Raw genomic sequence first — 56,802 nt, 5'->3', positions numbered from 1 at the left:
TCGCGCGCATCTTGTCGGCCTGGGCGTTCAGCGCGGCGGCCTTCTTCTCGGCGTTCTGCCGCTCGCGCCTGCGGCGCTTCTCGTCGGCCTCGCGCTGCTGCTGGTACAGCTTCCAGCCCATGTTGTAGACGTCGATCTGGGCGCGGTTGGCGTCCAGGTAGAACACCTTGTTGACGACGGTCTCCACGAGGTCGACGTCGTGGGAGATCACGATGAAGCCGCCGCGGTAGGTGCGCAGATAGTCGCGCAGCCAGACGATCGAGTCCGCGTCGAGGTGGTTCGTGGGCTCGTCGAGCAGCAGGGTGTCCGCGTCGGAGAACAGGATGCGGGCGAGCTCGATACGGCGGCGCTGACCGCCGGAGAGGGTGTGCAGCGGCTGGCCGAGCACCCGGTCGGGCAGGTTCAGGGCGGCGGCGATCGTCGCGGCCTCGGCCTCGGCGGCGTACCCGCCCTTGGTCAGGAACTCCGTCTCCTGGCGCTCGTACTGGCGCATGGCCTTGTCGCGGGTGGCGCCCTGGCCGCTGGCGATGCGCTGCTCGTTCTCGCGCATCTTGCGGATCAGGACGTCGAGGCCGCGCGCGGACAGCACGCGGTCGCGGGCCAGCACGTCGAGGTCGCCGGTGCGGGGGTCCTGCGGCAGGTAGCCGACCTCGCCGGAGCGGGTGACGTTGCCGGCGGCGGGCTGTCCCTCGCCGGCGAGGACCTTGGTGAGGGTGGTCTTGCCGGCGCCGTTGCGGCCCACGAGGCCGATGCGGTCGCCCTTGGCGACGCGGAAGCTGGCGTTCTCGATGAGGATGCGGGCACCGGCGCGCAGTTCGATGCCGGAGGCGGAAATCACGGGTCGGACTCCTGGGCGTGGAAGGCCCCTGCTCGTGCCAGGCCGAGCGTCGGGGAAGGTGGCGGATGGGCGGCTGAGGCGTACCCGCCGTCTAATGCGCGAGGAGAACGGCCATGGGGTCAGTCTAACGGGGCGGCGCAAGCGCCCCTCCGGCGTCCCCGTGACGGTCGTGCGCGCGCCCGTGCGCAGGGGACATGTCCCGCAACCGGGCCGCCGCGCGCCTCTTCCGCCCGCCTCCCGCGCGCGTACGGAGCGGTTGAGCGGGCAGCCGGGACCGGCGGGCGCCCGCCCGCACTCCCCCGTCTCCCGTACGCCCGCCCGTACCGCCGGCTTCCCGCCGTCCCCCGTTCGGGCCCCCGCCCGGCGCGGATGCCCCGGACCCGGGGTGGACGGCGCGAGGCGCGTGGTCAGGTGGTCGCACGGTCGCGGGAAGGTCGCGGAACTCCGGAAGGCGGGGCCCCATGCAGTTCGACGACGACGCCGGTCTGGACACCTCGGAGGTGCAGGACGTGCGCGGCAGCCGGGTGCCCGGCGGCCGGGCGACGATCGGCGGCGGTCTCGCCGGAGTGGTCGCGCTGCTGCTCGGGCTGTTCTTCGGCGTGGGCCCGGACGAGTTGGGGCTGTCCGACGGCGGCGCCTCCCCCACGGCCGCCGCCTCGTCCCTGGCGCAGGTCCAGCAGACCTGCCGCACCGGGCGGGACGCCAACGCGAAGGACGACTGCCGGACCGTCGCCGTGGTGAACAGCGTCCAGGACTACTGGTCGCAGGAGTTCGCGCGGCGGGGCGGCCGGTACACGCCCTCGCCGACGGTCCTGTTCACCGGCCAGGTGGGCACGGCGTGCGGGTCGGCCTCCTCGGAGGTCGGGCCGTTCTACTGCCCCGGCGACCGCAAGGTGTACCTGGACCTCGGCTTCTTCGACGAGCTGCGCGGCCGGTTCGGCGCCACGGGCGGGCCGTTCGCGCAGGCGTACGTGGTGGCGCACGAGTACGGGCACCACGTGCAGGACCTGACGGGGGCGCTCGGCCGTTCGCAGGACGGGCGCACCGGGGCGGACAGCAACGCGGTCCGCACGGAGCTCCAGGCCGACTGCTACGCGGGCGTGTGGGCGCACCACGCGACGACCACGAAGGACGAGTCGACGGGCCGGCCGCTGATCACGAGCCTGACGAGCGCCGACATCGACGACGGCCTGGACGCGGCGGCGGCCGTCGGCGACGACCGGATCCAGCAGCGCTACCAGGGGCGCGTGACGCCGGAGACCTGGACGCACGGGTCGGCGCGGCAGCGGCAGCAGTGGTTCCGGCAGGGCTACCGCAGCGGGGACATGGGGGCGTGCGACACCTTCCGTTGACGCCCCCGTGCGGCCGTGCGGCCGTGCGGCCGGGGCGTTGTCGGTGGGCGGTGCCAGACTGTGCGAAAGCGCACTTTTCGGCCGCCTCCGGGGCGGGGCGGCCCTCCGACGGCAGGGGTGTGATCGGTATGACGGGCAAGGACGGCGGCGGCCCGAGCGTCTTCCCGACGGTGCTGTACGCGGACGCGAAGGCGGCCGTCGAACAGCTCACGCAGGCGTTCGGCTTCACGCGGCACGCGGTGTACGAGGACGAGAACGGCGCGGTGGCGCACGCCGAACTGGTCCAGGGCAACGGGGCGGTGATGCTCGGCTCGAAGGGGCACGGGGGCCGTTTCGACGAGGCGATGCGCAACGCGGGCCCGGTCGGCGTCTACGTCGTGGTCGACGACGTGGACGCCCATCACCGGCGGGCCGTGGAGCACGGGGCGGAGATCCTCGTACCGCCCACGGACCAGGACTACGGCTCCCGCGACTACATGGCGCGGGACGCCGAGGGCAACATCTGGAGCTTCGGCACGTACGCCCCGGACCTCGGCGGCTGAGCGGGGCGCGCGCCCTTCCCCGGCCCCGGCCTCCTAGCCCCCGACGTGGACCTGGAAGGCGGCGCGGCGCACCGCCTTCGCGAGGGCCGGGTCGGGGTGGGCGGCGGCGAGGGCCACCAGGACCTGCACGGTACGGGGGTGTCCGACGGCCCGTACCTCGTCGAGGAAGGCGGGGATCGTCGGCTGCACCGCGGACTCCAGGTGCCGCACGAGCAGCGGGGCCTCGCCGTGGTCGGCGACCGCGGCGGCGGTGTCGACCCACAGCCAGGTGGCCTCCTCGCGGGTGAGCACCTCGTGGGCGTCCTCGGGGTCCGCGCCGTCGTACTCGGCCAGCCAGAGCAGCGCGTACGGGCGCAGTGTCGGCTCGTCGGAGACGCGCCGGACGTCCGGCTCGGCGGGGGCGCCGACGACCCGCAGCGCCTCGAAGGCGAGGCCGCGCAGCAGGGCGTCCTCGCCGCGGGCGGCGGCCAGGAGTTCGGAGACGGCGCTGCCGACCGTGCGGGCGGCGAGCCAGGCCCGGTACTCGGCGCGGGCCGCGTTGGGGCGCAGCTGCGAGCAGCCGCGCAGCATGTCCTCGGCGGGCTGTTCGATGTTCCCGGCGGGGCTCTGGGCGGCCACGCAGATCTGCTCCAGCTTGACCCAGACCGCCCAACTGCCCAGCGGCGTCAGCTCGGCCTGGCCGTCGCCGCAGGTCAGCGCTCCGACGCCGGCGAGCGCGCGGAGCGCCCAGTCCAGCAGCGGGGCGAGGGACGTCTCGGGTGCCGCGTCGACCGCGGGCGCGACGGGCTGGAGGGGCACCGGCGGCACCGCCTGCGGGCCGAACGGGACCTCGCAGCGTTCGGTGCGCAGCTCGGTGACGCGCTGCACGAGCAGGTCGAGGAGCTGCGGGACCGGGACGGGCCCGGCGGAGAGCTGGAGGAAGGAGAGCACCTGCGGCATGGCCGAAACCACCTCGGCGACCGCGGCCGCCTCGTGGTCGCCGGGTTCCGGGCAGGACAGGGACCACGCGTCGAAGAGGGCGACCCAGCCGCGCAGCACCGCGCTGTCGTCGCGGTTCCAGGCGCGCAGCCGCCAGCCCGGACGGGCGACGTCGCCGTGCACCTCCACGAGGCCGGCGAGGCGGGCGGTGTCCCAGTCGGCGTGCACCTGGGCGGTGGTCAGGCCCAGGTCGCGGGCCGCACGGTCGGCGGTCTCGGCGGAGAGGACGCCCCGGGCGTCGTGCCCCGGGCGCAGGGCGGTGTCGGCCCACCGGGCGACGCGGGCCGCGCCGGCCAGTCCGGAGCGCGCCATGCCGGCGAGCTCCCCCGGTGCGGGTGTGCCCTCCGGGGGGCGGGGCGCGGGGCGGCGCGAGCGCCGCTGGTTCATCGCTCGGGGGGCGGCGGCCAGGGGTCGCGGGCGGACGAGTCGAAGCCTGGAGTCGCGCGGGATACGGGACGTCACGGGTGCAGTCTTCCGGTTGACGGTCCGAAAACCCAAACGGAACGTCACGGCGGGCGACGGGACAGGCCAACGCCGCGCCGTCGGCGGGGCTTCCGGGGCAGGCGGGGACGCCTTCGCGGGCGCCCCGGCGGAGCGCGGCGCCCGGGGCGCGAATCCCCGGGCGGAGGCCGGACCGGGTCCCGCCAGGGCCGGGGCGCTCGCCGGGGGCGCGGCACTGGCGCGGGGGCTGCCCCGGGGTCCGAGCCGGCCGCGACGGGCGCCACCGGGCACGAGGTCGCCGCCGTTGGCCGGGAAGCGGCGGGCACGGGGCCGAACCCCCGGTCCGGGCGGCCGCTTTCGCCGTCCGGACCGCGCGCCCCCCGCGCCGGCGCCTACATCAGCGGTGTGAGGAAGCGCCGCAGCGCCTCCTCGTAGCCCCTCGGGTCCACGTTCCACATGGCGCCGTGCGGGGCGTCCGGGACGGTGTGGAAGGCGACCAAGTCGGGCCGCCGGGCGGCGAGGCGGCGGGAGAGGTCCCAGGGCGCCACCGTGTCGGCGGGGCCGTGCACGAGGAGCGTCGGGACGGTGAGGCCCGCCGGGTCGGTGGCCTCCGCCGTGCCGATGTCGCGCAGGCCGGCCCGTCCCTGGGCCGCGCGGACCGCCAGCGGCAGCAGCGGTCCGGGGGTGCGGCGGGCGGTCGCGAGGGCGCGCAGGGTGGTCTCCCAGCTCAGCACCGGCGAGTCCAGGACGAGGCCGCAGATCCGGCGGCGCAGCCCCGAGCGGGCGGCGGCGCGCAGCGCCATGGTCGCGCCGGTGGACCACCCGTACAGGACGACCTTCGAGGCGCCGTGCCGCACGGCGTAGCGGATCGCGGCGTCCAGGTCGCGCCACTCGCTCTCCCCGAGGTGGCCGAGGCCGTCCCGGGGGCGGGGCGCGCCGAGGTCGCCGCGGTAGGAGAGGGCGAGCACCGGGAAACGCTGGAGGCGCAGGAACTCCATGACGTTCATGGCGAGTTCGCGGGTGGTGCCCAGGCCGTGCACGGCGATCACCCAGGTGCTCCGGTCGGCGGGCACGAACCAGGCGGGCAGCGGGCCGAGTTCACCGGGCACGTCGACGTCGGCATGGTCGAGGCCGAGCGCGGTGCCCGGGTTGCCGACGTACAGGTTCGGGGTGAGCCAGGCGCGGTCGCCGGCGCCGAGGGTGCCGTGGGTGACCCGTTCCAGGCGTCGTACGACGGTGTCGGCGGTGTGCTCGGCACCCGGCAGGACCGGGCCGACGACCGCGTGCGAACCGTCGCCCGCGAGCCCGTAGGTGCCGGGCCGCAGCGACGCGAAGTCGCGGGTGAGGGTGATCTGGCCCGCGGCCGTGCCGTGCACGGTCAGGCGGGGTTCGGTGGCGAGCGGTCTGCCGGGGGACGCCCTGAGTGCGGCGTCGCTGGCGAGCCGGCCGGCCGCCACGGCGGCGGCTCCGGCACCGATGACTGCGGTGACGGCAGCGGCCGTCGCTCTGACTGTGCGCACGTGTTCAGTGTCCCGTCGCCGGGCGGGCCGGGCCAGTGGGAAGCCGTTCGGGGGTGACGCGGCACCGCTCCGCCGCCCCGCTGTCCGGGTTCCCCGGTGCTCCGCCGGTCACACGCCGCGGGGCTGCCCGTACCCCCGCAGGCGGTCCCTCGCCTCGGCCATCCGGTCCGCCGGCAGGACCGCCGGGGTCAGCCCGGGGACCGACGAGGCGGCCAGCCACACCCTGCACATCCATTCGAGCTGGGCCGTGCGGTCGTAGGCCTGGTCGAGGGTGTCGCCGTAGGTGAGGGCCCCGTGGTTGGCGAGCAGGCAGCCGGTGCGGTCCTCCAGCGCGGCCAGGGCGTTGCGGGCCAGTTCCTCGGTGCCGTAGGTCGCGTAGGGGGCGACGCGGACGGTGCCGCCGAGGGTGCCGGCCAGGTAGTGGATGTCGGGGAGCGCCGGCACGAGCGTCGAGACGGCCGTGGCGTGCACGGCGTGCGTGTGGACGACGGCCCCGGCGGCGGTGTTCCGGTACACGGCGAGGTGCAGGGGCAGTTCGCTGGTCGGCCGCAGGGTGCCGGTCACTTGGTGGCCGTCGAGGTCCACCGCCGTCAGGTCGCGGGCGGTGAGCCGGTCGTAGGGCACGCCCGTCGGGGTGACCAGGACGGTGTCCCCGACGCGGACGGAGACGTTGCCCGAGGTGCCGACGACCAGACCGTCGGCGACCGTGCGGCGTGCCGTGGCGACGAGTTCCCGCCAGGCGTCCGCCTCCTCGGGGAGCGCGGCCCGGCGGGGCGCCGCGGCCCCGGCCGACGCGCCGTCACCCTCCCCCGCTCCCCGGGGCGCACGGTTTCCCGGCGCCCCAATACCCCGGGCGTCCTCGCCCCGTTGGTCGGGGCGGCCGTCGGACTCGTCGGGCCCGCCGGGCCGGTCACTCCACACCTCAGCCATGCGCCGATCCTGTCAGGCGGTGGCGCGGGCCGGTCCGGCGAGGACGCGACACCCCGGCGCGGCGGCACCGGGGCCGGTCCAACACCCGTGCGGTGCACGCCCGTTGACGATTCGCACCATTGTGCCCCTCTTGCACGTAATGCCGGAGATGATCTGAATTGCACCGATCGTCCAGTAGCCTCTGGTGAACTTGTCGCGCCTGTCGCCGTTTCCGGGGGAAGCATGGTCCGCGCCCGCACATCAGTCCGTCCCGTCAACCACACCCGCCCCGCCGGTCCCGGCGGAAGCCGCCGTGCGCACGGCGGGGGCACGGTGCCCGTCCTCGCGACGCTCGCCCTCGCCGCCACCCTCGCGGGCACGGTCGCCGCGAGCCCGGCCTCGGCCGCCGGCCTGCCCAGGGGGCACGACGTCTCCGCGTACCAGAAGAACGTGAACTGGTCGTCGGCGCGGGCGAAGGGCGCGCAGTTCGTCTACGTCAAGGCGACCGAGTCCACGACGTACCGCAACCCCTACTTCGCCAAGCAGTACGCGGGAGCGCGGTCCGCCGGGCTGGTCCGGGGCGCCTACCACTTCGCGCTGCCGGACCGGTCCTCGGGCAAGGCGCAGGCCTCCTACCTCCTCGGCCACGGCGGAGCGTGGAAGGCGGACGGCTGGACGCTGCCGCCGGCCCTCGACCTCGAATCCAACCCGTACAACCGCAAGCACGGCTGCTACAACCTGTCGAAGGGCGCCATGACGTCCTGGATCAGGTCGTTCAGCTCCGAGGTGGAGCGCCGGACCGGCCGGCCGCCCGTCATCTACACGTCCACCCGCTGGTGGAACACGTGCACGGGCAACAGCCGCGCCTTCGCGTCGACCCACGCGCTGTGGGTCGCGCGCCACGGCACCAAGACCGCCGGGACGCTGCCCGCGGGCTGGTCGTACTGGACGTTCTGGCAGCACGGCAGCAACGGGAAGCTGCCGGGTGACCAGAATCTCTTCAACGGATCGACGACCGCCCTGCGCAAGTTCGCCCGCGGCTACTAGACCGACGGACGGGCCCGCCGACGGCCGAAGCGAGGCCGCCGGCACGGGAGCCCGCCCAGAGGGCCACGAGGGTCTCGGGCGGGGCCTGTTCGCGCGCCCGGTCGGGGCACGACCGGACCGGCACGCCCACCTCCGTTTGCGGTCACCATGACGCCCTTCTCAGTTCATCTTCCGTTCACCCACGTTACTTACGTTCAAATCGCCAATGACTTCGAACGATTGCCTGGGTAAATGGAAAACTTCTCGCTGATCCTCGCGATCGTGGTTATAACCGCACTCGCGTTCGATTTCACGAACGGTTTTCACGACACCGCCAACGCGATGGCCACCACCATCTCGACCGGTGCGCTCAAGCCCAAGGTCGCGGTCGCCATGTCGGCCACGCTGAACCTTGTCGGCGCCTTCCTCTCCGTGGAGGTCGCCAACACGATCTCCAAAGGTCTCGTCGACGAGACCGGCATCCGTCCCGAGGTCATCTTCGCCGCCCTGGTCGGCGCGATCCTCTGGAACCTGGTGACCTGGCTGGTCGGCCTCCCCTCCAGTTCCTCGCACGCCCTGATGGGCGGTCTGATCGGGGCCACGGTCGCCTCGGCCGGCACCGGGGCCGTGCACGGCAACGTGCTCGTCACCAACGTGCTGCTGCCGGCGCTCGCCGCGCCGATCGTCGCAGGGCTCGCCGCCCTGTTCGCCACCCGGCTCTCGTACACCCTGGGCAAGAAGGCCGACGGCAGGGCCGCGGCGAAGGGCTACCGCGCCGGACAGATCGCCTCGGCCGGCCTGGTCTCGCTCGCGCACGGCACGAACGACGCGCAGAAGACGATGGGCATCATCACCCTCGCCCTGGTCGCCGGCGGCGTCGTCGCCCCCGACTCCGACCCGCCCACCTGGGTCATCCTCTCCGCGGGCCTCGCCATCGCGATGGGCACGTACATCGGCGGCTGGCGCATCATCCGCACCATGGGCTCCGGCCTGACCGACCTCCAGCCGCAGCAGGGCTTCGCCGCCCAGACCAGCGCGGCCACGGTCATCCTGGCCTCCTCCCACCTCGGCTTCTCCCTCTCCACCACGCACGCCGTCTCCGGTTCGGTGATGGGCGCGGGTCTCGGCCGCAAGGGCGGTGTGGTCCGCTGGTCCACGGCCGGCCGCATGCTGGTCGCCTGGGCGCTGACGCTGCCCGCCGCCGCGCTGGTCGGCGCGGGCGCCGAGTACGTGACCGAGCAGGGCGGCTGGGGCACCGGTCTCGTCGCCGTCTTCCTGGTCGCCGCGTCCGCCGGCATCTACCTGTTGTCGCGCCGCCAGGTCGTCGACCACACCAACGTCGCCGCCCCCGACGCGGAGCCCGGCGTCGTCACCACCGCGCTCGCCGCCGTGGTGCCCCCGCCGACCGCGGCCGCGGCCGCGGAACTGACGGCCACCATCCCCGCCCCCGCCCAGGCAGCCGCGTCGGTCGTGTCCGACCCCGCGGCCCCGCCGACCGCCGCGGCCTGACCCGCCCCGACGAAGGAAAGAGACGAACGGCATGAACATCGACTGGGCGGCCCTCGGTTCCGTCTTCGGCGTCAGCCTCGTGGCCACCGTGGCCACCGTGGGCCTGTTCACCCTCGGCGTCGCCGGGCTCTCGCACCGCGAGCGGGCCCAGGCCCGGGGCGGCACGGCGGCCCTCGCGACGACCGGCGCGTACGTCTGCTTCGCGGCCTGCGTGGCGGCGGTGGCGTACGGGATCAGCCTGATCGTCGCCTGACCCACCGGCGACACCGCGGCCCCGCGACGGCGGGTGCGGGACGGCTCCGCCCTCCGCACCCGCCGTCGCGCGTGCCCGCCGCGCCGGTGCCCGTGTGGGCCTCAGCACACTCTCCCTCCGCAGGTCAACGGCAAGTTGACGGCTGTTCTCGGAGCGTGGTGGACTGCCGGGGCCATGTACGGCGGCAGAAGAGGAAGCCGGTGCGAATCCGGCGCGGTCCCGCCACTGTCACCGGGGAGCACTCCCCGGGAGCCAGGAACTCTCCCCGCCGGTCTCGTCGAACCAGGGCGTGGACACCCTGAGTGAGGACATACCGCGATGCCCGGCCGCCGTGCCCGTTCCCGTCGTGCCCCTTCCAACGCCCGTGCCCGTGCCCGCTCGTGCGCCGTTCCGCGTGACGGTGCCGGAGCCCGGCCGGCCCGTACTCCCTCCGACCCCTCGGGCGGCTGAGCGATGGGTGCCGATCGCGTCTTCGCGTACGGCGCCGCCGCCGGGCTCCTCGGTGACCTCGTCCTCGGCGACCCGCGCCGCGGGCACCCGGTGGCCGCCTTCGGGCGGGCCGCGGGTGCCGTGGAACGGGTCCTGTGGCGCGACCACCGCGGCCGGGGCGCGCTGCACACCCTCGTCTGCGCCGGCGGCGCCGTGGCGCTCGGCGCCGCCGCCGCCCGCGCCGCGCGCGGTTCCCGCGGTGCCTCGGTGGCGCTGACCGCGGCCACCACCTTCTGCGTCGTCGGCGGCACCTCCCTGGCACGCGAGGCGCGCGCGATCGGGCGGGCCCTCGACGCCGGTGACGTGGCCGCCGCGCGGGCCCGGCTGCCGCACCTGTGCGGACGCGACCCGCAGTCCCTCGACGCGGACGGCATCGCCCGCGCCGTCGTCGAGTCCGTCGCCGAGAACACCTCCGACGCCGTGGTGGGCGCCCTGGTGTGGGGCGCGGTCGCCGGGGTCCCGGGGCTCGTCGGGTTCCGTGCGGTCAACACGCTCGACGCGATGGTGGGTCACAAGTCGCCGCGCCACCGCCGGTTCGGCTGGGCCTCGGCCCGCCTCGACGACGTCGCGGGCTGGCCCGGCGCCCGGCTGACCGCCGTGCTCGCCGCCGTCTGCGGGGACCGCCCGCGCGACGCGCTGCGTGCCTGGCGCGCCGACGCCGCACTGCACCCGAGCCCCAACGCGGGCCCCGTGGAGGCCTCGTTCGCGGGCGCCCTCGGCGTGCGGCTGGGCGGCACGCTCTCGTACGGCGGACGCGTCGAGCACCGCCCCGTGCTCAACGGCGCGGGCCGCCCCGTCGCCACCGGGGACATCGACCGCGCCGTCCGGCTGTCCCGCCGGGTGGGCGTGGCCGCGCTCGGCGTGGCGGTGTCGGGGCGGCTGCTGGCGGACAGGGTGCTCACGGGGCACCGGACGACGACGAAGGGACGCAGGGCATGAACGGCGGGCTGCTCGTCGCCGGCACCACGTCGGACGCGGGCAAGAGTGTCGTCACCGCCGGGATCTGCCGGTGGCTGGTGCGGCAGGGCGTGAAGGTCGCGCCGTTCAAGGCGCAGAACATGTCGCTGAACTCCTTCGTGACCCGCGAGGGTGCCGAGATCGGACGCGCGCAGGCGATGCAGGCGCAGGCCGCCCGCGTCGAGCCCACCGCGCTGATGAACCCCGTCCTGCTCAAACCGGGCGGCGAACAGAGCAGCCAGGTCGTGCTGATGGGCAGGCCGGTCGGCGAGATGAGCGCCCGCGGCTACCACGGCGGGCGGCGCGAACAGCTGCTCGGCACCGTGCTGGACTGCCTGGCCCAGCTGCGGAGCACGTACGACGCGGTGATCTGCGAGGGCGCCGGGAGCCCCGCGGAGATCAACCTGCGGCGCACCGACATCGTCAACATGGGCATCGCCCGCAACGCCCGGCTGCCCGTCCTCGTCGTCGGCGACATCGACCGCGGCGGGGTGTTCGCGTCCTTCTTCGGCACCCTCGCGCTGCTCTCCCCGGAGGACCAGTCGCTGATCGCCGGGTTCCTCGTCAACAAGTTCCGCGGCGACGTGTCGCTGCTCGAACCGGGCCTCGACATGCTCCGCGGGCTGACGGGCCGGCCCACGTACGGGGTGCTGCCGTTCCGGCACGGGCTCGGCATCGACGAGGAGGACGGGCTGCGGGTGTCGCTGCGCGGCACGGTCCGCGAGTCGAACGTCGAACCGCCTCTCGGCGAGGACGTGCTGCGGGTCGCCGTGTGCGCGGTGCCGCTGATGTCGAACTTCACGGACGTGGACGCGCTGGCCGCCGAACCCGGCGTCGTGGTGCGGTTCGTGGACCGCCCCGAGGAGCTCGCCGACGCCGACCTCGTGATCGTCCCCGGCACCCGCGGCACCGTGCGCGCCCTGGAGTGGCTGCGCGAGCGGGGCCTGGCCGACGCGCTCGCGCGGCGCGCCGCGCAGGGGCGTCCGGTGCTCGGGATCTGCGGCGGTTTCCAGGTCCTCGGCGAGCACGTCGAGGACGACGTGGAGAGCCGCGCCGGGCACGTCGACGGGATCGGTGTGCTGCCGGTGCGCGTGCGCTTCGCCCGCGAGAAGACCCTCGCCCGCCCGGTCGGCACCGCCCTCGGCGAGAGCGTCGAGGGCTACGAGATCCACCACGGCGTCGCCGACGTCAGCGGCGGGGAGCCCTTCCTCGACGGCTGCCGCGTCGGCCAGACCTGGGGCACGCACTGGCACGGTTCGCTGGAGTCGGACGGCTTCCGGCGCGCCTTCCTGCGTGAGGTGGCCGCCGCCGCGGGCCGCCGCTTCGTGCCCGCCCCCGACACCTCCTTCGCCGCGCTGCGCGAGCGGCAGCTCGACCTGCTCGGCGACCTCGTCGAACAGCACGCGGACACCGATGCCCTGTGGCGGCTCGTCGAGTCGGGCGCACCGCAGGGCCTGCCTTTCATTCCACCGGGAGCACCCGCATGAGCACAGTGTTGTTGTTGTCGACCGCCGACACCGATCTGCTGGCGGCGCGGGCCTCCGGCGCCCCCTACCGGATCGCCAACCCCTCCCGCGTGGACGCGGCGGAGGAACTGCCCGCGCTCGTCGCGGGCGCGTCGGTCGCCGTCGTGCGGCTGCTGGGCGGCAAGCGGGCCTGGGAGGACGGGCTCGCCGCGCTGCGCGCCTCGGGCATACCGACCGTGCTGCTCGGCGGCGAGAGCGTGCCGGACGCGGAGCTGATGGCCGAGTCGTCGGTGCCGGCCGGTGTGGTCGCCGAGGCGCTGCGCTACCTGGTCGAGGGCGGCCCGGAGAACCTGGCCGAACTCGCCCGGTTCCTCTCCGACACGGTGCTGCTGACCGGCGAGGGCTTCGAAGAGCCGCGCAGGATGCCGGAGTTCGGGGTGCACGGCGAACGCGCCTTCGTCGAGGGCCGGCCCACGGTCGGCGTCCTCTTCTACCGGGCGCACCACCTCAGCGGCAACACCGCCTTCGTGGACACCCTGTGCGACGCGATCGAGGCACGCGGCGCCAACGCCCTTGCCGTGTACTGCGGTTCGCTGCGCGGCGCCGACCCCGAGCTGTACGCGACGCTGGGCCGCGCGGACGCGCTGGTCGCCACCGTGCTCGCGGCGGGCGGCACGCACGCCTCCGAGGCGTCGGCGGGCGGTGACGACGAGGCGTGGGACGTCGGGGCGCTCGCCGACCTCGACGTGCCGGTGCTGCAAGGGCTCTGCCTGACCTCCTCGCACGCCGCCTGGGAGGCCTCCGACGCCGCCCTGTCCCCCATGGACGCGGCGATGCAGGTCGCCATCCCCGAGTTCGACGGCCGCCTCGTCACCGTCCCGTTCTCCTTCAAGGAGGAGGGGCCCGACGGCGTGCCGGTGTACCGGGCCGACCCCGAACGGGCCGCGCGGGTCGCCGGCATCGCGGTGCGGCACGCGGTGCTCGCGCACAAGCCGAACGCCGAGAAGAAGCTCGCCGTCGTCTTCACCGCCTACCCGACGAAGCACTCCCGCGTCGGCAACGCGGTCGGTCTCGACACCCCGGCCTCCGCCGTGCGCGTGCTCGACGCGCTGCGGGACGCGGGGTACGGCGTCGACGGACACCCCGACAACGGCGACGAGTTGATCCACCGGCTGATCAACGCCGGTGGCCACGACGTGGAATGGCTCACCGAGGAGCAGCTCGCCGCGGCCCCGGCCCGGGTGCCGCTCGCCGACTACCGCGCCTGGTTCGACACCCTCGACCCCGCGCTGCGCGACGGCATGCTGGAGGCGTGGGGCGAACCGCCGGGCTCGTTCTACGTCGACGGCGACGACATCGTGCTGGCGTCCCTCCAGTTCGGCAATGTCGTCGTGATGATCCAGCCGCCGCGCGGCTTCGGCGAGAACCCGATCGCGATCTACCACGACCCCGACATGCCGCCGTCGCACCACTACCTGGCGGCGTACCGCTGGCTCGAGAACACGTTCGGCGCCGACGCCGTCGTCCACATGGGCAAGCACGGCACGATGGAGTGGCTGCCGGGCAAGGGCCTCGGTCTGAGCCGGAGTTGCGCCCCGGACGCGGTGCTCGGCGAACTCCCGCTGATCTACCCGTTCATCGTCAACGACCCCGGTGAGGGCACCCAGGCCAAGCGGCGCGGGCACGCCACCGTCGTGGACCACCTGGTGCCGCCGATGGCGCGCGCCGACACCTACGGCGACCTCGCCAAGCTGGAGCAGCTCCTCGACGAGTACGCCCTGGTGTCCGACCTCGACCCGACGAAGGCGCCCGCCGTGCGCGCCCAGATCTGGACGCTGGTCAAGGCCGCCGAGCTGCACCACGACCTGCACGTCGACGACCAGCCGGGCGACGACGACTTCGACTCGTTCGTCATGCACATCGACGGCTACCTGTGCGAGATCAAGGACGTGCAGATCCGCGACGGCCTGCACATCCTCGGCGGCGGTCCCGTCGGCGAGGCCCGGGTGAACCTGGTCCTCGCGGTGCTGCGCGCCTCGCAGGTGTGGGGCGGAAAGGCCAACGCGCTGCCCGGCCTGCGGGCCGCGCTCGCCGCCCACTTCGGGCTGGTGGAGAAGGAGTTGCTGGCCGAGCCCGGCGCCGCCGTGAAGGTGCCCGCCGAACTCTCCGAGCTGGTACCGGGTCCCGCCCGCACCGGCGCCGACGCCGTCGACCTCCTCGAGCAGCTCTGCCGGCGGATCGCCGAGGGCATGGAGGAGCGCGGCTGGGAGGTGTCCGCGTCCGCCGCCCTGGTGCGCGAGGTGCTGGGCGCCGAACTCCCGGACGCCGTCGCGGTGGTGGGCTTCGCGTGCACCGAGGTGGTGCCCCGGCTCGCCCGCACGAGCGACGAGATCGACCACATCCTCAAGGCCCTGGACGGCGGTTACGTCCCGGCGGGCCCCTCCGGCTCCCCCACCCGCGGCCTGGTCAACGTCCTGCCGACCGGCCGCAACTTCTACTCCGTCGACCCCAAGGCCATTCCTTCCAGGCTCAGTTGGGAGGTCGGCCAGTCGCTCGCCGAGTCGCTGGTGCAGCGCTACCTCCAGGACACGGGCGCCTACCCGAAGTCTGTGGGCCTCACGGTCTGGGGCACCTCCGCGATGCGCACCCAGGGCGACGACATCGCCGAGATCCTGGCGCTGCTGGGCTGCCGCCCGGTCTGGGACGACGCCTCGCGCCGGGTCACCGGCTTCGAGGTGATCCCGGCCGCCGAGCTGGGCCGCCCGCGCATCGACGTCACGGTCCGCATCTCCGGCTTCTTCCGCGACGCCTTCCCGCACGTGGTGGGCCTGGTCGACGACGCGGTGCGCACGGTGGCCGAGCTGGACGAGGACGCGGCGACCAACTACGTCCGCGCACACGCCGACGAGGACACCGCCGAGCACGGCGACCGGCGGCGCGCGACCGCCCGGATCTTCGGCTCCAAGCCCGGCGCGTACGGCGCCGGCCTGCTGCCGCTGATCGACGCCCGCAACTGGCGCTCCGACGCGGACCTCGCCGAGGTGTACGCGGTGTGGGGCGGCTACGCCTACGGCAGGGGCCTGGACGGGCGGGCGGCGCGCGGCGACATGGAGACGGCGTTCCGCCGGATCGCGGTGGCGGCGAAGAACGTCGACACCCGCGAGCACGACCTGGTCGACGCGGACGACTACTTCCAGTACCACGGCGGCATGGTCGCCATGGTGCGGCACCTGACGGGCGAGAGCCCGGAGGCGTACGTCGGCGACTCGGCCGTGCCGGACCAGGTGAAGACCCGCACCCTGGGCGAGGAGACGCACCGGGTGTTCCGCGCCCGCGTCGTCAACCCCCGCTGGATGGCGGCGATGCGGCGCCACGGCTACAAGGGCGCCTTCGAGATGGCGGCCACCGTGGACTACCTGTTCGGGTACGACGCGACGGCCGGCGTGGTCGACGACTGGATGTACGAGAAGCTCAGCGCCGAGTACGTCTTCGACGCGGAGAACCAGGACTTCATGAGGAAGTCCAACCCGTGGGCGCTGCGCGGCATCACGGAACGCCTGCTGGAGGCGGCCGAGCGCGGGCTGTGGGCGGAACCGGACCAGGAGACCCTGGAGCGGCTGCGCGCCACGTACCTGGAGCTCGAAGGCGACTTGGAGGGCGACGACAAGTGAGTACCCCGTTCCCGTTCACGGCCGTGGTCGGCCAGGACGACCTGCGCCTCGCGCTGCTGCTCAACGCGGTCAGCCCCGCCGTCGGCGGCGTGCTCGTCCGCGGCGAGAAGGGCACCGCCAAGTCCACGGCCGTGCGCGCTCTTTCGGCGCTGCTGCCCGCGGTGGACGTCGTCGCCGGATGCCGTTTCTCCTGCGACCCGGCGGCCCCCGACCCGGAGTGCCCCGACGGCCCGCACGAGGTGCGCACCGGCGCCCGACGGCCCGCCAGGATGGTGGAGTTGCCGGTCGGTGCCTCCGAGGACCGGCTCGTCGGCTCGCTGGACATCGAGCGCGCTCTCGCCGAGGGCGTCAAGTCCTTCGAGCCGGGTCTGCTCGCCGCCGCGCACCGGGGCATCCTCTACGTCGACGAAGTGAACCTGCTGCACGACCACTTGGTGGACCTGCTGCTCGACGCCGCCGCCATGGGCGCCTCGTACGTGGAGCGCGAGGGCGTCTCCGTCCGGCACGCGGCGCGGTTCCTGCTGGTGGGCACGATGAACCCCGAAGAGGGCGAGCTGCGGCCGCAGTTGCTCGACCGGTTCGGGCTCACCGTCGAGGTGACCGCCTCGCGCGAGCCCGACCAGCGGGTGGAGGTCGTGCGGCGCCGACTCGCGTACGACGACGACCCGGCGGCCTTCGCGTCGCGTTGGGACGGGGAGGAGGCCGCCGTACGTCAACGGATCGTCGCAGCACGGCAGTTGCTCCCGTCCGTCCGGCTGGGTGACGGCGCGCTGCGGCAGATCGCGGCGACCTGCGCGGCGTTCGAGGTGGACGGCATGCGCGCCGACATCGTGATGGCCCGTACGGCGACGGCGCTCGCCGCGTGGGCGGGCCGCACCGACGTGCTCGCCGAGGACGTCCGGCAGGCGGCGCTGCTCGCGCTGCCGCACCGGCGGCGGCGCAACCCCTTCGACGCTCCGGGGCTCGACGAGGACAAGCTCGACGAGACGCTGGAGGAGTTCGCCGGAGACGGCGACGGGGACGACGGCGACGACGACCCCGACGGTCCGGGCGGAGGCGGCCGGCCGCCGCAGGACGGGCCCCCGCAGGACGGTCCGCAGTCCGACGGGACGGCGCAGGACGGGCCCGAGCAGGGCGCGGACCAGGACGCCCCCGGCAACGCGAGGCCGGAGGCCGGCGAGGGCGAGGGCCCGAAGGCGTCCGGCGGCGGCGAGCAGCAGCCCGCGCCGGCGGCGGAGCCGTTCCGGACCAAGGTGCTCAGCGTGCCGGGTCTGGGCGAGGGCAGCGCGGGCCGGCGTTCGCGGGCACGCACCGAGCACGGGCGCACGACCGGGGCCCGGCGGCCCCGGGGCACGCTGACGAAGCTGCACCTGGCGGCGACCGTGCAGGCCGCCGCCCCGCACCAGCGCTCGCGCGGGCGCTCGGGGCCGGGGCTCGTGGTGCGCCGCGACGACCTGCGGGAGGCCACCCGGGAGGGGCGCGAGGGCAACCTGGTGCTGTTCGTGGTGGACGCGTCGGGGTCGATGGCCGCGCGGCAGCGGATGAGTGCCGTGAAGGGCGCCGTGCTGTCGCTGCTGCTCGACGCGTACCAGCGGCGGGACAAGGTCGGGCTCGTGACGTTCCGCGGCAAGGACGCCGACGTGGCGCTGCCGCCGACGTCGTCGGTGGACGCGGCGGCCGTGCGGCTCGCGTCGCTGCCGACGGGCGGGCGCACCCCGCTGGCGGCCGGGCTGCTGCGGGCGCACGACGTGCTGCGGGTGGAGAGGCTGCGCGACCCCGCGCGGCGGGCGCTGGTGGTCGTGGTGACGGACGGCCGGGCGACCGGCGGCCCCGAGCCGGTGGCGCTGGCGGGCCGCGCGGCGCGGCTGTTCGCGGCGGAGGGCACGGCGAGTGTCGTCGTGGACTGCGAGTCGGGGCCGGTGCGGCTCGGGCTCGCCGGGCAGCTGGCGGGTGAACTGGGCGGCACGGCCGTCACGTTGGACGAGTTGCGGGCGGACAGCATCGCCGGGCTCGTCCGCGATGTGCAGGGTGACCACAGGAGGGCCGCGTAATGCCGCAGGGACAGCCGAGTGTCGTGCCCGAGGACGGTCTGACGACCCGTCAGCGCCGCAACAGGCCGCTGCTGGTGGTGCACACGGGCATCGGCAAGGGGAAGTCGACGGCCGCCTTCGGTCTGGCGCTGCGCGCCTGGAACCAGGGCTGGCCGATCGGGGTGTTCCAGTTCGTCAAGTCGGCGAAGTGGAAGGTCGGCGAGGAGAACGCGCTGCGGGTGCTCGGGGCGTCCGGCGAGGGCGGCACCGTCGACTGGCACAAGATGGGCGAGGGCTGGTCCTGGGTCCAGCGCGACGCGCAGCTCGACAACGAGGAGAAGGCCCGCGAGGGCTGGGAGCAGGTCAAGCGGGACCTGGCCGCCGAGACCTACAAGCTGTACGTGCTCGACGAGTTCGCGTACCCGATGCACTGGGGCTGGGTCGACACGGACGAGGTCGTCGAGGTGCTGCGCGAGCGGCCGGGCACCCAGCACGTGGTGATCACCGGGCGCAACGCGCCGGCCCGGCTCGTGGACGCCGCCGACCTGGTGACCGACATGTCCAAGGTCAAGCACCCGATGGACGCCGGCCAGAAGGGCCAGAGGGGCATCGAGTGGTGACGTCCGTTCCCCGGCTGGTGGTCGCCGCGCCCTCCTCGGGCAGCGGCAAGACCACGGTCGCCACGGGGCTGATGGCCGCGTTCGCCGCGCGGGGACTCACGGTGTCCCCGCACAAGGTCGGACCCGACTACATCGACCCCGGGTATCACGCGCTGGCCACCGGCAGGGTGGGCCGCAACCTCGACGCGTACCTGTGCGGGCCCGACCTGGTGGGTCCGCTGTTCGCGCACGGCGCGCACGGCTGCGACGTCGCCGTGGTCGAGGGCGTGATGGGGCTGTTCGACGGGGCGGCGGGGCAGGGCGAGCTGGCGTCGACCGCGCACGTGGCGAAGCTGCTGCGGGCGCCGGTGGTGCTGGTCGTGGACGCGTCGTCGCAGTCGCGGTCGGTGGCCGCGCTGGTGCACGGGTTCGCCTCGTGGGACCCGGAGGTCCGCATCGGCGGTGTCGTGCTGAACAAGGTCGCCTCCGACCGGCACGAGCAACTGCTGCGCGACGCGCTGGACCTGTCCGGGGTGCCGGTGCTCGGCGTGCTGCGCCGCGCGCCGCGGGTGGACACGCCGTCGCGGCACCTGGGCCTGGTCCCGGTCGCCGAGCGGCGGGACGCGGCGGTGGACGCGGTCGCGGCGATGGCGGAGCAGGTGGCCGCGGGCTGCGACCTGGACGCGCTGCTGCGCCTGGCGCGCGGGGCGGGCGAGGTGCCCGGCGCGCGCTGGGAGCCGCCGGTCGCGGAGCCGGTGCCCGGCGGGCGTCCGGTGGTGGCGGTGGCCGGGGGGCCGGCGTTCACGTTCTCGTACGCCGAGCACACCGAGCTGCTGGCAGCCGCGGGCGCCGACGTGGCCGTGTTCGACCCGCTGCGCGACGAGCGGCTGCCGGCGGGCACGGCGGGGCTGGTGATCGGCGGCGGGTTCCCGGAGGTGTACGGGGCGGAGCTGTCGGCCAACGCGCCGCTGCGCCGCGAGGTGGCCGCGCTGGCGGCCTCCGGCGCCCCGGTGGCCGCCGAGTGCGCGGGGCTGCTGTACCTGTGCCGGGAGCTGGACGGGCGGCCGATGTGCGGGGTGCTGGACGCGTCCGCACGGATGGACGAGCGGCTGACGCTGGGCTACCGGGACGCGGTGGCCGTCGGCGACAGCGTGCTCGCGGCGGCCGGGACGCGGATGCGGGGGCACGAGTTCCACCGCACGGTCGTCGAGCCGGGGGCCGGCGCGGCCCCGGCGTGGGGGGTGACCGCGCCCGTGCGGCGCGTCGAAGGTTTCGTACAGCAGGGCGTGCACGCGAGTTATCTGCACACGCACTGGGCGGCCGAGCCCGGTGTCGCCCGTCGGTTCACGGAGAGGTGCCGGACGTCATGAGCAGCAGGCTGATCGGAGTGGGCGTCGGACCGGGCGACCCGGAACTGGTGACCGTGAAGGGGGTCAACGCCCTGCGGGCGGCCGACGTCGTCGTGGTGCCCGTGATGGACACGGGCGAGCGGGGGCGGGCCGAGGCGACGGTGCTGCACTACGTGGGCGCCGAGAAGGTGCTGCGGGTGGTGTTCGCGCTGAACGAGCGCACCGACCGGGCGCGCCGCGAGGAGGCGTGGGACGCGGCGGGCCGGACGGTCGCCGGGCTGCTGGAGCGGCACGGGGCGGTCGCGTTCGCGACCATCGGCGACCCGAACGTGTACTCGACGTTCACGTATCTCGCGCAGACCGTCGGCGAGCTGGTGCCGGGGACCGTCGTGGAGACGGTGCCCGGGATCACCGCCATGCAGGACCTGGCGGCGCGCTCGGGCGCGGTGCTGACCGAGGGCACGGAACCGCTCACGCTGGTGCCGGTGACCGCGGGCCACGAGGTGCTGAAGGAGGCGCTGGCCGGGCCCGGGACGGTGGTGGCGTACAAGTTCGGGCGGCACGCGCGCGAGGTGGCCGAGGTGCTGCGGGACAGCGGGCGCCTGGAGGGCGCCGTGTGGGGCTCCGCGCTGGGGCTGCCGGAGGAGTCGATCCGCCCGGCCGCCGAGCTGGCGGACGCGCCGCTGCCGTACCTGTCGACGCTCATCGCGCCCGCGCGGCGCGAGGGCGGCCGGGGCGGCAAGCTGTGACGTACGGGCGTGCGGCGGCGCTCCGGGTCCGCCGGGGCTCAGCCCGCCAGACCCACCACCAGCCAGATGAACGCCGCGCCCGCGACCGTGCACAGCACCGTGGAGCGCGCCGGGTGGTCGTGGTGCGCCTCGGGCAGGATCTCGGCGGCGGCGAGATACAGCAGCACGCCGCCGAACAGGCCGAGATAGCCGCCGAGCAGTTGCTCCGGAATGGTGACGAACTGCGTGGAGGCCGCGCCGAGGACGGGCGCCACCGCGTCGGCGAACAGCATGGCCAGCGCCTTGCGGCGGGCGTTGCCGTACAGGCTCGTGAGCGTGTACGTGTTGAAGCCGTCCGCGAAGTCGTGGGCGACGACGGCGAGCGCGACCGCGAGGCCCATGCCGCCGCCGACCTGGAACGCGGCGCCGATGGCGACACCGTCCATGAAGCTGTGCCCGACCATCGCCGCGGCGGCCGTCAGGCCCACCTCGGGAACCCGGTGCTCCTCCTCCTCGTCGCCGCCGTGCGCGGCCTGACGGGCGGCGAGGAGACGTTCCACCAGGTGCGCGACGAGGAAGCCGGCGACGAACAGCAGCAGGGCCGCGGGAACGCCGAAGATCTCGCCGCCGGCCGCCTGGAGCGCCTCCGGCAGCAGGTCGAGGCCGACGACCCCGAGCATCAGTCCGCCGGCCAGTCCGAGGACCAGGTGCCGACGGTCGGTAACACGCTGAGCCGTCCAGCCGCCGGCCAGCGTCATCAGGAACGCGCCGAGCGCGACGAAGACCGCCATAGGGACTTGCTATCCGATCAACCCCCCTTCGCGCACATCCGGGGTGCCCGCCCCGGGGCGGCAATCCGGCCGAATCAGCGCAGAACCGTACGAGAGGACCTCTGACCATGGCCGATGCCCACGCCGGCACCCCCGCCGACGCCCCCTCCGGCAAGGTGACCTTCGTCGGTGCCGGTCCCGGCGCCGCCGACCTGCTGACCTTCCGCGCCGCGCGCGCCATCACGGAGGCCGACGTCGTGATCTGGGCGGCCAGTCTCGTGCAGGCCGAGGTGCTGGAGCACGCGCGCGAGGACGCCGAGATCCTGGACTCGGCGACGATGTCGCTGGAGGACGTCGTCGCCGTGTACACGCGTGCCCGGGCGGAGGGCCTGCGGGTCGCCCGCATCCACTCCGGCGACCCGGCGCTCTGGGGCGGCACGCAGGAGCAGCTCGACCGGTGCGAGGCGATCGGCATCGCGACGGAGGTGGTGCCGGGGGTGTCGTCGTTCTCGGCCGTGGCCGCCCTCGTGCAGCGCGAGCTGACGATCCCGGAGGTCGCGCAGTCGGTGATCCTCACCCGGCTCGGCGGCGGCAAGACGCCGATGCCGCCCGGCGAGGAGGTCCGCGAGTTCGCCCGGCACGGCACCACGATGGCGCTGTTCCTGTCGGCGGCGCGCAGCGGTCAGCTGGTGCGGGAGCTGCTGGAGGGCGGCTACCCGGAGGACACCCCGGTCGTCGTCGCGTACCAGGCGACCTGGCCGGAGGAGCTGGTGGCGCGCTGCACCGTCGGCACGCTGGAGGAGACCGTCAAGGAGCACAAGCTGTGGAAGCACACGCTGTTCCTGGTCGGCCCCGCCCTCGGCGCCCACGGCACCCGCTCGCACCTGTACCACCCGGGGCACTTCCACGGTTTCCGCAAGGCCGACCCGGAGGCCCGGCGGGCGCTGCGGACACGGGGGGCGAACACGTGAGCGTGATCACCGTCGTCGGTACGGGCACGGGCGTGCCCCCGTCCGCCGACGTCGCCGCCGTGCTGGCCGGGGCCGAGCTGGTCGTGGGCGGGCGGCGGCACCTGGACGCCGCACGGCTGCCGGAGGCGGCCGAGCGGATCGTCCTCGGGCCGCTGGCGCCCGCCCTGGACACCGTCGCGGAGTACGTCGGCGAGGACCGCCCGGTGGTGGTCCTCGCGTCGGGCGACCCGGGGTTCTTCGGCATCGTGCGCGCGCTGGCGGAACGGTTCGGCAGCGCACGGCTGGACGTACGGCCCGGGGTGTCCTCGGTGGCCGCGGCCTTCGCGCGCGCCGGACTGCCGTGGGACGACGCGGTGGTGGTCAGCGCCCACGGGCGCGACCTGCGCACGGCGGTCAACGCCTGCCGGGCGCACCCGAAGGTCGGCGTGCTGACGGGTCCGGGCGCGGGCCCGGCGGAGCTGGGCGCGGCCCTGGCGGACGGTCCGGCCGGGCGGGTCCTGGTGGTGGCGACGGCGCTGGGCGATCCCGCGCGCGAGCGGGTGGAGCGCGTGACGCCCGCCGAGGCCGCCGCCCGCGACTGGGGCACCGCGGTGAGCGTGGTGCTGTGCGTGGCCGACGGGCGGACGCCGGGGCCGATGGGGACGGTGGCCGGACGGGCGCCGGGACCCGACGGCTGGGCGCTGCCCGAGGACCGGTTCGCGCACCGCGACTCGATGATCACGAAGTTCGAGGTGCGGGCCCTCGCGCTGGCCCGGCTCGGCCCCCGGCTGGGCGACCTGGTGTGGGACGTCGGCGCCGGTTCGGGCTCGGTCGCCGTGGAGTGCGCGCGGCTCGGCGCGGCGGTCGTCGCGGTCGAGAAGAACGCCGACGGCGTGGACCGCGTGCGGGACAACGCGGCGGCGCACGGCGTCGACGTGCGGGTCGTGCACGGCGCCGCGCCCGCCGCGCTGGACCTGCTCGCCGACGACCCCGACGCCGTCTTCGTCGGCGGCGGCGGGCGTGAACTGCCCGAGGTCGTCGCCGCGTGCGCCCGCCGGGCCCGCCGGGTCGTGGTGGTCGCGCTGGCCGCCCTCGACCGGGTGCCGGCCGCGCGGGCGGCCCTGACCGGGGCCGGGCTCGACTGCGACGGCGTGCTGCTCCAGTCGTCCCGGCTCGCGCCGCTGCCCGGGGACGTGACCCGGCTCGCGGCGGCCAATCCCGTTTTCCTGCTGTGGGGCGTCCGCCCCGCGGCGCGTACCGAAGGAGTTGTCCAGTGATCGGCCTCATTTCCGCCACCGCGGCGGGGGCGGCGGCGCGGGACCGGCTGGCCGCGGCCTGGCCGGACCGCACGCGGGTGTACGACGGGCCCGTGCGGGAGGCCGTGCGGGCCGCGTTCGCGGAGTGCGACCGCCTCGTGTGCTTCCTCGCCACGGGCGCCACCGTGCGGCTGCTCGCCCCGCTGCTCGACGACAAGGCGACGGACCCCGGTGTGGTGTGCGTCGACGAGGGCGGCCGGTTCGCGGTCTCCCTGGTCGGCGGCCACGGCGGCGGTGCCAACGAACTCGCCCGCGAGGTGGGCGCGTTGCTCGGCGCGGAACCGGTGGTGACCACCGCGACGGACGCGGTCGGACTGCCGGGCCTGGACACCCTCGGGTTCCCGGCCGAGGGCGCCGTCGCGGCCGTCTCGCGGGCCCTGCTGGACGGTGAACCCGTCGCGCTGGAGGCCGACTTCGCGTGGCCGCTGCCGCCGCTGCCGTTCGCGGGCGCGGCGGGCTCCGCGCACGTCGTCCGGCTGACCGACCGCGCCGTCGGGGCCGGTCCGGGCGAGGTGCTGCTGCGTCCGCCGTCGCTGGTGGTCGGTGTCGGCGCCTCGCGCGGCGTGCCCGCCGAGGAGGTGATCGCCCTGGTCGAGGGCGCGTTGGCGGACGCGGGGCTGTCCGCGGCGAGCATCGCGCACCTGGCCACGGTGGACGCCAAGGCCGACGAGGCCGGCGTCGTCGAGGCGGCCCGGCACCTGGGGGTCCCCCTGGTGACGTACCCGGCAGGGGAGTTGGCGGCCGTCGAGGTCCCGAACCCGTCCGGCGCACCGCTCGCCGCGGTCGGCACCCCCTCCGTCGCGGAGGCCGCGGCCCTGGTCGGCGGCGGTGAACTCCTCGTCCCCAAGCGGAAGTCGGAGCGCGCGGACGGGACGCCCGCGATGGCGACCTGCGCGGTCGTGCGACGCCCCGGCCGCGGCCGGCTCGCCGTCGTGGGTCTGGGCCCCGGCGCCCGCGACCTGCTGACGCCGCGCGCCGAGGCCGAACTGCGGGGCGCCGCCGTGCTGGTGGGCCTGGACCAGTACGTGGACCAGATCCGCGACCTGCTGCGGCCCGGCACCCGGGTGCTGGAGTCGGGGCTCGGCGCGGAGGAGGAACGCGCCCGCACCGCCGTCGCGGAGGCCCGGCGCGGACGGACCGTCGCGCTCATCGGCAGCGGCGACGCGGGCGTGTACGCCATGGCGTCCCCCGCGCTGGCCGAGGCCTCCGACGACATCGACGTGGTCGGGGTGCCCGGCGTGACGGCGGCGCTCGCCGCCGCCGCGCTCCTCGGGGCGCCCCTGGGCCACGACCACGTGTCGATCAGCCTGTCCGACCTGCACACGCCGTGGGAGGTCATCGAGCGCCGGGTGCGGGCGGCGGCCGAGGCGGACATCGTCGTGACGTTCTACAACCCGCGCAGCCGGGGCCGCGACTGGCAGCTCCCGAAGGCGCTCGGCATCCTCGCCGAGCACCGCGAGCCGGTGACGCCGGTCGGCGTCGTGCGCAACGCCTCCCGGCCGGACGGCACCACCCGGGTGACGACGCTGGCCGGACTCGACCCGGCGTCGGTCGACATGATGACGGTCGTGACGGTGGGCAACACCGCGACCCGGCTGATCGCGGGCCGCATGGTGACGCCGCGCGGCTACCGCTGGCAGGAGGAGACACCGTGAACCGTGTGGTCCACCCCATCGAGCAGGAGTCGTTCCGCAGGCTGCGCGCCCGCCGGGACACCTCGCGGCTGCCCCCGCTGACCCGTGCGGTGGCGGAACGCGTCGTGCACTCCTCGGCCGACCTCGGCTACCTCGACGAACTCGTCATGGACGAGGCCGAGTTGGCGGCGGCGCACGCCGCGCTGCACGCCGGGGCGCCGGTGGTCGCGGACGTGGAGATGGTCGCGGCCGGCATCACCCGCCGGGAGACGGTCTGCCGTCTGCGGGAGGCCCGTTCGGCGGAGGGCCTGACCCGGTCCGCGCACGCCGTGCGGCTCGCCTTCGAGCAGGTCGGGCCCGGCGCCCTGTGGGTGATCGGCTGCGCCCCGACCGCCCTGGAGGAACTGCTCGTCCTGAACGCCGAACCGGCGCTCGTCATCGGTCTGCCCGTCGGCTTCGTCGGCGCGGCGGAGTCCAAGGCCGCGTTGCGCGAGAGCGGGCTGCCCGCCGTGAGCAACGTGTCCGAGAAGGGCGGCTCGGCGGTCGCCGCCGCCGCGCTCAACGCCCTTCTGTACCACCCCACTTCGAAGGAGAAACCGTGAACACCCCGTCCCCCGCCCTGCTCATCGCCGGCCACGGCACCCGGGACGAGGCCGGAGCCGAGGCGTTCCGGTCGTTCGTCGAGGAGCTGGGCCGCCGCCACCCCGAACTGCCCGTCGCCGGCGGCTTCATCGAGCTGTCCCCGCCGCCGCTGGGCGACGCCGTCACCGAACTGGTGGAGCGCGGGGTGCGCCGGTTCGCCGCCGTGCCGCTGATGCTGGTGGCCGCCGGGCACGCCAAGGGCGACATCCCGGCCGCGCTGGCCCGCGAGAAGGAGCGCCACCCGGGCATCTCGTACAGCTACGGCCGCCCGCTGGGCGCGCACCCGGCGCTGATACAGGTGCTGGAGCGCCGTCTGGACGAGGCGCTGGGCACGGCTGCGCGCACCCCGGACGACCGTGCCGACGTCACCGTGCTGCTGGTCGGGCGCGGTTCCACCGACCCGGACGCCAACGCCGAGGTCTACAAGGCCGCGCGGCTGCTGTGGGAGGGCCGCGGCTTCGCGAACGTCGAGACGGCGTTCGTGTCGCTGGCCGCGCCCGACGTGCCGAGCGGTCTCGACCGCTGCGTGAGGCTGGGCGCCCGGCGGATCGTCGTGCTGCCGTACTTCCTGTTCACCGGTGTGCTGCCGGAGCGGGTGCGCCGCCAGACCGAGGGCTGGGCCGCCGCGCACACCGACGTCGAGGTGCTGTCCGCCGACGTCATCGGGCCCGAGCCCGAGCTGCTCGACCTGGTGATGGAGCGCTACCGCGAGGCCGTCGAGGGCGACGTGCGGATGAGCTGCGACAGCTGCGTCTACCGCATCGCGATGCCGGGCTTCGAGGACAAGGTGGGCCAGGAGCAGCGTCCGCACTTCCACCCGGACGACGACGGCGACCACCACCACGGTCCCGGCGGCCACTCGCACGGCGGCCACTCCCACGGAGGTCACACCCCCTCCCATGCGCACTGACGCGGACGGCGCGGGCGGTCACGACCTGCGCCACCACGGCGACGCGGAGGTCCGCGACGACGGCTCGGCCCTGGTCGACCTCGCCGTGAACGTCCGCACCGGCACTCCGCCCGCGTGGCTGCGCGAGCGGGTGGCCGGGTCCCTGGACGGCCTGGCCGCCTACCCCGACGGGCGCGCGGCGCGGGCCGCGGTGGCCGCCCGGCACGGGCTGCCGGCCGACCGGGTGCTGCTGACGGCGGGCGCGGCGGAGGCGTTCGTGCTGCTCGCCCGCGCCCTGGAGGTGCGGCGGCCGGTCGTGGTGCACCCGCAGTTCACCGAGCCGGAGGCGGCCCTGCGCGACGCGGGTCACAGCGTCGGGCGGGTGCTGCTGCGCCCGGAGGACGGCTTCCGGCTCGACCCGGCGGCGGTCCCCGAGGACGCGGACCTGGTCGTGGTCGGCAATCCGACGAACCCGACGTCGGTGCTGCACCCGGCGGGCGTCCTGGCCGGGCTGGCGCGTCCGGGGCGGACCCTGGTGGTGGACGAGGCGTTCATGGACGCGGTGCCGGGCGAGCGGGAGGCCCTGGCGGGCCGCACCGACGTGCCCGGTCTCGTGGTGCTGCGCAGCCTCACCAAGACGTGGGGGCTGGCGGGTCTGCGCGTCGGGTACGTGCTCGCGGCGCCGGAGACGGTCGCCGGGCTGGAGCGCGCGCAGCCGCTGTGGCCGGTGTCCTCCCCCGCGCTGGTGGCCGCCGAGGCGTGCGTGGAGCCGCGGGCGCTGGCGGAGGCGGCCCACGCGGCCCACCGCGTCGCCGCCGACAGGGCCCAACTGATCGCCGGGCTCGCGGAGTTCGCCGACCGCGGACTGCGGGTCGCGGAACCGGCCGAGGGCCCCTTCCTGCTGGTGCGGGTGCCCGGCGGCGCGGCGGTCAGGGAACGGCTGCGGAGGTCGGGCTACGCGGTGCGGCGCGGGGACACCTTCCCCGGTCTGGACGCGGACTGGCTGCGCCTGGCGGTACGGGACCGCGCGACGACGTCCGGCTTCCTGGCGGCCCTGGACCGGGCGCTGGAGCCGGGCCGCTGATCGCCTCCGGCGGCGGAGCGGGCCCGGAGTGCGGGGCACCGGGTGCCGCCCGCGACGGTGCGGGGCCCGTGCGTGCGGCACCGCCGGAGGGCGGGGACTGCCCTCCGGCGGGACCGCACGGGCCGGTCGCTCCCGGCCCGCACGGCTCGGCCCGGCCGGCCCGCGGCCGGGCCCGCCGCGACCGTGTGCGCCGCGACCGTGTGCGCCGCGATCAGGTGCGCCGGGGCGTCGTCAGCTGCGGCGGCGCGCCACCAGGACCGCGCCGCCGCCGGCCGCCAGGAGCGCGACCGCGCCGCCCGCGATGTACGGCGTCGCCGAGCTGCCGCCCGTCTCGGCGAGGTTGGCGGTCTTCTCGGCCGGCGCCCCCTGGGCCTTCACGTCGGACGCCGGGGCCGGGCTCGCGGAGCCCGAGCGGTCGTCGGGCTCCGCGGACGCCGGGCTGCCCTGGCCCTCGCGCGGCCCGCCCCCGGACGGCCGCCGGCAGGTGGCCTCCGCGAGCGTGAGCGTGCCCTCGACATCGGCGACGTTCAGCTTCAACGGGTTGACGGAGACGGTGAGTTCGAGGGCGGTCGCGGCTGCCGTGCTCGACGTCGTGCGCTTCTGCGACAGGTCGAGGCGGACCTCGCCGACCCCCGGCACCTTCACGTCGGTGGTGCCGCCGGCGCTCAGCGTGACCCGCTTGCCGAGCACCGTGACGGGGCCGAGCACGTTCGACTCGGCCTCCGGCCTCTCACCGGCCGCGCAGGTCGCCCGCGACGTCACCTCCTGGAGCTCGACGAGCGACAGCAGCGGCAGCCCCGGGACGTGGAGCCGGGCGCGGGCGAGGTGCGTCGACCCCTCGGCGAGGTCCTTCGACGCCGTGGCCTTCGCCGTGGCGACGTCGGCGCTCAGCACGCTGACGGGACGGCCGCCCTCGACGCCGTCGACGTCGGCCGTCAGCGCGCTCTTGTCGGCGCTCCGGGGAGCCTGAACGTCGTTGAGGGAGACCGAGAGCGGCACCTCGACGGACTTGTCGAGCAGCGACACGTCGAGCCCGGTGCGCAGGACGACGGCGCTCGCCCGGCCGTGGTCGCCGGTCGCGTGTGCGGTGCCCGCGCCGGCCAGCGTCGCGGGACCCGCGGCGAGGACCGTGGCCGCCGCTGCGGTGGCCATACGACGTGCGGGCATGCGGAACTTGTTGCGGTTCAAGGGTGGGACCCCCAGGAGAGACATGCTTGGGACCCCGAAAGGATTACGCACTCCGAGTGAACGTACAGCTATCCTGCGTCACTTCACTCCATCGTGGTGTTTCCGCGTGCGTATTCGATTCACACGGCACGGTTGTTCCCTCCCGTCACCCGCGTCACCCTCCCGAGCGGGCGTGAAGAGGGCCGACGCACGCGGGAGTCGGTACCCAACGACTCCGCGCCGACGAGGTGACGCCCTGTCAACCGGCCGTTCGCGGACGGGACTCCGGCCGGGCCCGCACGCGGTGCGTCAGCCGACGACCCGTCCGCCCACCACGACGCGGCGCGGCGCGGCCAGCACCCGGACGTCCGCGCGCGGGTCCTCCCCGTACACCACCAGGTCGGCGGGGGCGCCCTCGTCGAGGCCGGGCCGCCCCAGCCACGCGCGCGCGGCCCAGGTCGTGGCCGCGAGCGCCTCGACGGCGGGGATTCCGGCGGCCACGAGCTCCCCGACCTCGGCGGCCACCAGACCGTGCGGGAGCGAGCCCCCGGCGTCGGTGCCCACGTACACGGGCACCCCGGCGTCGTACGCCGCCCGCACCGTGTCGTGGCGGCGCTCGTGCAGCCGGCGCATGTGGGCCGACCAGCGCGGGAAGCGGGCCTCCGCGCCGGCGGCGAGCCCGGGGAAGGTCGCGATGTTGACCAGGGTCGGCACGATGGCGACGCCCCGTTCGACGAACAGCGGGATCGTCTCGTCGGTCAGTCCGGTGGCGTGCTCGACGCAGTCGATGCCCGCCTCGACCAGGTCGCGCAGGGAGTCCTCGGCGAAGCAGTGCGCGGTGACCCGCGCGCCCAGCCGGTGCGCCTCCGCGATGGCGGCCTCCGCCTCCGCGCGCGGCCAGCACGCGGAGAGGTCGCCGAGGTCGCGGTCGATCCAGTCGCCGACGAGCTTGACCCAGCCGTCGCCCCGCCGCGCCTCGCGGCCGACGTACGCGACGAGTCGGTCCGGCTCGATCTCGTGGGCGTAGTTGCGGATGTAGCGCCGGGTGCGGGCGATGTGCCGGCCCGCCCTGATGATCTTCGGGAGGTCGGGCCGGTCGTCGATCCAGCGGGTGTCGGACGGCGATCCGGCGTCCCGGATCAGCAGGGTGCCCGCCTCGCGGTCGGCCAGGGCCTGCTTCTCCGCGACCTCCGCGGGGACGGGTCCGTGCGCGTCCAGACCGACGTGGCAGTGCGCGTCGACGAGCCCCGGCAGCACCCAGCCCTCGACGGTGGTGACGTCCCGCGCGCCGGCCGGACGGTCGTGGCTGATCCGCCCGTCCACGACCCACAGTTCGTCCCGGACGTCCTCGGGACCGACCAGCACCCGGCCCCGCACGCGCAGCACCGGCCGGTCGCCGGGACCGCTGTGATCACTGTGACCGTTCATGCACCGCACCCTAGACCGGGCCCGTCCGCGCCCCGCCCACGAGGGGGCGCGGACGCCCGCGAGTACTCTCGTTGCTGCGTACGGGCGCTTGTCGCGTACGCGCCGCATCAGCATCCGTGAGCGAAGAGAGCACCGCCGTGACCCACCCCTTCCTTGACCTCGCCCCGCTGAGCGCGGAGCATTTCGCCTCCGTCGAGGACCGGGTGGCGCGGCTGCTCGGCACCTCGCACAGCGTCGTGATCATGCAGGGCGAGGCACTGCTGCCGCTGGAGGGCGCGATCCGCGGCACCGCCGGCCCCGGCACCACCGCGCTGAACATCGTCACCGGCCCCTACGGGCAGACCTTCGGCGACTGGCTGCGGGACTGCGGCGCGACGGTGCACGACCTGTCGGTGCCCTTCCACACGGCGGCCACGGCGGAGCAGGTCCGCCGGGCGCTGGCCGAGCACCCGGAGACCGACTTCGTGTCGCTGGTGCACGCGGAGGCCGCGACCGGCAACACCAACCCGGTCGCGGAGATCGGCGCGGTGGTGCGCGAGCACGGCGCGCTGCTGTACCTGGACGCGGTGGCGTCGGTGGGCGCGGAGCCCGTGCTGGTGGACGAGTGGGGCGTGGACCTGTGCGTGATCGGCGCGCAGAAGGCGCTGGGCGGTCCCGCGGGCGTGTCGGCGGTGTCGGTGAGCGAGCGGGCCTGGGCCCGGATGGCGGCCAACCCCGGCGCCCCGCGCCGTTCCTACCTGTCGCTGCTGGACTGGAAGGAGCGCTGGACGGACGCCGGACGCCGGGTACTGCCGCACGCGCCCGCCCAGTTGGAGATGCTCGCGCTCGAAGCCTGCGTGGAGCGCGTCGAGTCCGACGGGCTCGCCGCGGTGACGGCACGGCACGCCGCGGCGGCGGCCGCCACCCGCGCGGGCGTGCTCGCCCTCGGCGGCGGCCTCGAACCGTACGTCCACGACGCCCGCGAGGCGGCGCCGGTCGCCACGACCGTGCGCACGCCGGCCGGCGTGGACGCGTCCGCGCTGGTGGCCGCCGCCCTGGCGGTGGACCCGTCGGTTCCGCTGGCGGCGGGCGGGGGCGCGCTGGCCAAGGAGATGGTCCGGGTCAACCACTACGGGCCGCGGGCGACGCCGGAGACGGTCCGGGCGAGCCTGGAGGCGCTGGGCGCCGCGCTCACCGCGGCGGGCGCGGCCGGGCCGGTGGACGTCCCGGGCGCCGTGGCCGCCGCCGCGGCGGCGTGGGCCTGACGGGCACCGGCCCGCGGAATTCTCATTGAATTCCGAATAGCCGCCGCCAGAATTAACGAATTACTCCGCGCTTGGTCCCCCGTCTTCTCCTGCCCGCTCGACGGGAGGCCAAACGCGGAGATTCCGCAAACATCTCCAGCCGTAATTCAGACAGATCTCACGGAGATTACACGGCTGTGACGCGTCCCACAACGCGCCCGTTATGCGCGGTATCGGACGGTCAAATCACCCCATAAAGGCGTGGTCGCCCTCGCGTGATAACACACGTGGCAGCCGCATGTAACCCCGTCCGGCGATGCATTTTTCAATTCTCGTCGGTAAATTGAATCCGCATGACTGCCGCACAAGCAGACCTGCACACTTCACCACTCGAAATGCCGGAAGGGCTGCGGATCGACGCCCCGACCGTGGACGACGGAGCCGCGCTCTGGCGCATCGCCAGGGATTCCGGGAAGCTCGACCTGAACTCGTCGTACAGCTATCTGCTGTGGTGCCGTGACTTCGCCGGCACCTCGGTGGTGGCGCGCACGGACGACGGACGGCCCGTCGGTTTCGTCACCGGGTACGTCCGGCCGGAGCGTCCGGGGACCCTGCTCGTGTGGCAGGTGGCCGTCGACGCCGGGCAGCGCGGACGCGGACTCGCCGCGCGCCTGCTCGACGCACTCGCGGCCCGGGTGGCCCCCGGCCGGGGCCCGCTCACCGTCGAGACCACGGTCACGCCGGACAACACCGCCTCCGAGCGGCTGTTCACGTCGTTCGCCGAGCGCCACGGCGCCCCGGTCGAGCGCGAGGTCCTCTTCGCCGAGGGGCAGTTCCCCGACGGACCGCACGAGCCCGAGGTCCTCTTCCGCATCGGCCCGCTGTCCGCGTGACACCGGCCGAGTCCTCACCCTCCCCCACACGTACCGAGGAGCGACACGACGTGACGATCACCCAGCCCGACCTGAGCGTCTTCGAGACCCTGGAGTCCGAGGTCCGCAGCTACTGCCGCAACTGGCCCACGGTCTTCGACCGCGCCCGCGGCAGCCGGCTGTACGACGAGGACGGCCACGCCTACCTGGACTTCTTCGCGGGAGCCGGGTCGCTGAACTACGGGCACAACAACCCCGTCCTGAAACGGGCGCTGATCGACTACCTGTCGCGCGACGGCATCACGCACGGCCTCGACATGTCGACCGTCGCCAAGCGGCAGTTCCTCCAGACCTTCCAGGACCTCGTGCTGCGCCCGCGCGACCTGCCGTACAAGGTCATGTTCCCGGGCCCGACGGGCACCAACGCCGTGGAGTCCGCGCTGAAGCTGGCGCGCAAGGTGAAGGGGCGCGAGGCGATCGTGTCGTTCACCAACGCCTTCCACGGCATGTCGCTCGGCTCGCTCGCCGTGACCGGCAACGCGTTCAAGCGGGCCGGCGCGGGCGTCCCACTGGTGCACGGCACGCCGATGCCGTTCGACAACTACTTCGACGGCCAGGTCCCGGACTTCCTCTGGTTCGAGCGGCTCCTGGAGGACCAGGGATCCGGCCTGAACAAGCCCGCCGCGGTGATCGTGGAGACCGTGCAGGGCGAGGGCGGCATCAACGTCGCGCGGCCGGAGTGGCTGCGCGCGCTCTCCGACCTGTGCAAGCGGCAGGACATGCTGCTGATCGTCGACGACATCCAGATGGGCTGCGGCCGCACCGGCGCCTTCTTCTCCTTCGAGGAGGCGGGCGTCGTCCCCGACATCGTGACGGTGTCCAAGTCCATCAGCGGCTACGGGATGCCGATGTCGCTGTGCCTGTTCAAGCCGGAGCTGGACGTCTGGGAGCCGGGCGAGCACAACGGCACCTTCCGCGGCAACAACCCGGCGTTCGTCACGGCCACCGCCACCCTGGAGACGTACTGGGCCGACGGCGCGGCGATGGAGAAGCAGACCCGCGCGCGCGGCGAGCAGGTCGAGCAGGCGCTGATCTCCATCACCGAGGAGAACCTCGCCGACGTCCGCGAGTACCGGGGCCGCGGTCTGGTGTGGGGGCTGGAGTTCAAGGACAAGGAGCGCGCCGGACGGGTGTCGGCCCGCGCCTTCGAACTCGGCCTGCTCGTCGAGACGTCGGGCCCCGAGAGCGAGGTCGTGAAACTCCTGCCGGCCCTGACCATCACCCCCGAAGAACTCGACGAGGGCCTGCTGCTGCTGGCCCGCGCCGTGCGCGAGACGGCCTGAGCCGTCCGCGTCGCGCGTCGACCGACAAGTGAACAGACAACTGAACACGACAGGTTGAACACCCCAGAGAGAGGCAGCGCATCACTGTGATCGTCCGATCGTTCAAGGACATCGAAGGCACCGACCGGCACGTGAAGGCGACGACCGGCACCTGGGAGAGCAAGCGCCTGGTGCTCGCGAAGGAGAAGGTCGGCTTCTCCGTGCACGAGACGACGATGTACGCGGGGACGGAGACGTCCATGTGGTACGCGAACCACATCGAGGCCGTCGTGTGCGTCGAGGGCGAGGCCGAACTGACCGACGAGGAGACCGGGAAGAAGTACGACATCACCCCGGGCACCATGTACCTCCTCGACGGGCACGAGCGGCACACCATGCGGCCCCGCAGCGACTTCCGCTGCCTGTGCGTCTTCAACCCGCCCGTCACCGGACGGGAGGACCACGACGAGAACGGCGTCTACCCGCTGCTCACCGAGGAGGTGTGAGGAACATGACCACCGCCACCAAGGCAACCGGAGCGACCGCAACCGATCTCTACCCCACCCGCGGCGCGACCGAGGTGTCCGTCCCGCGCAAGGACCCCGTCCTCTGGGGCGCGCCCGGCACGCCCGGCCCGGTGCCGGAGGCCGGCCTGCGGTCCTTCGAGCGCGACGGCTTCCTCGCCGTCGACCAGCTCGTCCCGGCCGGTGAACTCACCGCGTACCAGCGGGAGCTGGAGCGGCTGATCGCGGACCCGGCGATCCGGGAGGACGAACGCTCCATCGTGGAGCCGCAGTCCAAGGAGATCCGCTCCGTCTTCGAGGTGCACCGCATCAGCGAGGTGTTCGCCCGCCTGGTGCGCGACGAGCGGCTCGTCGGCACGGCACGGCAGATCCTCGGTTCGGACGTCTACGTCCACCAGTCGCGGATCAACGTGAAGCCGGGCTTCGGCGCCAGCGGGTTCTACTGGCACTCCGACTTCGAGACCTGGCACGCCGAGGACGGTCTGGCCAACATGCGCACGGTGTCCGTCTCGGTCGCGCTGACCGAGAACTTCGACACCAACGGCGGCCTCATGATCATGCCGGGGTCGCACCGGACGTTCCTCGGGTGCGAGGGTGCCACGCCGAAGGACAACTACAAGAAGTCGCTCCAGATGCAGGACGCGGGCACGCCCTCCGACGAGGCGCTGACCCGGATGGCGTCCGAGCACGGCATCAAGCTCTTCACGGGCAAGGCCGGTTCGGCCACCTGGTTCGACTGCAACGCCATGCACGGGTCGGGCGACAACATCACGCCGTTCCCGCGCAGCAACGTCTTCATCGTGTTCAACAGCGTGGAGAACACCGCCGTCGAGCCGTTCGCGGCGCCGGTGCGGCGCCCGGACTACATCGGGGCACGGGACTTCACCCCCGTGCGCTGACCCGGCGCGAGGCGACGGGGCCGGACGTCCGCGTGGACGTCCGGCCCCGCGCGTACGCGCCGTCCGCCGGTTCAGCCGGCCAGCACGTCGAGCAGGCGGTCCACGTCCGTCGCGGTGTTGTAGAGGTGGAAGGCGGCGCGGAGATTGCCGGAGCGGTCCGAGACCTCGACGCCCGCACGGGCCAACTCCGGCTGCCTGCCGCCCAGTCCGGGCACCGTGACGATCGGCGAACCGGGCGCGGACAGCGGCTCGTTCCCCGACTCGCGCAGTCCGGTGCGGAACCGCTCGGCGAGGCCCAGGTCGTGGGCCCGTACGGCGTCCGGCCCCAGCTCCTCGACGAGCCGGAGGGAGTGGCGGGCGCCGACGTAGCTGAACAGGGCGGGACTCTCGTCGAACCGCCGTGCCGACAGGGCGAGTTGCTCGACCGGCCCGTAGCAGGAGTCCCAGGGGCGCTCCCCCGCCACCCAGCCGGCGAACAGGGGGCGGAGCCCGCCGAGGTCGGCGGGGACCGTCAGGAAGGCGACCCCCCGCGGGCACATCAGCCACTTGAACGCGACGGCGGCCACGTAGTCGAATTCCCCGGCGTCGAGACCGAGCCAGCCCGCCGCCTGCGACGCGTCGAGGAAGACGCGCGCCCCGTGCGCACGGGCCTCGGCGGTGAGGGCGGCCAGGTCGGCGACCCTGCCGTCCGCCGACTGGGCGGCGCTCACGGCGACCAGCGCGGTGCCGGGCCGCACGGAGTCGGCCAGCGCCTCCAGCGGGACGGCCCGCACCTTGAGGTCCCGGCGGACGTGGAAGGGGTTCACCACCGAGCTGAAGTCCCCCTCCGCGGCGAGGACTTCGGCCCCCTCGGGCAGCGACGCCGCGATCAGCCCGCTGTACACGGCGACCGACCCGCCGGCCGCCACCCGTTCCCCGGGGACGCCGACGAGCCGGGCGAACGAGGCGCGGGCGGCCTCCACGTCGGCGAACATGTCGGTGGGCCGCCCCGCGGCGGCGGCCTCCAGCGCCGTACGCATCGCTTCCACGCTGCGGGCCGGCAGCAGGCCGCTGCTCGCGGTGTTGAGGTAGGTGTTCCCCGGGGCGAACTCGGTTCGGACCACGCTCTCGAAGGTCTCCATGCCTCCACTGTGCGGGCGGCCGTCCGCCGCGTCCATCACGCGTCCGTGCGGGGACCCGCGCGGCGCGGCCGCGGTGGCTCAGCCCTGGCGGGGCGGCACCGCGCATCCGTCGGGGCCGCAGGCCTCGGCGTCCTCCTGGTCGAGCAGCTTCAGCGCGGGGCGCTCGCCCCAGGCCTGGGTCAGGGCCTGGGCGAAGACCTCGGCGGGCTGCGCGCCGGACACGCCGTAGGTGCGGTCCAGGACGAAGAACGGCACGCCGTTGGCGCCCAGTTGGGCAGCCTCCCGTTCGTCCTCGCGCACGGCGTCGGCGTACGCGGCCGGGTCGGCGAGCACGGCGCGGGCGCGCTCCTCGTCGAGCCCGGCGGCGACGGCCAGTTCGACCAGGCGCTCGTCGTCGTTGTAGACGGACCGCTCCTCGGCGAAGTTCGCCCGGTACATGAGCTGGAGCAGTTCGTCGTGCCGGCCGTGCTCCTTGGCGAGGTGCAGCAGGCGGTGCAGGTCGAAGGTGGAGCCGTGGTCGCGGTCCCGGGTGCGGTAGTCGAGGCCCTCGGCCGCGGCCTGCGCGCCGAGGTTGTCCTCGCCCGCGCGGGCCTGGTCCTCGCTCATGCCGTACTTCTTGGTCAGCATGGCCAGCACGGGCTGCACGTCGTCCTTGGCGCGGCCGGGGTCCAGCTCGAAGGAACGGTGCACGACCTCGACCTGGTCACGGTGCGGGAAGGCGGCGAGCGCCTTCTCGAAACGGGCCTTTCCGACGTAGCACCAGGGGCAGGCTATGTCGCTCCAGATTTCGACGCGCATCTCTTCGGCTCTCTCCAGTTCGTGCGGACGGGGCGTCCGGGGACCACCCCGGGCACCACCGGAACGTCCGCGGCGCGCCGGTTCATTCCCCGTCGGCCCGGCCCCCGGGGACGTCGAACCGCAGGTGGAGGTGGTGGTCGTCCGCCCCGGCCGGCCGCGCGGGGTCGGCGGTCCAGCCGTGCGCGGCGTAGAAGGCACGGGCCCGCGCGTTGCCGGTGTGCACGTCAAGGACCGCGGTGCGCAGCCCCGCCTCCCGCCACCGGGAGACGCAGGCGGCGTGGAGGGCGGTGCCGATGCCCGCCCGCCAGTGGCCGGGGTCGACGTGGAACTGGAACAGCTTGACCGTGCCGGCGGCGTCGTCGTCGCCCGGCGGCCGGAAGGAGGCCAGGGCGACGGTCGTGCCGCGCCGGACCCCGACGAGCACCCGGCCGTCGGGCCGCTCCAGGGCGCCGCGCCAGGCGGCGGTCCAGTCGGTGCCGTCGTCGGGCACGCCGTCCGGGTAGTACGTCGCGCGGGCGCGGGCGTGCAGGGCCACGAGGGCCGGGAGGTCGGCCGGGGCGGCGGGGCGGACCGTGAGGTCCACCGGGGCGGCCGGGTCCGCGGGGGCAGGGGCGTCGCTCACGCGACGGAGGACGCGATGCCCTCCGGTGCGGTTCCCAGCCGGGTGAACTGGGCGCGGTAGGCGCTCGGAGTGAGCCCGGTGAGGCGCACCAGGTGGGCGCGCAGGGAGTCCGCGGTGCCCAGTCCGCAGGCGCGGGCCACCTGGTCCATCGGCAGGGTGCTGGTCTCCAGGAGTTCCTTGGCCCGTTCGACGCGCTGGTGCAGCAGCCACTGGAGGGGGCTGACCCCGCTCTCGGCGTGGAAGCGCCGGGTCAGGGTGCGGACGCTGACGCCCATGTGCCGGGCCAGGTCGGTGAGGGTGAGCGGCTTGTCGAGGTTGCGCATGGCCCAGCCGCGGGTGTCGGAGCAGACCTGTCCGCGCTCCGCGGGCAGCGGGGTCTGGGTGAACTGGGTCTGCCCGCCCGGCCGTACGGGGGCGACGAGGGCGAGCCGGGCCACCTGGTTGGCGACGGCGGCGCCGTAGTCGGTGCGGATGATGTGCAGGCACAGGTCGATGCCGGCCGCGTACCCGGAGGACGTCATGACCTCGCCGTCCTGCACGTAGAGGACGTCGCCCCGCAGGTCGACGGCCGGGTAGCGCCTGCGCAGCTCGTCCGCCTGCTGCCAGTAGGTGGTGGCGCCCCGGCCGTCGAGCAGGCCGGCCTCCGCGAGGACGAACGCGCCGGAGCAGATGGAGGCGACACGCCGCCCCGCCCCGGCCGCCTCGCGCACGGCGGCGACGGTGCGCGGGTCGGGCACCATGCGGCCTCCGGTGCCGGCCACCAGGACGGTGTCCGCGTCCTCGACGGCGTCCAGGCCGCGGAGCACCTGGAGGGCGAGTCCGCCGGTGGTGGTCACCGGGCCGGGGTCGGGCGCGCAGAAGGTCACCTCGTAGCCGGGGGCGCCGTCGATCTCCACCTTGGTGAACAGCATCTCCGGGACCGCCAGGTTGAACATCGAGACCGGCGTCGGCGCCACGACGGCGACGCGGTGGGGGCGGCGGGCGGCGGCGGGGAGGCCACCGGGCAGACGGGTCGGCATGGCCAGATCCTCCGGACGTATGGCATTCGGGCCACTACTGTACGCCGCCCCGGCTCAGCACGATGAATCCATGACCACGCGACCGTCACCGCACCTGTCCCTGGAAGAGCCCGAACTCCGCCGCACGGAACCGGAGTCGGGGCCGCACCCGCGGTCGGCGGGGCCGACCCTCGGCGCCTCGCTGCTGGGGTTCGCGCTGATCTGCCTCGACTCCTCGATCGTGAACGTCGCCCTGCCGGCGATCGACGGCTCGCTGGGCGGCGGCATGGCCGGGCTCCAATGGGTGGTCGACGCCTACACGTTGGCGTTCGCCGCGCTGATGCTGTCGACCGGGGCGTTCGCCGACCGGGTCGGGGCGAGCCGGGCCTGCGCGTCGGGCATCGCGCTGTTCACGCTCGCGTCGGCGGCGTGCGGCCTGGCCCCTTCCCTTCCGGTGCTGGTCGCCGCGCGCGTCGTGCAGGGCGTGGCCGCGGCACTGGTGCTGCCGGCGTCGCTGGCCCTGGTGCGCCGCGCGTACCCGGAGCCGGCCCGGCGGGCGCGGGCGGTCGCCACGTGGGCGGCCGGCGGCTCCGTGGCGGTCGCGCTGGGCCCGGTGGCGGGCGGGGCGCTGACCACGGCGTGGAACTGGCGCGCCATCTTCTTCGTCAACCTGCCGCTGGGGGCCGTCGCCCTGCTCCTGCTGCTGCGGGCACCCCGGTCGCCGCGCCGGCCGGCGCCGCTGGACCTGCCGGGCCAGGTGACGGCGGCGGTGGCCCTCACGGCGCTGACCTTCGCGGTGATCGAACGCGGGCCGGCGGGGCTCGCGGCCCTCGGCATCGCGGTCGTGGCGGCGGCCCTGTTCGTGCGGGGCGAGGGACGCCACCCGCACCCGATGGTGCCGCTGGGACTGTTCCGCAGCGGCGCGGTGCGCACCGCCGTGTTCGCGGGGATCGCGTGCAGCGTGGCGTTCTTCGGGTCGGTGTTCGTCTTCTCGCTGTTCTTCCAGCAGGTGCAGGGCCGTTCGGCACTCGTCTCGGGGCTGCTGTTCCTGCCGATGACGGGGCTGATCGCGGTGACGAACGTCGCCGCGGGCAAACTGACGGGGCGCTACGGCGCGCGTGTACCGATGCTGGCCGGTCAACTCATCGCGATCGCGGGCCTGTTGACGCTGCTGGTGGTCGGCGCGGGGACGCCCGGCCCGGCCGTGGCGCTGCTGCTCGTACCGCTGGCGTTCGGCTGCGCGCTGACCGTGCCGCCGCTGACCGCCCTGATGATGGACGCCGTCCCCGCCGAGCGGGCGGGCCTCGCCGCCGGTGTCCTGAACGCGGCCCGGCAGACGGCGGGCGGCCTCGGCATCGCGGTGTTCGGCGCGCTCGTCGCGCACGGCTTCGCGACGGGGATGCGGACGGCCCTGCTGATCGCGGTGGCGCTGCTGGCCCTGTCGGTCCTCGTCACGGCACGGCGGCGGTAGAACGAGGGGCCGGCCGTCAACGCCGCGCGGGCACCCGTGACGTCACGTCACCGGGTGCCCGTGCGGTGTCGGCGCGGCACGGTCGGCCGCCCCGACGGGTGGTTCAGCGTTCGAGTCGGCCGTCGTACCGCCGGGGCAGGCCCAGCGGGTTGTCGTCGCGCAGTTCCGGCGGCAGCAGTGCCTCCGGGGTGTTCTGGTAGGCCACCGGGCGCAGCCAGCGTTCGATGGCGGTGCCGCCGACCGACGTCGAGGTGGACGTGGTCGCCGGGTAGGGGCCGCCGTGGTGCTGGGCGGGGGCGACGGCGACGCCGGTGGGCCAGCCGTTGACCAGGACGCGTCCGGCGAGCGGGGTGAGTTCGGCGAGGATCTCGGCGCCGCGGCCCTCGCCGGCGGCCTCCGCCTCGGAGAGCTGGACCGTCGCGGTCAGGTTGCCGGGGAGGCGGGAGAGCACCGCGCGGGCCTCGTCGTCGTCCTCGTAGCGGGCGACGACGGTGACCGGGCCGAAGCACTCCTCCAGGAGCAGGTCGTACCCGCCCTCCTCGGCGAGGCGGGCCGCGGGGACCGTGAGGAAGCCGGGGCTGACGCTGTGCTCGCCGCCCGCGCCGGGGGTCACCGGGGAGTCCACGTCGGGGAGTTGGGCGCGCTCGGCGACGCCGGCGACGAAGTTGTCGCGCATGCGGTGGTCGAGCAGCACGCCGGACCCGGTGTCGCTGACGGCCTCGGTGAGGGACTTCAGCAGGCGGTCGCCGCCCTCGCCCGCCGGGGCGAGGACGAGGCCGGGCTTCACGCAGAACTGGCCGACGCCCATGGTCATCGAGCCGGCGAGACCCGCGCCGATGGCCTCCGCGCGCTCGGCGGCGGCGGCCTCGGTGACGACGACGGGGTTGAGGGAGCCGAGTTCGCCGTGGAAGGGGATCGGCACCGGGCGGGCCGCCGCCGCGTCGAACAGGGCCCGGCCGCCGCGCACGGAGCCGGTGAAGCCGGCCGCGGCGACGAGCGGGTGCTCGATCAGTTCGATGCCGGCGTCGAGGCCGTGCACCAGGCCGACCACGCCGTCCGGGATGCCGTGCTCGGCGGCGGCGCGGCGCAGCAGGCTGGCGACCAGCTCGGACAGCGCGGGGTGGTCCGGGTGGGCCTTGACCACGACGGGGCAGCCGGCCGCGAGGGCGCTGGCGGTGTCGCCGCCGGGCACCGAGAAGGCGAACGGGAAGTTGGACGCGGCGTAGACGGCCACGACACCGAGCGGCACCTTGTAGCGGCGCAGGTCGGGGATGGGCGGGGTGGCCGTGTCGTCGGGGTGGTCGATGACGACGTCGAGGAAGGCGCCCTCGTCGACGAGGGTCGCGAAGGCCCTCAACTGGAAGCAGGTGCGCGCGAGTTCACCGGTGAGCCGGGTGAAGCCGAGCGCGGTCTCCGCGTCGGCGGCCTCGACGAGGTGGTCACGGGCGCCCTCCAGCCGCTCGGCGGCCGAGCGCAGGAACGCGGCACGGACGGTGCGGTCGGCGAGCGCCCCGCGGGCGGCGTGCGCGGCGCGGACGGCGGTGTCGACCTCCTCGGCCGTCGCCTCCGTGGCGACCTGCTCACGCTGCTTCCCGGTTCGGGGGTCGACGCTCCAGACTGGTGCTGCTGCCACCGGGGGTTCCTCCACACGTCATGCCGTATTCGGTACCTGCGCCATCAGGTGCGTTCGATATACTGAACGCCGTCTCTGCTGGTGAACTCTCCTCGGAGACTATTTCCCGGCGAACGAAGGGGTCAAGGGCGATGGCTGGCGACACGGCGGGCGGCGCACAGGTCAAGTCCGCGGTACGGACGGTCGAGCTGCTGGAGTACTTCGCGGGCCGCCCCGGCATGCACTCCCTCGCATCGGTGCAGGAGGCCGTCGGTTACCCCAAGTCCAGCCTGTACATGCTGCTGCGCACGCTGGTGGAGCTGGGCTGGGTGGAGACCGACGCGACCGGCACCCGGTACGGCATCGGCGTGCGGGCGCTGCTGGTGGGCACGTCGTACATCGACGGGGACGAGGTGGTCGCCGCGGCCCGCCCGACGCTGGACCGCCTCTCGGACGACACCACGGAGACCATCCACCTGGCCCGCCTCGACGGCACCAACGTCGTCTACCTCGCCACCCGCCAGTCCCAGCACTACCTGCGCCCGTTCACCCGGGTCGGGCGCCGGCTGCCCGCGCACTCCACCTCGCTGGGCAAGGCGCTGCTCAGTACGTACAGCGACGAGCAGGTCCGCAAGCTGCTCCCCGAGTCGCTGCCGGCGCTGACCGAGCACACCATCACGGACCGCGAGAAGCTCGTCGAGGAACTGCACCAGATCCGCGAGCAGGGCTTCGCCGTGGACCGCGAGGAGAACACGCTGGGCCTGCGCTGCTTCGGCGTCGCGGTCCCGTACCGCACCCCGGCGCGGGACGCGATCAGCTGCTCGGTGCCGGTGGCGCGGCTGACACCGGCGCACGAGCAGCTCGTGAAGGACGCGCTGTTCGACGCCCGCGACAGGCTCACGCTGGCCACGCGCAGACTCTGACCGGCGGCCGGACGGCCGGGAGCCGTCCGGACTTGATGAGCGGCCGATGAGAAATGTGCCGGTGGGGAACGATTCGGCCCCCGCCGCTCGTCCTTGTCCCCGTATGAACAGGACCATCAGGCGGGCGTCCGTCTTCACGCTGCTGCTCGTGGTCGCCCTGCTCGCCAGGGCGACCTGGGTGCAGTTCTACGACGGCAAGGCACTCGCGGACGACAAGGACAACCGGCGCAACGTCATCGCGACGTACTCGGCGCCCCTCGGCAACATCATCGTGGGCGGCAGGGCGGTCACCGGCTCCGCGCGCACGGGCGACGGCAGCGACCTCGCCTACAAACGCACCTACAAGGACGGCGAGCTGTACGCCGCGGTGACCGGATACGCGTCGCAGAGCTACGCGCCGACCCAGCTCGAAGGCATCTACCAGGACCTCCTCAACGGCACCGACAGCCGGCTGCGGACCGTCATGGACACGGTGACCGACAAGCGCGCCGACCCGGGGAACGTGGTCACCACGATCGACCCGGACGTGCAGAAGGCAGCGTACGACGCGCTCGGCGACAAGAAGGGCGCGGCGGTCGCGATCGACCCGGCCACCGGCAAGATCCTCGCGGTGGTCTCGACGCCCTCGTACGACCCGGCGTCGCTGACCGACGCGGACACCGCCGGTTCGGCGTGGAAGAAGCTCAACGCCGACGCGGACAAGCCGCTGACGAACCGGGCGCTGCGCCAGCCGCTGCCGCCGGGTTCGACGTTCAAGCTGGTCGTCGCGGCGGCGGCGCTGGAGAACGGGCTGTACTCGTCGGTCGACGAGAAGACCGCGAGCCCCAACCCGTACACGCTGCCGGGCACCTCCACCGTGCTCTCCAACGAGAGCGCGAGCGCGCCCTGCGAGAACGCGTCGATCCGCGTCGCGCTGGAGTACTCGTGCAACACCGTCTTCGCGAAGATGGCGGCGACGCTCGGGCAGGACAAGGTGCGGGCGACGGCCGAGAAGTTCGGCTTCGACGACAGCACGCAGGACACCCCGGTCCGCGCGTACGCGAGCGTGTACCCGACGAAGATGGACGACGCCGAGACGGCCCTGTCGGGCATCGGCCAGTTCGACGTCACGGCGACGCCGCTCCAGATGGCGATGGTGTCGGCGGCGATCGCGAACGACGGCAAACTCGTCTCGCCGCACATGGTGTCCCAGATCACCGACGGCGGCGGTGACGTGCTGAAGGACTACGACGACGACACCTCGACCCAGCAGATCGTCAGCTCGTCGACCGCCCGGCAGCTCCAGTCCGCGATGCAGTCGGTGATCACGGACGGCACGGGCACCAACGCGCGGATCCCCGGCGTCACGGTGGGCGGCAAGACCGGTACGGCCCAGCACGGCGAGAACAACAGCAAGACGCCGTACGCGTGGTTCACGTCGTACGGGAAGTCCGACTCGACCGGCAAGGAGGTCGCCGTGTCGGTGCTGGTGGAGCAGTCGGACGCGGCCCGCTCGGAGGTCAGCGGCAACGGGCTCGCGGCACCGGTCGCGAAGGCCATGATGAAGGCGGCCCTGAAGAGCTGACGGGTGGGGCGGGTGCCGCGCGGCACCCGCCCCCTCCCCCGCCCCGCGGCCTACTTCACGCCGAGGATCTGCTCGATCGGGTCGATGGCGAAGTACACGACGAACAGCGCGCCGGTGGCCCACAGCAGCCAGTGGACGTCCCTGGCCCTGCCGAGCACGGTCTTGATCAGCACGTAGGACACGAAGCCCGCGCCGATGCCGTCCGTGATCGAGTACGTGAACGGCATGACGGCGATGGTCAGGAACGCCGGGATCGCGATGTCGTAGGAGTCCCACTCGATGTGCCGGACCTGCGTCATCATCAGGAAGCCGACCACGACGAGGGCGGGGGCCGCCGCCTGGAGCGGCACGATGGTCAGGACCGGCGTCAGGAACAGGGCGAGTGCGAACAGGCCGCCGGTGACCAGGTTGGAGAAGCCGGTACGGGCGCCCTCGCCGACACCGGCCGCGGACTCCACGTAGGCGGTGGCCGAGGAGGCCGAGGCGGCGCCGCCCGCGATGGCGGCGGCACCGTCGATGAGCAGGACGCGGCCGAGGTTGGGCACCCTGCCCTCGTCGTCGAGGAGGCCGGCCTCGGAGCTGATGCCGACGACCGTGCCCATCGTGTCGAAGAAGTCCGACAGCACCAGCGTGAAGATCAGCAGGACGACGGTGACCGCGCCGGTCTGGCCGAACGCGCCGAACGGGCTGAAGTGGCCGATGAGCCCGAAGTCGGGGGAGGCGACCAGGTCGTCGGGCACCTTGGGCGTGGTCAGGCCCCAGCTCTTGATGTCGGCGATCGAGTCGATGACGATCGCGAGGACGGTCATGGCGACGATGCTGATCAGGATGGCGCCCTTGACCTTGCGCGCGAGCAGCCCGATGGTCAGCAGCACGCCGAGGCAGAAGACGAGGATCGGCCAGCCGGCCAGCGTGCCGGTGCCGCCGAGCTGCACCGGGACCGTGGTGTTCGCGGCGTCCGGGATGCGGGAGACGAAGCCGGAGTCGACGAAGCCGATGAAGGCGATGAACAGGCCGATGCCGACGCTGATCGCCTGCTTCAGCCCCTGCGGGATGGCGTGCATGATCGCCTCGCGCAGGCCGGTCACCACCAGGACGCAGATCACCACGCCTTCGAGGACGACCAGACCCATCGCGTCGTCCCAGCTCATCAGCGGGGCGATCTGGAAGGCGACCACGGCGTTCAGGCCGAGCCCGGCGGCCAGCGCCAGCGGCAGGTTGCCGCCGACGCCCATCAGGACGGTCATGACGGCGGCCACCAGGGCGGTGGCGGTGGTGAGCTGGACGGCGTCGAGGTGGTGGCCGAACTTGTCCTTGGCGCTGCCGAGGATGATCGGGTTCAGGACGAGGATGTAGGCCATCGCGAAGAACGTGGTCAGACCGCCACGTATCTCGCGGCCGAAGGTGGAGCCCCGCTCGGAGATCCGGAAGAACCGGTCCACTCCGTTCGTCGCCGGCGGCGCGGCACTTGGCCGGTCGGCCACCTGCTGGGTGTCGGACATGACAGTAACTCCTCGTTCCCGATCGGTCGGTGCGCGGATGCAGGCTGGATTGTGCCTGGTGTTGAACCTGTTTCAGGTTTTCCCCGTGTTACGGATTGGGGGGCGCCCACGGTACGCGGGCCCGCCGGGCGGGACGTGACCGCTGGTACAGTGCCCAACTCCGTGCGTCAGTGCGGGTGTTCGACGTCGAGGAACGCTGGGACGCTGCGAGGAGCCGGCCGTGGGGACAGCCGTCGACGACGACGCCTCCGGGGAGTTCCACGCCTTCTTCGAGCGCCACTACGCCGAACTGTCGAGACTGGCGGCCATGTTGACCGGTGAACCGGACGCCGCCGACGACCTCGCGGCGGACGCGCTGCTCGCGCTCTGGAACCACTGGGACCGGGTGCGGTCCGCGACGCACCCGGCGGCGTACGCCCGCGGGGTGGTCGCCAACCTGGCGCGCAGCAGGATCCGCGGGGCGGTGCGCGAGCGGCGCCGGGTCGCCCTGTTCTGGGCGGACCGCACCGAGGGGGCCGAGGATCCCGACGTCGCGGACGTGGTGGACGTCCAAGTGGCCCTGCGCGCACTGCCGTTCCGCAAGCGGGCCTGCGTGGTGCTGCGGCACGCCTTCGACCTCTCGGAGCGGGACACCGCGCTGGCCCTCGGGATCTCGGTCGGGACCGTGAAGAGCCAGACGTCCAAGGGGATGGCCGAGTTGCAGCGCGCGCTCGGCGGCCGGGGCGCCCCCGAGCGGGTGCACGCCGCGATGGCGCGCACCGGCGGTGCGACGGGAGGGGACCGATGACCGCCCGGCCGGACGGACACGAGGAGGTGCGCGCCCGGCTGCGCGGGGCGGCCGGCGCCCATCACCCCGACCGCGCACGGATGCTGGCCCGCGTCGAGCGGGGCATGGCCCGGCCGCCGCGCGAGCGGGCCGGGCCGAGGCCCCGCCCGGTGCTGGCGGGCTGGGCCGGGGTGGCGGCGACGGTCGCCGCGGTGGCGGGCGTGCTGGCGGCCGGCGGCTACGCGGTGACGTCCGCGGTACGGGACCCGGCACCCGCCGGCCGGACCGCGGCGGCCTCCGCCGTCCCGGCACCGGCGGCACCGTCCCCGCCGCGCGCGCGGGCGTCCGGCGCCCCGCACGCGGGGCCGCTGCGGTCGGCGGGGGCGGTGGACTCCCACAGCAACGCGTACTGGGCGCAGAGCGACCTGACCGTCACGGTGTCGGCGCGGCTGACGTCGTTCTCGGTGCGCCTGGACGTCGCGCTGACCGCCGGGGTGAAGTCGACGGGCGCGTGGCTGACGCTTCCGGAGGACGACTTCACGCGCACGGTCACGGAGGCCGACGGGTTCCTCCGCTACGAGTGGGTCCTCCGGCCGGGGCGGACGGTGCCCCCGGGCGAGTGGGTCTTCGCGGCCCAGTACGACCACGCGCAGGGCTCGCGGGACGCCGGCGACGACACCTACACGGCGACCGGCACGGCCGAGGACGGCCAACGGGGCGCGGTCACGGGCCACTTCACGGCCGAGACCGCCAACAGCCGCTGACCCGGCCCGGATCGAGCCGAACCGGGCCGCGCCGGCGCCCGCGTGGGACGAGAGGCGTTCTTCCGGCAACCTTTCCCGGCCGGGCGGCGACAGACGGGTGTGGACGAGCCGCTCCGTCCACGTGTCCACCGGCGGACGGTCCCCCCACCGCCCCCCGGAGGACCCCCGCGAGACCGGCCCGAGCCCCCCTCGGCCGGCCTCGCGGGAACGCCCGGCACGGGAACGCCCCCACCGGTGACCGGTGGGGGCGTTGCCGCGAGGTGCCGTGGAGCCGAGGGTGCTCAGCTCACGTAGTACGTCGGGTTGGGCAGCTTGAACGTCTTGTCCGCGTAGCCGCCGTCGAGGTCGGAGTACTGGTCGCCGAGGTTGGCGACGATGTCGTACCCGAGGGACTCGATGTGCTTGCGGGTGCCGCCCTTGTACTGCACGGTCGTGCAGGTCCAGGTGCCGGGCGTCGCGCAGGCGCTCAGGTAGGCGGGCGGGTTGGCCGCGTCCTTGAGGAACATGTGCGCGCTGTCGAGGTTGACGTCGGCGCCGATCTTCTTCAGGTTCTCCACGGCGGCGGAGCGCTGCGCCTCGTTCAGGCCCGAGTTGTAGAAGACCTCGACGCCCTTCTTCTCGGCGTACTGGACGAGTTCGGCGCTGCCGAAGACCGCGGGGCGGTTCGCCTGGTTCACGTAGGCGGCCCAGGTGGCGGAGTTGTACGTGTAGTTGTAGCGCTTCTCGTAGTCGAGGCTGAGCAGCAGGGTGTCGTCGATGTCGAAGACGACGGCCGGCTTCTTGCCCCGGTGGTGGTTGCGGGCGGCCTGGTCGATGGTCTTCCGGGCGGCCGCGTCGACGCGCGCGAGGTCCTTGGCGTACGGACTGGTCGGCGACGCCTGGTACACACCGGCGCTGTCGGCGGTGGTGCCGTAGTAGGTGTCGATGTCCTTGACCAGGAGCCCGATGTTGTACGGCTCGTGGGTGGAGTTGACCGTCGACTGGCCGGCGGTGGCCACACCGGTGCCGTACAGGGCGGCACCGGCGACGGCACAGCTGGCGGCGATCGCCGCGATACGCAGTGGCTTATGCATGACAGGTTTCTACGCGCGTAACCGCGGTCCGCGCGAGGGGCGTTATCCGATCGATACGAGCCGGACCGCCCACGTATCCCCGCGCGGGGAAACGCAGTTGCCGCCGCGGGCCGGTCAGCGGCCCCCAACCCCGCGCGCCCAGGGGGCCGTTCGGGCCTCCGTCCAGGGTGCCCAGTCGCCGAGGTACACCGCCCGCGTCGCCGACTCGGCCTGCGCACGCGTGAGTTGGGGGCGGTTGGCGGGGACCGTGACGCGGGCTCCCGGGCCCGTGTCGCGGTGTTCGGCGAAACGCATCGACTGCCACGGGTAGGCGTCCGACATGTTCGTGTACGGCGCGGCGGCGTCGATGCCGGGACCGAGCCACGTGTCCCGGACCGTGAGCATCGGGCGGGCGGTGGTGTCCGAGCTGGGTACCCAGGGGCGGGCCAGCTTGTAGAAGGCGTCGGGGGCGTCGCCGGTGATCCTGCCGTGCGTGACCAGGTAGCCGTACGGGTTCGCGACCGCCGTGGAGGGGGCGAACACGAAGCCGTACGGGGCCGACGCCAGGTCCGTGCGGTTCAGGGTGTGGAAGTGGCAGCGCTCGAAGACGGCGGTGGCCCGGCCGAAGACGAAGTCGACGTCCCCCTCGGCGTAGCAGTCCGCGTAGTACTGGCGGGCGAACACGGTCAGGGCCGACGAGTCCGCGTACAGGGTGTCCTGGTGGCCGAGGAAGCGGCAGCGGTGGAAGGCGGCCCGGTCGCCCTGCACCTTGATCGCGACTGCCTGGGTGCCGGTGATCTCCGGATGGTCGGCGCGCAGCCAGTCGTTGGCGAACGTGACGCCGACGGCGGTGAAGGCGTCGCCGCGGATCAGTGTGGTGGCCGACCCGGAGGTGCCGTAGGTGCCCGAACCGTCGGGCTTCGGCGTGCCGTTGGCGTTGTCGTACACGATCACGACGTCCCGCGGGTCGTCGCCGGCGCCGATCCAGGTGGTCCCGGCGGCGGTCACGGTGACCGTCTCGCGGTAGACGCCCGGCGCGATCACGAGGATCTGCCCGGTCGCGGTCGCCGCGTCGACGGCGGGCCGGACGGCGGTGAAGTCGCCGCGCCCGTGGGGGTCCACGTACAGGGTGGCGGGGGTCAGCCGGGCGGCGGGCGAGCCGTACCGGCCGAACGGGCGGGCGCGGGGGCCCCGCCGGGCGGCGGCCGGCAACGCCCGCGCGGGCGTTGCGGTCAGGGCGAGGGCGGCGCCGGCCGCGGCGGTGCCGGTCAGGAACCCTCTGCGGGACAGGGCGCGGCGCGGGAGTGCGGGCGAGGGCATGCGGGTGCTCCTTCGCGTGCGGGCGACGGGACGGGGACGGTGGTCCGGGGCGCCCGGCGTGCTCGCCGGCCGGGCGCCCCGGACGTTCGGGGTGACGGAGCGGTTCAGCCGAGCCGGCCGGCCCCGGCACCGCCGTCGACGACGCGGGCGACGTTCCTGACCGGGTCGACGTGCGGACGCAGTGTCGGGGTCCAGCCCGCCCCGGAGCCGAGGGTGTTGTCGGGGTTGGCGGCGTTCCAGGCGGCGAGCAGGTCGGTGCGGACGCCGTTGACGAGGTTGTCGTTCACCGTCAGCGAGCCGTCGTTCCACTTCATCAGGATCTGGCCGGCGGTGATGCCCGGGGCCAGGGTGAACGCGTTGTGCTCCGCGACGAGTTGGGATTCGAGACCGACGCCGTAGCTGTAGCCGTAGCCGGTCTTCGCGACGAAGTGGTTGTTGTAGGAGTCGACCTGCCCGAAGCGGACCCGGGGCGCGCGCTCGACCAGGTTGGAGAACAGGTTGTGGTGCAGCGTGACCTTCAGGTGGCCGCGGTCGATCGCCGCGGTGGCGGCGCTGTCGCTGTTGCCGATGAGGATCGTCTTGTCGTGGTCGGTGAACCTGTTCCAGGACGCGGTGACGTAGTCGGCGCCCTTGACGATGTCGAGCTCGCCGTCGTGCTGTTCGAAGATGCGGCCGAAGTAGGTGGGCAGCGTGCTGTCCGGGTGGTCGCCGTCGGTGAACGTGTCGTGGTCGAGCCACACGTGCGTGGCGCCGGTGACGACCGCGCTGTCGTACTCGGAGTTCCAGTTGCCGGTGTCGCCGTCGGTCGGGTCCCACTGGGGGAAGCAGTCCAGCGGGGTCTCGAAGGACAGGTTGCGGACGATGACGTTGTCGACGGTGTTGATCTGGAGGCTGGCGCCCTTGAGACCGGAGTGCCTGCCGACGCCGATGATGGTGGTGTTGGCGGGGACGTTCGCCTTGATCGCGGTGTTCTGCCGGGCGGCCGAGGCGCGGCGCAGACCCTCGGGGCTGTCGGCGGGCTCCGCCTCCAGGTCCTGGTCGTACCCCCAGTTCTCGGGCGAGTACTTGGCGAGGTAGGCGTCGAAGTCGTAGCCGGGGACGGCGAACGCGGCGCAGCCCTCGGCCTCGGCGTCGATGATCCCCTTGATCCGCACGATCCTGGGCGCGGTGCCGGGGTCGGCGAGCGCGGCCTTGAACTCGGCCCAGGTGGTGACGGTGTGGACGTGCGCGGCGTCGGCTGCGGCCCCGCCGGTGGTACCGGTGGTGGACGACGCCCAGCCGTCCCCGGCCGGCAGCACCTGGCGTGCGGGGGCGGGCGGGTGGTGGGCGCCGCCCCGGGAGTGGGCGGTGGCCGGGCCGGTGGCCGCGAGGACCAGCGCCGTGCAGCCGGCCAGCAGGGCGACGACGCGCCCGTGGTTTCTGTGGAGGTGCAGGGGTGTACGCACTGTGCGGCTCTCCTTGCCTGTACGGCCGGGGCGGCGGTCGCCCCGGCCACGGTGGTGTCCAGGACTGCGGGGTCGTACGGGTCGTGCGGAGGGACCTGGCGTGCGGGGGGTGCGGTGCCCGGGTGGGCGGGCTGCGGCGCGGGCCGTGACGCCCGCGCCGGCCGGGCTAGTTGTTCTTCTTCCAGTCCGCCTGCGCGGCGTTGATCTGCTCGGCGAAGGTCTTCAGGAAGTCCTCGGCGCTGAGCTTGCCGAGCAGGACCTTCTGGAAGGCGGGCTCGTTGTCGGCCTTGGAGACGGTGTTCCAGTCCGGCAGGTAGTACGGCAGCTGCACGATCTTGGTCTTGGTGCCGTTCAGCGCCTCGGCCGCCAGCTTGGTCGCCTCCGACTGCTGCACCCAACCGTCCTTGGCGGCCTCGGTGTTGGCCGGGACCTGGCCCGCCGACTCGTTCCACTTGCTGTTGGCCTCGTGGGACGCGGCGAACTCGATGAACTTCCACGCCGCCGTCTTGTTCTTGCCGGACTTGAACAGGCTGAGTCCGTCGACGGGGTTGGAGACCTGCACGCGGGTGCCGTCGTCGAGCGTCGGGTTGGGAATGCCCTTGAACTTGCCCTCGCCCAGCGCCTTCAGGTGGTCCTGGTAGGAGCCCAGGTTGTGGCTCAGCATGCCGATGTCGCCGCTGTCCCACTGCGCGACCATCTTGGTGAAGTCGTTGTTGACGTCGGCGGACGGGGTGTCCTTCTTGTAGAGCGCGACGTACTTCTTCAGGGCGGCGACGTTCTTCGGGTCGTCGACCGTCGTCTTGTCACCGTTCCAGAAGGAGGTGATCCCGCTCTGCCCGTACATCGCGTCCAGCGCCTGCGCGATGGAGCCCTCGCCGCCGCGGATCGTGTAGCCGAACTTGTTGTGACCGGTGTCGGTGAGCTTGCCGGCGGCGGTGAAGAACTTCGTCCAGGTGGTGGGCGCGTCCAGCCCGGCCGAGTCGAACAGGTCGGTCCGGTACCAGAGGGTGCCGTTGTTGGCGGAGGTCGGCACGGAGTACATGTGCTCGCCGCCGCCGGCCGCCTTGACGCTGTCGACGAAGTTCTGGCTGAGCTTGCCGGTCAGGGGGCTCTTGGCGAGCCGCCCGTCCAGCGGCTCCAGGGCGCCCTGCGCGGCGACCTCGGCGAGCATCGCGGTGCCCACACCGCCGACGTCCGGCAGGCCGCCGCCCTGGATGGCGGTGTCGTACTTGGACTGGATGTCGGCGGCGGGCACGCCGACGTACTTGACCTTGATGTCCGGGTACTTCTTCTCGAAGTCCGCGATGATCTCCTTCCAGACGTCGGTGCGGACACCGCCGTTGTTGTCCCAGAAGGTGATCTGGCCCTTGCCCGACCCGTCGCCGCCCTTGTCCCCCGCGCTGCCGCCGCCGTCGTCGCCGCAGGCGGTGGCGGTCAGCGCGAGTACGGAGCCCAGGGTGACGGCCAGGACGGCACGCCTGCTGCTGCGGATGCTGGTCTTCATGGATCGGCTCTCTTCTTCCGGATCGTCCGACGGAGCGGTTCGGTGCCGCGGGTGCGGTGACGTGTGTGCTGGTGCATGCCAAGTGCCTTGTTTCCGTGGTGCGTTGGTCCGGTGGTGCGGTGGTGCGTGGGGGTCAGGGGGAGGCCGTGACGCGGAAGCGGTGGAACTCCGCCGCCCCCGCGTGGCCGGGGCCCGCCGGGGCGAGCGCGAAGAGGGCGAGCAGGGCGCCGACCCAGCGCCACGGGGTCGCGGCGAACACCGGGCCGGAGGGGCGCAGGCCGTCGCCGACGTCGTGGAGGAAACGGCAGCGCGCCGCGGGTCCCGCCTCGATCCGCAGCAGCGCCCGGCCCAGCGGCGCCGGCCGCGGGAGGGCCGCGTCGCGCTCCGGGCCGCCCTCGCGCTCGGCGAAGCGGTGCACGAGCTCGGCCGTGCCGTCCCCGGACCGCCGCAGCCCGATCCACCCGTACGCGTCCCCGAGGACCGCGAGGCCCGCGGTGGCGCCCGGTTCCTCGCTGCGCAGGGCGAGTTCGACCTCGACCACGCACGGACTGCCCGGCAGCCGCTGGGTGAGGACGTGCGGCAGGACCCGCAGGTCGGGCACGGCCGGCGGCGGGGCGAGCCGTACGCAGGCCAGCCGGAGGCCGTCGCCGGAGTGCCGGGTCGCCCAGCCGTCCCGCGGGTTCGCGGTCCACTGCCACTGCCTGCCGTACCGGCCGCCGGGGAAGTCGTCGTCCGTGGCGGGCGCGCCCGGCGGCTGGGGCGGCAGGGCGGGCCTGCGGTGGACGGCGACGGGGGCGCCCGCGTCGCCGATCACCGGCCAGACGTCGTCGGGTCCGCGCCCGGGGGCCGCCGCCCAGCGCATCGGCTGGAGGTGCACGACCCTTCCGTAGGCGCCGCGCTGCTGGAAGTGCACGAACCAGTCCTCGCCGGCCGGGGTGCGCACCCAGCCGCCCTGGTGGGGGCCGTTGACGGCGGTGTCCCGCTGCTCCAGGACGATCCGCTCCTCGTACGGTCCGAAGAAGCCGCGCGAGCGGAACGCTCCCTGCCAGCCCGTCTCCACTCCCCCGGCGGGCGCGAGAATCCAGAACCAGCCGTCGTGGCGGTACAGCTTGGGGCCCTCGACGGTGAACCAGCCGGGTATCCGGTCGCCGTCCACGATCACCTCGCCCTCGTCCAGCAGGGCGGTGCCGTCGGGGCGCATCCGGTGGCCCGTGAGACGGTTGTTGACGCCCGCGCGGGACCTGGCCCACGCGTGCACCAGGTACGCCTCGCCGGTCTCCTCGTCCCACAGCGGGCACGGGTCGATCAGCCCCCGGCCGGCCCGGACCAGGTGCGGGCGGGTCCACGGGCCGCGTGCGTGCGGGGAGTTGACCTGGAAGATGCCGTGGTCGGGGTCGCCCCAGAAGATCCAGAACCGGTCGTCGTGGTGGCGCAACGCGGGCGCCCAGACGCCCCGGTCGTGCCGCGGCACGGCGAACTCCTCGGCCGGTTCCAGGAGTTCGAGGGCGTGGCCGACGAGGTTCCAGTTGACCAGGTCCCGGGAGTGCAGCAGCGGCAGGCCGGGGACGCGGCCGAAGCTGGACGCGGTCAGGTAGAAGTCGTCGCCCACGCGGAGCACGTCCGGGTCGGACCAGTCGGCGTCGAGCACCGGATTGCGGTACGTCCCCCTCTCGCGCCCGGCGGTTCTCACGCGCCCACCGCCCGGCGTACCAGGGCCGCGGCCCCGTCCCGGTCGAGGGCGCCGTCCGCGACGACGGTCACGACGCGCCGCACCAGGGTGCTTCCGGCGGCGACGGCGAGCCGTTCGCCGTGCGCGAGGGACGAGCCGACGCCCGGGTACTCCCCCGCCCTGACGAACCAGGGGTCACGGCGGGTCGCGGCGGTGACCCCGGCGAACACGAGGGTCCAGCCGTCGCCGGACAGCGAGAGCCAGTCGGCGCGGGTGCCGTGGACGGCGTCCTCGCCCTCGGCGGTCGGGGTGCGGACGACCGGCGCCCCGGGCTCCTTGGGGGCCCGCCAGAAGAAGCCGCCGTAGGCCGCGCCGGGCCGCCCGTTGGTGGCCGGGCTGCCGATGGTCAGCGTCCGGTCGCCGGTGTTGGTGAGGGCGAAGGTGAAGTCCAGCGCCCACGCGGTGCCGGTGAGTTCGAGGGCCGCGACGGTGCGGCGCTCGCGCAGCAGGTCGTCCCCCGCGGCGGTGGTCCAGCGCAGTTCCTCGACGAAGCCGTCCCCGTCGCGCAGCGGGAACGCGGTGTGCCGCTGGACGCCGTGGTCGGCGCGTTCCACGGGGCCGCGGTCCCGGACGTAGGTGCGTCCGCCCCAGAAGTTGTGGCCGTCGACGTCGGGCACGGCGACGGACACCCCGAGGTGGTGCGGGTGGTCGGCCGGACCGGACTCGGTGACCACCGTGCCGGCCAGGGTCGTCACCGGGTGCAGGTACGGGCGCGGCGAGAGGCGGGCGGCGACGTCGGGCCGGACGCTGTAGCGGGCGACCGGCCGGCCGGCCGCGTTCAGCACGGTGGTCGCCGGGTCCCCGGCGGCCGTGGTGCGCGCGGACTCCGCGGGGCCCGTGGGGTGCGCCGGGGTCATCGGTTGCCCACCGCCTCCGGGAACGTCGCGGCGGGTGCGGCCCAGGGGGCGCCCAGCTCGGAGAAGAGGGAGAGGGTGTCGGCGGCCGAGGCGACGAGCCGCTCGACGCCGGGCACGACCCGCCCGTTCCGCGAGGGGATCCGGTGCCAGGTGCCCGGCGGCAGCGCGGCGGGGTCGGGGGCCCGGCGGATCGCCTCGACCACCTTCATGAAGGCGCCGGTCGCGGCGGGCGGCACGAGGAGCGGGGTGCCGTCGGCGAGGTGGGCGAGGAGGTTCTCCAGCAGGTCGGTGCGGCCGTACTCGGTCTCCTCCGGTCCGTGGCCGGCCCGTTGCAGCAGGACGCGGTCCTGCTTGTACCAGAAGGTGATCCGTCCGCGCTCGCCGTGCACGACGACGTACGGCTCCTCGGGGTGCTCGGCGCACAGCGTCGCGGCGACGGTGACCGCGGGGCCGCCGGCCGTGGTGACGCGCACGCACGAGGTGTCGTCGGACTCGATGTCGTTGGCGCGCAGGAGCTCGGTCTCGACGCGGACGACGTCGGCGGCGTGCGGTGCCCCGCCGAGCGCGAGGGCGGTGGCGACGGCGTGCGCGAGGGGGTTGGTGAGGGCGCCGTCGACGACGTCCACGCCGTTCATGCGGCGCCGCCCGGCCCACGGCGCGCGCCGGAAGTAGTCCTCGTCGCGGGCCCAGGCGCCGGCCCCGCCGACCCCGGTGACCCGGCCGATCGCGCCCTCGGCGAGCAGCCGGCGGATCGCGGGCACGGCGTGCGAGCCGAGCGACTGGAAGCCGATCTGGCATGCCGTGCCGGCCGCCGCGAGCCCCTCGGTCAGCCGGTCGAACTCCGCGTAGGAGGGGGTGGGCGGCTTCTCCAGCAGGAGGTGCACACCGCGCCGCGCGGCGGTCAGCGCGAGGTCGGCGTGCGTGGGGATCGGGGTGCACACGACGGCCACGGGGGCGCCGGTGACGTCGAGGAGGTGGCCGAGGTCCGGTGACTGCGGCGGGAGTTCGCCGTCGTACTCGGCCGCGGTCAGCGGCACGGCGTCGCAGACGCCGGCCAGCCGCACCAGGCCGAGGGCGGTGAGCCGGGCGAGGTTGCGCAGGTGCCACTGCCCGTGGCCGCGGGCCCCGGCCAGCACGACGGGGGTCGGGGGGCGGTGCGCCGTCGGGGCGCCGGTGGCGGTCATCCCTTCACCGCCCCCGCGCTGAAGCCGGTGATCAGCCACTTCTGGATGAAGGCGAACACCACCACGACGGGCACGGCCGCGACGATGCCGCCCGCCGCCAGCGCGCCGAGGTCGACGCTGTCCGCGCTCATCAGGGTGTTGAGGCCGACCGGGATGGTCTGCTTGCTCTGGTCGCTGAGGAACATCAGGGCGA

At 74.3% G+C, this 56,802-nt stretch carries 49 protein-coding genes and 1 riboswitch (2 of these 50 running past the window's edge); of the genes, 28 read left to right on the top strand and 21 right to left on the bottom strand.

Going from position 1 to position 56,802, the window contains the following annotated elements; genetic code table 11:
• On the bottom strand, positions 1-838 hold the 5' portion of the coding sequence (locus ACFZA0_RS05425; RefSeq protein ID WP_391011568.1) for an ATP-binding cassette domain-containing protein. It extends 761 nt beyond the left edge of the window; only the first 838 of its 1,599 coding nucleotides appear in the window; the start codon lies at positions 836-838; its stop codon lies beyond the left edge, outside the window.
• Between the two features lie 461 nt (positions 839-1,299).
• Between ACFZA0_RS05425 and ACFZA0_RS05420 the strand changes: the two genes are divergently transcribed.
• Positions 1,300-2,190 carry a neutral zinc metallopeptidase gene (locus ACFZA0_RS05420; RefSeq protein WP_391011565.1) on the top strand — a complete coding sequence of 297 codons (891 nt, stop codon included), beginning with the start codon at positions 1,300-1,302 and terminating at the stop codon, positions 2,188-2,190.
• Between the two features lie 128 nt (positions 2,191-2,318).
• Entirely contained in the window at positions 2,319-2,732 is a 414-nt protein-coding gene (locus ACFZA0_RS05415; protein WP_391011562.1) for a VOC family protein, read from the top strand.
• Between the two features lie 33 nt (positions 2,733-2,765).
• On the opposite strand, the gene ACFZA0_RS05410 is transcribed toward ACFZA0_RS05415, so the two are convergent.
• The 3 genes from ACFZA0_RS05410 to ACFZA0_RS05400 all read right to left on the bottom strand — a co-directional run bounded on the left by ACFZA0_RS05410 (position 2,766) and on the right by ACFZA0_RS05400 (position 6,601).
• Entirely contained in the window at positions 2,766-4,172 is a 1,407-nt protein-coding gene (locus tag ACFZA0_RS05410; RefSeq protein ID WP_391011559.1) for a hypothetical protein, read from the bottom strand.
• A 371-nt stretch (positions 4,173-4,543) separates the two neighbouring features.
• Positions 4,544-5,671, bottom strand: coding sequence for an alpha/beta fold hydrolase (locus ACFZA0_RS05405; RefSeq protein WP_391011556.1), 1,128 nt, complete (start codon positions 5,669-5,671; stop codon positions 4,544-4,546).
• Between the two features lie 108 nt (positions 5,672-5,779).
• Entirely contained in the window at positions 5,780-6,601 is an 822-nt protein-coding gene (locus ACFZA0_RS05400) for a class II aldolase/adducin family protein (RefSeq protein ID WP_391011553.1), read from the bottom strand.
• Positions 6,602-6,913: 312 nt separating this feature from the next.
• Here ACFZA0_RS05400 and ACFZA0_RS05395 point away from each other — a divergent pair, with 312 nt between their 5' ends.
• From ACFZA0_RS05395 to cobI, 10 genes are all read left to right on the top strand, one after another.
• Positions 6,914-7,627 carry a GH25 family lysozyme gene (locus ACFZA0_RS05395; protein ID WP_391011550.1) on the top strand — a complete coding sequence of 238 codons (714 nt, stop codon included), beginning with the start codon at positions 6,914-6,916 and terminating at the stop codon, positions 7,625-7,627.
• 231 nt (positions 7,628-7,858) lie between these two features.
• Positions 7,859-9,115 (top strand): inorganic phosphate transporter, encoded by a 1,257-nt coding sequence (locus tag ACFZA0_RS05390; RefSeq protein ID WP_391011548.1) that lies wholly within the window; start codon positions 7,859-7,861, stop codon positions 9,113-9,115.
• A 31-nt stretch (positions 9,116-9,146) separates the two neighbouring features.
• Positions 9,147-9,368 carry a hypothetical protein gene (locus tag ACFZA0_RS05385; RefSeq protein ID WP_391011545.1) on the top strand — a complete coding sequence of 74 codons (222 nt, stop codon included), beginning with the start codon at positions 9,147-9,149 and terminating at the stop codon, positions 9,366-9,368.
• A gap of 150 nt (positions 9,369-9,518) precedes the next feature.
• Positions 9,519-9,652, top strand: a riboswitch (cobalamin riboswitch).
• A gap of 169 nt (positions 9,653-9,821) precedes the next feature.
• Complete coding sequence (locus ACFZA0_RS05380) at positions 9,822-10,796, top strand: cobalamin biosynthesis protein (protein WP_391011542.1); 975 nt, start codon at positions 9,822-9,824, stop codon at positions 10,794-10,796.
• Entirely contained in the window at positions 10,793-12,301 is a 1,509-nt protein-coding gene (locus tag ACFZA0_RS05375; protein ID WP_391011539.1) for a cobyric acid synthase, read from the top strand. Before ACFZA0_RS05380 ends, ACFZA0_RS05375 begins: the two co-directional genes overlap by 4 nt.
• On the top strand, positions 12,298-15,951 hold the full coding sequence (gene cobN / locus ACFZA0_RS05370; RefSeq protein ID WP_391011536.1) for a cobaltochelatase subunit CobN: 3,654 nt from the start codon (positions 12,298-12,300) through the stop codon (positions 15,949-15,951). Before ACFZA0_RS05375 ends, cobN begins: the two co-directional genes overlap by 4 nt.
• Positions 15,948-18,002, top strand: coding sequence for a putative cobaltochelatase (locus ACFZA0_RS05365; protein WP_391011534.1), 2,055 nt, complete (start codon positions 15,948-15,950; stop codon positions 18,000-18,002). The genes cobN and ACFZA0_RS05365 overlap by 4 nt, the downstream gene beginning before the upstream one ends.
• Complete coding sequence (cobO, locus tag ACFZA0_RS05360) at positions 18,002-18,601, top strand: cob(I)yrinic acid a,c-diamide adenosyltransferase (protein WP_391011531.1); 600 nt, start codon at positions 18,002-18,004, stop codon at positions 18,599-18,601. The genes ACFZA0_RS05365 and cobO overlap by 1 nt, the downstream gene beginning before the upstream one ends.
• Positions 18,595-19,950: a cobyrinate a,c-diamide synthase gene (locus ACFZA0_RS05355; RefSeq protein ID WP_391011528.1), complete on the top strand. Its 1,356-nt coding sequence runs from the start codon at positions 18,595-18,597 to the stop codon at positions 19,948-19,950. Before cobO ends, ACFZA0_RS05355 begins: the two co-directional genes overlap by 7 nt.
• Positions 19,947-20,678, top strand: coding sequence for a precorrin-2 C(20)-methyltransferase (cobI, locus tag ACFZA0_RS05350; protein ID WP_391011525.1), 732 nt, complete (start codon positions 19,947-19,949; stop codon positions 20,676-20,678). Before ACFZA0_RS05355 ends, cobI begins: the two co-directional genes overlap by 4 nt.
• Before the next feature lie 38 nt (positions 20,679-20,716).
• On the opposite strand, the gene ACFZA0_RS05345 is transcribed toward cobI, so the two are convergent.
• Positions 20,717-21,448 carry a ZIP family metal transporter gene (locus ACFZA0_RS05345; RefSeq protein ID WP_391011522.1) on the bottom strand — a complete coding sequence of 244 codons (732 nt, stop codon included), beginning with the start codon at positions 21,446-21,448 and terminating at the stop codon, positions 20,717-20,719.
• Between the two features lie 107 nt (positions 21,449-21,555).
• Between ACFZA0_RS05345 and cobM the strand changes: the two genes are divergently transcribed.
• From cobM to cobC, 6 genes are read left to right on the top strand one after another with little or no spacing between them, the layout of a single operon-like run.
• Positions 21,556-22,398, top strand: a complete 843-nt coding sequence (cobM, locus tag ACFZA0_RS05340) for a precorrin-4 C(11)-methyltransferase (RefSeq protein WP_391011519.1) — start codon at positions 21,556-21,558, stop codon at positions 22,396-22,398.
• A 2-nt stretch (positions 22,399-22,400) separates the two neighbouring features.
• Positions 22,401-23,654, top strand: a complete 1,254-nt coding sequence (gene cbiE, locus ACFZA0_RS05335; protein ID WP_391011851.1) for a precorrin-6y C5,15-methyltransferase (decarboxylating) subunit CbiE — start codon at positions 22,401-22,403, stop codon at positions 23,652-23,654.
• Positions 23,651-25,348: a precorrin-3B C(17)-methyltransferase gene (cobJ, locus tag ACFZA0_RS05330; protein ID WP_391011517.1), complete on the top strand. Its 1,698-nt coding sequence runs from the start codon at positions 23,651-23,653 to the stop codon at positions 25,346-25,348. The genes cbiE and cobJ overlap by 4 nt, the downstream gene beginning before the upstream one ends.
• Positions 25,345-25,929 (top strand): precorrin-8X methylmutase, encoded by a 585-nt coding sequence (locus ACFZA0_RS05325; RefSeq protein ID WP_391011514.1) that lies wholly within the window; start codon positions 25,345-25,347, stop codon positions 25,927-25,929. The genes cobJ and ACFZA0_RS05325 overlap by 4 nt, the downstream gene beginning before the upstream one ends.
• Positions 25,926-26,879: a CbiX/SirB N-terminal domain-containing protein gene (locus ACFZA0_RS05320; RefSeq protein ID WP_391011511.1), complete on the top strand. Its 954-nt coding sequence runs from the start codon at positions 25,926-25,928 to the stop codon at positions 26,877-26,879. The genes ACFZA0_RS05325 and ACFZA0_RS05320 overlap by 4 nt, the downstream gene beginning before the upstream one ends.
• Positions 26,869-27,942, top strand: a complete 1,074-nt coding sequence (cobC, locus tag ACFZA0_RS05315) for an Rv2231c family pyridoxal phosphate-dependent protein CobC (protein ID WP_391011508.1) — start codon at positions 26,869-26,871, stop codon at positions 27,940-27,942. Before ACFZA0_RS05320 ends, cobC begins: the two co-directional genes overlap by 11 nt.
• A 231-nt stretch (positions 27,943-28,173) precedes the next feature.
• Here the strand turns inward: cobC and ACFZA0_RS05310 are convergent, their stop codons facing one another.
• Together ACFZA0_RS05310 and ACFZA0_RS05305 are read right to left on the bottom strand one after the other, a co-directional pair.
• Complete coding sequence (locus ACFZA0_RS05310) at positions 28,174-29,130, bottom strand: SCO1860 family LAETG-anchored protein (RefSeq protein ID WP_391011505.1); 957 nt, start codon at positions 29,128-29,130, stop codon at positions 28,174-28,176.
• A gap of 288 nt (positions 29,131-29,418) precedes the next feature.
• Entirely contained in the window at positions 29,419-30,537 is a 1,119-nt protein-coding gene (locus ACFZA0_RS05305) for an amidohydrolase family protein (protein ID WP_391011502.1), read from the bottom strand.
• Positions 30,538-30,674: 137 nt separating this feature from the next.
• Between ACFZA0_RS05305 and ACFZA0_RS05300 the strand changes: the two genes are divergently transcribed.
• The 5 genes from ACFZA0_RS05300 (at position 30,675) to thpD (ending at position 35,377) form a co-directional block, all read left to right on the top strand.
• The gene (locus ACFZA0_RS05300) at positions 30,675-31,781 is read left to right on the top strand and encodes an aminotransferase class V-fold PLP-dependent enzyme (protein ID WP_391011848.1); all 1,107 of its coding nucleotides are present in this window, start codon (positions 30,675-30,677) and stop codon (positions 31,779-31,781) included.
• Positions 31,782-32,113: 332 nt separating this feature from the next.
• Positions 32,114-32,653, top strand: coding sequence for a diaminobutyrate acetyltransferase (gene ectA, locus ACFZA0_RS05295; RefSeq protein WP_391011499.1), 540 nt, complete (start codon positions 32,114-32,116; stop codon positions 32,651-32,653).
• A gap of 50 nt (positions 32,654-32,703) precedes the next feature.
• Positions 32,704-33,975, top strand: a complete 1,272-nt coding sequence (ectB, locus tag ACFZA0_RS05290; RefSeq protein ID WP_391011496.1) for a diaminobutyrate--2-oxoglutarate transaminase — start codon at positions 32,704-32,706, stop codon at positions 33,973-33,975.
• A gap of 86 nt (positions 33,976-34,061) precedes the next feature.
• Complete coding sequence (locus tag ACFZA0_RS05285; RefSeq protein ID WP_391011493.1) at positions 34,062-34,460, top strand: ectoine synthase; 399 nt, start codon at positions 34,062-34,064, stop codon at positions 34,458-34,460.
• A gap of 5 nt (positions 34,461-34,465) precedes the next feature.
• Positions 34,466-35,377 carry an ectoine hydroxylase gene (gene thpD / locus ACFZA0_RS05280; RefSeq protein WP_391011491.1) on the top strand — a complete coding sequence of 304 codons (912 nt, stop codon included), beginning with the start codon at positions 34,466-34,468 and terminating at the stop codon, positions 35,375-35,377.
• Between the two features lie 71 nt (positions 35,378-35,448).
• Here thpD and ACFZA0_RS05275 read toward each other — a convergent pair whose 3' ends face one another.
• The 4 genes from ACFZA0_RS05275 to ACFZA0_RS05260 form a co-directional block, all read right to left on the bottom strand.
• Entirely contained in the window at positions 35,449-36,498 is a 1,050-nt protein-coding gene (locus tag ACFZA0_RS05275) for an aminotransferase class V-fold PLP-dependent enzyme (RefSeq protein WP_391011488.1), read from the bottom strand.
• 78 nt (positions 36,499-36,576) lie between these two features.
• Complete coding sequence (locus tag ACFZA0_RS05270; RefSeq protein WP_391011485.1) at positions 36,577-37,296, bottom strand: DsbA family protein; 720 nt, start codon at positions 37,294-37,296, stop codon at positions 36,577-36,579.
• An 82-nt stretch (positions 37,297-37,378) separates the two neighbouring features.
• Positions 37,379-37,918: a GNAT family N-acetyltransferase gene (locus ACFZA0_RS05265; RefSeq protein WP_391011482.1), complete on the bottom strand. Its 540-nt coding sequence runs from the start codon at positions 37,916-37,918 to the stop codon at positions 37,379-37,381.
• Positions 37,915-38,937: a helix-turn-helix domain-containing protein gene (locus ACFZA0_RS05260; protein WP_391011479.1), complete on the bottom strand. Its 1,023-nt coding sequence runs from the start codon at positions 38,935-38,937 to the stop codon at positions 37,915-37,917. The genes ACFZA0_RS05265 and ACFZA0_RS05260 overlap by 4 nt, the downstream gene beginning before the upstream one ends.
• A 70-nt stretch (positions 38,938-39,007) precedes the next feature.
• Here ACFZA0_RS05260 and ACFZA0_RS05255 point away from each other — a divergent pair, with 70 nt between their 5' ends.
• Positions 39,008-40,387 (top strand): MFS transporter, encoded by a 1,380-nt coding sequence (locus tag ACFZA0_RS05255; RefSeq protein ID WP_391011477.1) that lies wholly within the window; start codon positions 39,008-39,010, stop codon positions 40,385-40,387.
• 103 nt (positions 40,388-40,490) lie between these two features.
• Here ACFZA0_RS05255 and ACFZA0_RS05250 read toward each other — a convergent pair whose 3' ends face one another.
• Positions 40,491-42,020 (bottom strand): aldehyde dehydrogenase family protein, encoded by a 1,530-nt coding sequence (locus tag ACFZA0_RS05250; RefSeq protein ID WP_391011474.1) that lies wholly within the window; start codon positions 42,018-42,020, stop codon positions 40,491-40,493.
• A gap of 131 nt (positions 42,021-42,151) precedes the next feature.
• Between ACFZA0_RS05250 and ACFZA0_RS05245 the strand changes: the two genes are divergently transcribed.
• Together ACFZA0_RS05245 and ACFZA0_RS05240 are read left to right on the top strand one after the other, a co-directional pair.
• Positions 42,152-42,922 carry an IclR family transcriptional regulator C-terminal domain-containing protein gene (locus ACFZA0_RS05245; RefSeq protein WP_391011471.1) on the top strand — a complete coding sequence of 257 codons (771 nt, stop codon included), beginning with the start codon at positions 42,152-42,154 and terminating at the stop codon, positions 42,920-42,922.
• Between the two features lie 103 nt (positions 42,923-43,025).
• Positions 43,026-44,486 carry a penicillin-binding transpeptidase domain-containing protein gene (locus ACFZA0_RS05240; protein WP_391011468.1) on the top strand — a complete coding sequence of 487 codons (1,461 nt, stop codon included), beginning with the start codon at positions 43,026-43,028 and terminating at the stop codon, positions 44,484-44,486.
• A gap of 50 nt (positions 44,487-44,536) precedes the next feature.
• On the opposite strand, the gene ACFZA0_RS05235 is transcribed toward ACFZA0_RS05240, so the two are convergent.
• Positions 44,537-45,988, bottom strand: a complete 1,452-nt coding sequence (locus tag ACFZA0_RS05235; RefSeq protein ID WP_391011466.1) for a solute carrier family 23 protein — start codon at positions 45,986-45,988, stop codon at positions 44,537-44,539.
• A 220-nt stretch (positions 45,989-46,208) separates the two neighbouring features.
• Here ACFZA0_RS05235 and ACFZA0_RS05230 point away from each other — a divergent pair, with 220 nt between their 5' ends.
• Positions 46,209-46,775, top strand: coding sequence for a SigE family RNA polymerase sigma factor (locus ACFZA0_RS05230; RefSeq protein WP_391011463.1), 567 nt, complete (start codon positions 46,209-46,211; stop codon positions 46,773-46,775).
• A complete protein-coding gene (locus ACFZA0_RS05225; protein WP_391011460.1) occupies positions 46,772-47,518 on the top strand; it encodes a hypothetical protein in 747 nt (248 codons plus the stop codon). Before ACFZA0_RS05230 ends, ACFZA0_RS05225 begins: the two co-directional genes overlap by 4 nt.
• Before the next feature lie 281 nt (positions 47,519-47,799).
• On the opposite strand, the gene ACFZA0_RS05220 is transcribed toward ACFZA0_RS05225, so the two are convergent.
• The 8 genes from ACFZA0_RS05220 to ACFZA0_RS05185 form a co-directional block, all read right to left on the bottom strand.
• The gene (locus ACFZA0_RS05220; RefSeq protein ID WP_391011456.1) at positions 47,800-48,591 is read right to left on the bottom strand and encodes an HAD family acid phosphatase; all 792 of its coding nucleotides are present in this window, start codon (positions 48,589-48,591) and stop codon (positions 47,800-47,802) included.
• Between the two features lie 114 nt (positions 48,592-48,705).
• On the bottom strand, positions 48,706-49,890 hold the full coding sequence (locus ACFZA0_RS05215; RefSeq protein WP_391011453.1) for a pectinesterase family protein: 1,185 nt from the start codon (positions 49,888-49,890) through the stop codon (positions 48,706-48,708).
• Positions 49,891-49,994: 104 nt separating this feature from the next.
• Positions 49,995-51,335, bottom strand: coding sequence for a polysaccharide lyase family 1 protein (locus tag ACFZA0_RS05210; protein WP_391011450.1), 1,341 nt, complete (start codon positions 51,333-51,335; stop codon positions 49,995-49,997).
• Between the two features lie 166 nt (positions 51,336-51,501).
• Positions 51,502-52,839 carry an extracellular solute-binding protein gene (locus ACFZA0_RS05205; RefSeq protein WP_391011447.1) on the bottom strand — a complete coding sequence of 446 codons (1,338 nt, stop codon included), beginning with the start codon at positions 52,837-52,839 and terminating at the stop codon, positions 51,502-51,504.
• Between the two features lie 133 nt (positions 52,840-52,972).
• Positions 52,973-54,529 carry a family 43 glycosylhydrolase gene (locus ACFZA0_RS05200; protein WP_391011444.1) on the bottom strand — a complete coding sequence of 519 codons (1,557 nt, stop codon included), beginning with the start codon at positions 54,527-54,529 and terminating at the stop codon, positions 52,973-52,975.
• On the bottom strand, positions 54,526-55,425 hold the full coding sequence (locus ACFZA0_RS05195; protein ID WP_391011441.1) for a DUF6807 family protein: 900 nt from the start codon (positions 55,423-55,425) through the stop codon (positions 54,526-54,528). The genes ACFZA0_RS05200 and ACFZA0_RS05195 overlap by 4 nt, the downstream gene beginning before the upstream one ends.
• Positions 55,422-56,609 carry a Gfo/Idh/MocA family oxidoreductase gene (locus ACFZA0_RS05190; RefSeq protein WP_391011439.1) on the bottom strand — a complete coding sequence of 396 codons (1,188 nt, stop codon included), beginning with the start codon at positions 56,607-56,609 and terminating at the stop codon, positions 55,422-55,424. The genes ACFZA0_RS05195 and ACFZA0_RS05190 overlap by 4 nt, the downstream gene beginning before the upstream one ends.
• Positions 56,606-56,802: the final stretch of an ABC transporter permease subunit gene (locus ACFZA0_RS05185; protein ID WP_391011436.1), read on the bottom strand. The gene runs 706 nt beyond the window's last position; only the last 197 of its 903 coding nucleotides appear in the window; its start codon lies beyond the right edge, outside the window — the gene reads right to left on this strand; its stop codon occupies positions 56,606-56,608. The genes ACFZA0_RS05190 and ACFZA0_RS05185 overlap by 4 nt, the downstream gene beginning before the upstream one ends.

Origin of the sequence: Streptomyces sp. NPDC008150, assembly GCF_042956945.1 — a bacterium.
Taxonomy (GTDB): Bacteria; Actinomycetota; Actinomycetes; order Streptomycetales; family Streptomycetaceae; genus Streptomyces.
This window is presented reverse-complemented; position numbering and strand designations above follow the sequence as displayed.

Excerpts from the sequence above, each read along its gene's own strand:
- ACFZA0_RS05420 (WP_391011565.1), top strand. The coding sequence starts at position 1,300 with ATGCAGTTCGACGACGACGCCGGTCTGGACACCTCGGAGGTGCAGGAC.
- ACFZA0_RS05415 (WP_391011562.1), top strand. The coding sequence starts at position 2,319 with ATGACGGGCAAGGACGGCGGCGGCCCGAGCGTCTTCCCGACGGTGCTG.
- ACFZA0_RS05400 (WP_391011553.1), bottom strand. The coding sequence starts at position 6,601 with ATGGCTGAGGTGTGGAGTGACCGGCCCGGCGGGCCCGACGAGTCCGAC.
- ACFZA0_RS05390 (WP_391011548.1), top strand. The coding sequence starts at position 7,859 with ATGGAAAACTTCTCGCTGATCCTCGCGATCGTGGTTATAACCGCACTC.
- ACFZA0_RS05385 (WP_391011545.1), top strand. The coding sequence starts at position 9,147 with ATGAACATCGACTGGGCGGCCCTCGGTTCCGTCTTCGGCGTCAGCCTC.
- ACFZA0_RS05380 (WP_391011542.1), top strand. The coding sequence starts at position 9,822 with ATGGGTGCCGATCGCGTCTTCGCGTACGGCGCCGCCGCCGGGCTCCTC.
- ACFZA0_RS05375 (WP_391011539.1), top strand. The coding sequence starts at position 10,793 with ATGAACGGCGGGCTGCTCGTCGCCGGCACCACGTCGGACGCGGGCAAG.
- cobN (WP_391011536.1), top strand. The coding sequence starts at position 12,298 with ATGAGCACAGTGTTGTTGTTGTCGACCGCCGACACCGATCTGCTGGCG.
- cobO (WP_391011531.1), top strand. The coding sequence starts at position 18,002 with ATGCCGCAGGGACAGCCGAGTGTCGTGCCCGAGGACGGTCTGACGACC.
- cobI (WP_391011525.1), top strand. The coding sequence starts at position 19,947 with ATGAGCAGCAGGCTGATCGGAGTGGGCGTCGGACCGGGCGACCCGGAA.
- ACFZA0_RS05345 (WP_391011522.1), bottom strand. The coding sequence starts at position 21,448 with ATGGCGGTCTTCGTCGCGCTCGGCGCGTTCCTGATGACGCTGGCCGGC.
- cobM (WP_391011519.1), top strand. The coding sequence starts at position 21,556 with ATGGCCGATGCCCACGCCGGCACCCCCGCCGACGCCCCCTCCGGCAAG.
- cobC (WP_391011508.1), top strand. The coding sequence starts at position 26,869 with ATGCGCACTGACGCGGACGGCGCGGGCGGTCACGACCTGCGCCACCAC.
- ACFZA0_RS05305 (WP_391011502.1), bottom strand. The coding sequence starts at position 30,537 with ATGAACGGTCACAGTGATCACAGCGGTCCCGGCGACCGGCCGGTGCTG.
- ectA (WP_391011499.1), top strand. The coding sequence starts at position 32,114 with ATGACTGCCGCACAAGCAGACCTGCACACTTCACCACTCGAAATGCCG.
- thpD (WP_391011491.1), top strand. The coding sequence starts at position 34,466 with ATGACCACCGCCACCAAGGCAACCGGAGCGACCGCAACCGATCTCTAC.
- ACFZA0_RS05275 (WP_391011488.1), bottom strand. The coding sequence starts at position 36,498 with ATGGAGACCTTCGAGAGCGTGGTCCGAACCGAGTTCGCCCCGGGGAAC.
- ACFZA0_RS05270 (WP_391011485.1), bottom strand. The coding sequence starts at position 37,296 with ATGCGCGTCGAAATCTGGAGCGACATAGCCTGCCCCTGGTGCTACGTC.
- ACFZA0_RS05260 (WP_391011479.1), bottom strand. The coding sequence starts at position 38,937 with ATGCCGACCCGTCTGCCCGGTGGCCTCCCCGCCGCCGCCCGCCGCCCC.
- ACFZA0_RS05255 (WP_391011477.1), top strand. The coding sequence starts at position 39,008 with ATGACCACGCGACCGTCACCGCACCTGTCCCTGGAAGAGCCCGAACTC.
- ACFZA0_RS05245 (WP_391011471.1), top strand. The coding sequence starts at position 42,152 with ATGGCTGGCGACACGGCGGGCGGCGCACAGGTCAAGTCCGCGGTACGG.
- ACFZA0_RS05240 (WP_391011468.1), top strand. The coding sequence starts at position 43,026 with ATGAACAGGACCATCAGGCGGGCGTCCGTCTTCACGCTGCTGCTCGTG.
- ACFZA0_RS05235 (WP_391011466.1), bottom strand. The coding sequence starts at position 45,988 with ATGTCCGACACCCAGCAGGTGGCCGACCGGCCAAGTGCCGCGCCGCCG.
- ACFZA0_RS05225 (WP_391011460.1), top strand. The coding sequence starts at position 46,772 with ATGACCGCCCGGCCGGACGGACACGAGGAGGTGCGCGCCCGGCTGCGC.
- ACFZA0_RS05220 (WP_391011456.1), bottom strand. The coding sequence starts at position 48,591 with ATGCATAAGCCACTGCGTATCGCGGCGATCGCCGCCAGCTGTGCCGTC.
- ACFZA0_RS05215 (WP_391011453.1), bottom strand. The coding sequence starts at position 49,890 with ATGCCCTCGCCCGCACTCCCGCGCCGCGCCCTGTCCCGCAGAGGGTTC.
- ACFZA0_RS05205 (WP_391011447.1), bottom strand. The coding sequence starts at position 52,839 with ATGAAGACCAGCATCCGCAGCAGCAGGCGTGCCGTCCTGGCCGTCACC.
- ACFZA0_RS05195 (WP_391011441.1), bottom strand. The coding sequence starts at position 55,425 with ATGACCCCGGCGCACCCCACGGGCCCCGCGGAGTCCGCGCGCACCACG.
- ACFZA0_RS05190 (WP_391011439.1), bottom strand. The coding sequence starts at position 56,609 with ATGACCGCCACCGGCGCCCCGACGGCGCACCGCCCCCCGACCCCCGTC.